Raw genomic sequence first — 43,526 nt, 5'->3', positions numbered from 1 at the left:
CGGCCTTCAAGCCCGGGAGGATGTCAAGCCTTCCATCCGTTCGGTGGCGGCCCGCACCTCAGCGGAGGCACCATCAGCTTCACCCCGATCGTGCGGGCCCTGATGGACGGCGGCCGTGACGATGTCCTTTCCGGCGTACCGAGGGCGATCGGGCGGTACCACGTGCCCGTTAAGGCACGTACACCGGGCGCGGTAGTACGCCGACATCACGGAGACGGACCGTCGGAACCGCATGAGGCCGCCCCTGCCGTAGGACGGCGAGCCTCATGCGGTTGCGCCCGCAGGAGTGCCCACCGGCAATCGGCCCCTCACGTCCGCTTCCGTGCGTCCAGGGCTTGCGCGACGGTCTTCGCGTACAGTGCGCCGCCCGCGGGCCCGGGGTGGATGCCGTCGTCCGCGAGCAGGTCGTCCCTGCCCTGGACGGCACGGTCCCAGTCCGCGAGCAGCACGTTCGGGTGCGCCGCGGCGGTCTGCCGGATGGCGGTGTTGACCTGGTCCTTCCACGAGAGGGAGCCATGCACGGTGACCAGGACGACGGTGCGGTGACCGGCTTCCCGGACGATCTGTTCGAGATCCTGGCGGCCACCGACGCCGTTCGTGCCGAGGCCGATCAGCAGGACCTGGCTGCGCCGGCTCGGCTCACCGAGAGCGCGCACCACGTCGGGGCCGGCGGACAGTTGACGGCTGACCCTGGCGTCGATGGCGATGCCGGGGAACGCCTCCCGCAGTTCCGGGGCGGCGGCGAGCATCACGGAGTCACCGACAGCTGTCACGCTTTCGCCCGGGTGGCGCGGCGACAGGTTCGCCGCACCACCGTCGTGCGCGGCCGGCCTCCGGCCGGCGGCGCTGTTGCCGTCCCCGGCGGTGGCGATGCCCCAGGCGGCGACGAGTACGGCCACACCCGCGCCGGCGGCCAGCACCCGGGCGACCAGGGAAACCCGTTGCGCGGCCCGGCCGCCCGAGGCCCCGTGCCGCCGGGAAGCACCCGCACCCGCACCCGAGCCGCCGTCCGCACGGAACGCAGCGGTCGCCGCCCGCCCGTCCTTGCCGGCCAGCGCGGCGAGCGCCACCGCGGCCGCCTGGCGCACCCCGCGGCGGCGCAGGGGTTCCTCCACCCAGCGGTAGGAGGCCGCTGCCACGGCCACTGCCAGGGCCGCGGCGCACAGGCCGCGGAACGGCACATCGTGCGCGGTGCGCCCGTTCGGGACGGCCAGGGCGATCAGCGGCATGTGCCACAGATAGATCCCGTAGGACCGGCGGCCGACCCAGCGCAGCCAGGAGGCACTCATCACCGTGACGAAGAAGGAGTCGGCCTGCGCGGCGGCCAGGACGACGGCACCGGCGGCCCCCGCCGCGGCGGCGAACCCCCACGGGTACAGGCCGGCGGAGTCGGAGTGGACCGCGCCGGCCAGCACGCACAGCACGATCCATCCCGCCACCCCGGCCGCCCCGCACACCCCGGGTGCCCAGCGGTGCTTCCACACACGCCCGGGCGGCGCCGCGAACGCCAGGGCGGCGCCGAGCAGCAGTCCGAAGGCGTGGGTGTCGCTGCCGAAATAGGCGCGGGAGGTGTCCTCGCCGGGCTGGTGGAGCAGCGCCATCAGCGCCAGGGACGCGAACGCCGCCGCCAGGACGGCGGCCGCGCGGAGCCGGGCGCGGGGCGCCCACCGCAGTGCCGGCATCGCCAGGGGCCACAGCAGATAGAACTGCTCCTCCACGCCCAGCGTCCACAGGTGCTGGAAGAGGGGCGGCGGACCGAAGGAGGCGAAGTAGGAGGCGTGGGTGCTGATCTGCCACCAGTTGTTGGTGAAGGTGAGCGCCGACAGGATGTCGTGCCCTGAGGCGTCGACGCGTGCCGGGCGGCAGAGCGCGGCCACCGCGGTCGCGGTCACGAGGAGGGTGATCAGCGCGGGCAGCAGCCGGCGGGCCCGCCGCAGCCAGAACCGGGGGAGGTCGATCCGGCCGGTGCGGTGCCGTTCGGAACACAGCAGGTCGGTGATCAGGTAGCCGCTGAGGACGAAGAACACGTCGACGCCGAGGAAGCCGCCGGGCAGCCAGGACGGGTCGACGTGGTACACGACGACGAGCAGGACGGCCACGGCCCGTACGCCGTCCAGTCCGTGCACGTACGGGCGCGGGGCGGGACCGCGCTGGTCGACGACGGGGCGCTCGAGCACCATGGTCGCGGCGCTCACCGCTGCCCGCCCCGCGGGCCGCGGGCGGGCAGCGGCCGGTCGTCGCGCAGCGCCTTCCACACGGCGTCGGCCTGTGCCGCCGCGGGAACGACCCGGTTGGGGTCCTGCGGGGCGGGGACGACCGGCAGGGTGCGGAAGTCGACGGCGTCGGGGTCCAGCGCGCCGAGCGAGTGGGCGAGGGACGTCAGCGACGCGAGCGAGCCGAGGCCGCTGTCCGTGGTGATGGCGCTGGTGACGTCGTCGAGGAGCCGGTAGAGCCTGACGGGATCCGTCAGCAGGCCGGCGGAGCGCAGCTGACCGATCAGGGCCTTCATGAAGATCTGCTGGAGCTCGATCCGGCCGAGGTCGCTGCCGTCGCCGACACCGTGCCGGGTCCGTACGAGACCGAGGGCCTGTTCGCCGTCGAGGCGCTGTGCTCCCTTGGACAGATGGGCGTGGCTGTAGTGGTCGTCGATGTTCTGCGGGACGTCCACCCGGACCCCGCCGAGCGTGTCGATCAGCTTCGTGAAACCGCTGAAGTCGATCTCCGCGACATGGTCGATCCGCAGCCCGGACAGTTCCTCGACGGTGGCGACCGAGCAGGCCATACCCCCTGTCGTGTAGGCGGAGTTGAACATGACGGACCGCGCGGCCGGGGCGTCACCCGAGTCGGTGGGGCAGGACGGCCGGTCGACCAGGGTGTCCCGGGGGATGCTGATCACCGAGGCGGACCGGTGGTTCTTGGCCACATGGACGACCATGGCGGTGTCGGAGCGGGCGCCGCCGGCGTCCCGGCCGTAAGCGCGGTTGGCTCCCGACCGCGAGTCCGAGCCCAGCAGCAGCACGTTCAGCGCGCCGGCAGACGTGCGCTCCGGCCGGGCCTTGGCGTCGAGCTGCCCGTCGACGTCCTGCGAGGCGATGTTGCCGTCCAGATTCCGATAGGCGACGGCGGAGCCGGTCCCCAGGACCGCCAGGACCACGGCCGCCGTCACCAGCGGGCGGCGTGCCCGCGACCGGGTGGACGGCACCGCGGCCCGGGCCCGGGCGGCGCGTCGCCGATGGCCCGAAAGCCGGTTGCCGTGCCGGTCCGGCTCGGGGACCGGAAGACGTTGGTCGGTCATGCATGCTCCATCGGAAGGTCCGCGACGGACTTCGCGGGGACGCTGCCGATGGTCGACGGCGCAGGTCTACGGCCCGCTTCCGCCGGCCGTCCATGAAGGCTCAAAACCGGCTCGGTCGTGTAGCCGCCGTGTATCGGCCTTCGCTGCGGGCCGCACGACACGTTCGGCGGCAAGCCGGTCGGGCCGGTTCGATTCGATCACTCCCGCCGGCCTCGGGGCGATCGCCGACGCGGTCCGGGGCAACCCACCGCGTCAGTGCTTCCGCACGTCTTGATCACTGCTGAGCTGGCTGATTGGCTGGCCGACATGACCGATCTCGGACCCGTCGCCTGGCCGCCTGCACCGATCAGGACCGACAGGCTCGTGCTGCGTGAGCCCCAGGCCCGGGACCGTGCGGCGTTCATCGAGCTGCTGGCATCGCCAGAGGTGCACACCTACCTCGGCGGACCCCGCCCGCGTGACGAGCTTGAGCGCGGGTTGCCCGAGGTGCCCGAGCGGTGGCCCGGGAGCTTCGTCGTCGATCTCGACGGGGCGATGATCGGCCAGATCCTGCTTCGGAGAGCGCCGGAGCACCATCGCCCAGCCGCCGCAGGCAAGGCCGATCTCGGCTACCTGTTCCTGCCGCGGGCGTGGGGGTTCGGGTATGCCGCCGAATCGTGCGCGGCGGCACTCGACTGGTTCGAAAGCGTCCTTCCCGGCGAGCCCGTGGTGCTCGCCACCCAGACCGCCAACGCCGGCTCGATGCGCCTCGCGGCAAAGCTGGGCTTCACCGAAGTAGAGCGGTTCCGGGCCTGGGACGCCGATCAGTGGCTCGGCCTGCGGGCCCCGATCACGCCCTCCGACTGAGCTCGCGCTCGCGGATCTGCCGAAGTGCCGTTGTTCCTTCTCCACGCCGCCCCAGGCGTCCGGGCCCGACCGACCCGGCTGACCTCGGCGTGCTCGGGGTTGGCGCAGCGCGCCAGCCGCCGCTCCGGCAGGACCTGCGACAGCCTCGCGTTCGGCGGGTGATCCGGCGACCACGGCTGCAGACCCCTGCCTGCTGGGCGCCGGCGCTGTCGACCACCGCGAGCGACCAGAGCTTCCGCCAGGGCGGCCGCGCTGCGACCGGAGACGAGAGTGCTGCGCAGTGGGCGCCCGGGCAGCCGGGACCTCACCGCGGCCGGCGGGTCCCCTCCACGTCCGCCTCGAGAGGCTGCGGAGCCCGACCGGGGGCGTCCCCGGCCGGCAGCGTCAGCGCCCGCCACTCGCTCTGCGGCTCACCGCGGCCACACGACAGGAACCGTCTGACCACCGCGCCGGAGCGCATCTCCAACCCGTGGGTGCTGTCCTGTCCGGTCAGGCCGTCTGCCGCTGCTTCGCCGGGGCGCATACACCTGTACCGCGCGCGGAGACCTATCGCTTGTCGACCACTCGCACACCGGTGACGCCGAGGAGGCCGTGCAGCGGCACGTGGGCTGATCGCTGGTCGGGGTCGACGGTGAGGTTGCCGCGTCGCGCGATGTCCAGCAGGCGCTCGGCGAGGGGGATGACCATGTGGCGTCCCCAGCACCGCTCGTTGGCGTGCCCGAAGGGGAGGTAGCCGGGGTGGTTGTCCGGATCGAGGCTGTCCCAGCGTTCGGGGCGGAACTCGTCCGGTGCTTCCCACAGTTCGGGGTCACGGTGGGTCAGCAGGGGGAGCATCAGCACGTCGTCGCCGGGTCCGATGCGGCCGTCGACCGCGTGGAATTCCGGTGACGCCATACGCAGCAGGTTCCACGACACGGGCAGCAGTCGCAGTGTCTCGTGGATGATGTGCCGGTTGGGCACGTCGTCGTCGAAGGGCGCTCCCAGCCACAGTGCGCCGGTGACGAGTGCCGCGACGGTGAAGCACACAGGTGCTGCCGCACGGCGGTACAGACCCATGGCGTGACGCCGTTCCTGGTAGGTGCGGGCTTCCGAGAGCATCGCGCCGAGGTGGGTGGGTGCCTTGCCGGACCGGCGGAACGAGGGGAGCGCGGCGCCGGCGGCGATCACGGTCCAGGTGAGTTTCGGGGTGAGTTCCAGCCGCCGGTCCACCATCACCTTCAGCCGGTAGGGGTCGTCGCCGAAGACGATGTCCCGCAAGTGGTTGTGCGGCACGTGAGGCCATATGCCGGTCAGGTCGGCGTCCAAGCGTGCGGGGTCGGCCAGTGCCTTCTTGACGTCCTTGGAGACGGCGCGCATCACGGCCGAGGACTCCGGGCGAGTGATGGTGCGGCCCTGCAAGGGCTTGAAGGTGGGGCGTTCGAACTTGTTGGCCGGGCGGCAACGCAACAGGGCGTCGATGAGTTCCGGATCGGAGACTCCCACGGTGTCCGAGTCCAGGCGGAACAGGCCTGTGCCGCGGTGTTCACGCAAGAGCGCGTCGATCCTCGGCGTGAACACGGTGACACGACCGCCCGGGGCGGTGGCGGTGGGGCGGCGCATGGGTGTCCTCTCTTGGCGGTGGGAATGCTGTTGCTCAAACGTTGTGCCCGGCAGCCGTGGCATGCCGGGCACAGACGTCACTCAGCGGATCGGAATGTCCGCGGATCAGTACCAGATGTACCAGGCGTAGGCCTTCAGGCTCTTCTCGGCCTTGAACTTCCTGGTGATTGAACGCATGGCCTTCATGGCGTCTCCCTCCGGAATTGGGTAATGGGTGAACTGCCCCCGAATACCTGGCGGACAGGGCCGGGTGCATGGGTGCGAGATTAGAGACGGGCCGTCAGGGGGGTCAACGTGACGCAGTTCACCCGGAGGTACTCGCCGTTAACGTTTGCTTCACCCGCATCCCGTGTGTGCCCGTTTCTCGCAGTTTGCGCACGGGGGCCATACCGAAAAATTACCGATCCTTACATCGGTAATGCCCGAAGGCGGGTTTCAAGGCGGCGAGGACGTGCTCGGTGCGCGGACGTCACGGCCCCTACCGGGAGGTCTTCGCGACCCGAGACCTCGGACGGGCGCTGTACCTGATCGCCGAAGCCGCGCTGAGCCGGCGCAGCGGCAGCCCCGAGGAGACGGCCGTCGCGCTGGAGCGGATCGATCCGGAGTGGGGCAGACGGTTCCACACCGGTGGCCTGGACGGCACGGGGACGGTCGAGGCGTGCGGGCGCGACCCGTTGGAGGGGCTCGCCTGGATCGCGAGGTCCTGGCCTGAGCAGGCCTGGGGCATGCTGGAGCTGATCTGGTACGAGCGAGGGCCGTGCCCTCTATCTGAGGGGCGGCGAGCTGGACTTCCTCAACCGGGCCGTGCGCCGTGCCGAGCTGGACCACCCCGAACTGACGGACGGGTTCGAGCTGTACTTCCACGCCTTGGAGAAGTCGCTCGGTCTGCGTCTGCCACGCCGGGACTTCGCCGAGGGAGAGGTGCGGGCCGCGTACCGGGCCGAAGGATAGCGGGGGAGCGCGGTGAGGGTTCGGGAGCGCCGTCGAGGTGCGCCCGCGCTCTGCGAAATCGAACACCCTGAGGCAGCGCCCTGTCCTCGCCGCATACGCATAGGTGCCGGGAACGGTTTTCCGGGTCGCGTGCGTCCATTCCGGTGTGACGGCACGCCACGACTGGCGGCCGAGGAGTGCGGACGACTTCTCGGTGACACTGCCGAAGGACCCTCGGAGAAACCCTCTGCTTCGTGCTACCAGCCGTCTGGGCCGCCAGTGCTATCGGTCGGTGGCTTTGGGATGGCCGGTGGAGGCGTTGAGCTTGAAGTGCACTTCCACGATCCCGTCATCGCCCGGCCTGCACGTCGATGCCCAGGAGGCGTCTCAGGACGGTGCGGCCCATCTCGATGTGGCTCGCGTCCTGATATAGCAGGTACATGTCGTTCGCCTGACGCAGGATGGCGAGGACCTGGAAGGTCAGTTCCTGCGGTGACTGCTCGCCGGACAGCCTGCCGGCTTCCTGTGATTCCACGACGGCGGCGTTGACCAATTCGGTCCAGCGGCCGTGGAGGAGTACGAGCTGGTCGCGGACGGCTCCTGGGCGGGTGTCGTACTCCGCGTTCGCGGCGGCGAAGAAGCAGCCGCCCGGGAAGATGTCCCGTTCGACGAAGGAGAGCCAGTTCTCGCACAGAGCGAGGAGCTTTTTCAGAGGATCGGATTCCTGGAGAGCGGGCTGGACGATCTGTTTGTCGTAAACCAAACGAGCCTGTTCGATGATGGCCAGTTCCAGCTCTTCTTTGGATCCGAAGAGTGCGTGCAGTGACGACTTGCTCATGCCTAGCTTGGCGGCCAGCATTCCGATGGTGAGGCCTTGGAGGCCGTGCACGGTCGCTTCTGCGGGTGCTGCGGCCAGCGCGGCGTGTCGGCTCCGCTCCCCATTGCTCCGCGTACGGCGAGCGCGAGTCCCTGTCGCCTCAGCAGACATGATCAGCTCCTCTTGGACGACCGACCGTCCAGTTTAGAGCACTCCCGCTTCGACCGCTGCCTCCGGCGCCCAGGGGGTCGCCCAGAGCACCCGGGTCGCTGTTTGGACGGACGTTCGTCTAACGTGTGGGGCGAACGTTCGTCCAACGATCTGTAAGGAAGACCATGCGGAAGTCGGATCTCCCCACGCTTCTCCTCGTGCATGGCGCGTGGCACCGCAAGGAGACGTGGGGGAAGTTGATCAACGAGCTGCCCGGCATCGACGTCAGGACGGTACAGCTGCCCTCCAGCGCCCCTGTCCCGCCCGAGCGGCTCGGCGGCCTCTACGACGACGCGGAGGTCGTTCGCGCCGCAGTGGACGCCATCGGCCGGCCATATGTGGTGGCTGCCCACTCGTATGGTGCGGTCCCCGTGACGCAGGGGCTGCCGGGCGCGGCCAACCTCCGCCGGGTGGTCTCCATCTGCGGATGGCTCCTCGACGTGGGCGAGTCCCTCCTGTCCGTCATCGGCGGCAAGCCCACGGAGTGGATGCCGGAGCAGGAAGGAGGCTGGTACGACATGACCTCTCCCCGGGAGATCTTCTACGCCGACCTGTCCGAGGAGGATGCCGCCGCCGCAGCCGCGACACTCGGCCCGACCTCCGTGGCGTCCATTACCGAGACTGTGACGCAGGCGGTCTGGCGCACCGGTGTCCCCGTCACCGCCATCTACGCGAAAGACGAAGTCATGGCGCCCTTCTTCAAGAACCTCGCCGAACGAGCCGGGGACACAGTGCTCTCCCTGCCTGGTAGTCACTCCCCCTTCCTGTCACGCCCGGCAGAGCTCGCGGCGATCCTCCGCAACGAGCTCGAACAGGCCGCCAAGGAAGCCTGACTCACGCGGCGCGTGCTCTACGACGTTCGGGCCGACGCCGACGCCGACGCCGACGCCGGGCGCGCTGATACCGCCGGTCGGTCGTGAGTCCCCCGCACACCCGTGGTCGTGATAAGCCGGAGAGCTGCGAGAACACCGCCGAGGTGACAGCACCGGTCGACGGTTTCCGCCGGGCGGCGGCCCCCATCCGCCACGTCGCCGCTCAGCGGAACCAGGCATCTGCCGGCGTCGCGGCAGGTCGGCGGTACGCCCCGCCGCTGAGCACCCGGCAGTGCCGGTGGCCGGCCCGGGGGACGCGCCCGACTCGAAAGTGGGCCGCGCCACAAGACTCCTACCTCGGTTTCGCTGCTGGGCGATTGGCGGGTGGGCTGGCTCTTGGTGACCCACTCACTCGCGGCAGGCGAGGGTGTCGCCCACGGGGGGCGAGGGGGGATTGCGGCAAAAGCGAATGCCCTCAGCGTGCCCCGGGGAACGCGGCGGCCTCGACCGCCGCCCCGAGCGGCGTTTTGGGCCCGCTCGCGGCAGTCGGTCATCAGCGGCGCGGCGAGGAAGCCCTGGTAGGCCCGCCGGAACACGACGACTCCGTGGCCTGGGCCTGGATGCACCGGACGAGGTGTTCGGCGAGGTCGGTGTCGAGGGGGATGCCGGTCAGGAGTCGCCGGTAGAGGATGGTGCCGGCCCAGACGTCCTGGACGAGGTCGGTGTCGAGGTCGGCGGGCAGGTCGCCGCGGTCGATGCCGCGGTGCAGGGCGGCGGTGATGTTCTCGCGTTTGCGGTGGAGGAAGGACTGCCGGAAGCGGGCCATGAGCGCCGGGTGGGGGAGGAGGCCGGCGGCGAGGGCGGGGAGTGCGGCGGCCAGGTTCTCGTCGGCGTGGTTGGCGATGGTCATGTCGACGGCGTAGCGCAGTTCGGCTCGCGTGTCGCCGAGGTCGGGGATCTGTTCGGCGCGGAAGATCTCGGCGAGCGCGTCGGTGACGAGCGCCTCCTTGCCCGGCTACCAGCGGTAGATGGTGGACTTGCCGACGCCTGCGGCCGCCGCGACGGCCTCGATGGTCAGCGCCGGGTACCCGTGGCTCGACAGGACACCGCGTGCCGAGGCGAGGATCTTTGAAGCAGAACGCGGCTCGCCGGTGGCGGCCGTGCCTTCGGAAAATTCCAGTCCCATGCCGCAACGATACGTATCGTTTCACTTTGGCGCCAGGGTCTGCTACTGTCGTCCCTGTCGGCGAAACGATACGTATCGTTTCGGAGCTGGTCCTCTTGCTGAAGGAGCTCGTGTCATGAAGGGCTACACCGTTCCCCTGTCTCCCCGTGGTATCGCGAACCTGGCCCCGGCCCCGCCGTGGCACTACGCCGGCACCGCGGTCGGCGTGGAGTTCTTCACCGACCCGCAGGCCGCCGCGGCGACGCTGCCCGAGGGGCTGACCCTGGACCCGGACTCGGCCGGGCGCGGGGTGGCGCTGTTCATCGACTGGCAGTACTCCTCGACGAACCTGGAGTACCTGGAGCCGGCCCGCGCGCAGTACCGGGAGTTCTTCATCACCCTGGACGCCCACTACCAGGGCACCCCGGTGTCCTGGTGCCCGTACATCTACGTCGACAACGACTCGGCCATGGCCCGCGGATGGGTGCAGGGCTTCCCGAAGAAGCTCGGCGCGGTCCACCAGACCCGCGCCTACGCCGTCGGTGGGCCGGGGACGCCGGTGCTGGGGCCGGGCGGTCAGTTCGGGGCCACCGCGTCCTCCGGCGGGCAGCGCACGCCGAGGCCCGGGTCACGCTGGAGCAGCCCGTGCCCGACCCGACCGCTTTGATGGGCCGGCCGCTGGTCAACCTGCGTCACTTCCCCCGGCTGGCCGCCGGGCAGCACGACAAGCCGGCCGTGCACGAACTGGTCATGGCGGTGCTGGACAACGCCGCCGTCGCCGACGCCTGGGCCGGCACCGGCGAGCTGGCGTTCCTGCCCGCCCACGGCGAGGAACTCGCCGACCTGCCCGTCCGCCGCACCGGCCGCGGCTTCCACTTCGACCTCGCCTACACCGTCACCGACCTCAAGACCCTCGCCGACCACAGCAACTGACCACCCCACGCACCCCCATCAACCACCCCCGTCCCCACCCCGGGGCGCCGTGCCTCCCCATCGACGGGAGGGGGCACGGCCCCCGCTCCGCCCGTCTGGAGCCGACGTGCCCATCTACACCTGCACCACCGCCGAGGGAACGCTGACGCCCGCGGTCAAGCGCGAACTGGCCGGGGAGATCACCCGGATCCACGCGGAGATCAACCACGTGCCGCCGGCCTACGTCAACGTGGTCTTCTCCGAACTGCCCCAGGACAGCGTCTACGTCGGGGGCGAGCCCGGCGCCCCCCTGCTCATCGGCGGCTGGGCACGCCGGGGCCATCCCCAGGAGGAGACGACCCGCCTGGCCCTGGAGGTGGCCGCGGCCGCCTCCCGCATCACCGCGATCCCCGAGCAGCGGGTCCTGGTGGTCATCCAGGACAGTCCCGCCCGCTCCGCGGTCGAGGCCGGACACGTCCTGCCCGAACCCGGCCACGAACAGGAATGGATGGAGCAGCACTGACAACGGCACCCGCACACGGCGGCAGTCGACGTCGGCGGTGCGGCCGCAGACATGGCAGGGGAGACGGCGGAAGGCATCCAGAGCCCCGCCCTCGCGCCGGCCGACAGCGAGGCCGGACGGCCGGTGGCCGCCGCACCGGCCCCGGCCTGCCGCGTCCGAGCCGCCGGCGAACGCCCCGCCCCGCGGGCAGCGGACGACCGGCAGCGGGTCCGCACGCGGTGGGTGGAACAGCGCTCGCTCCCGGCCTCGCGGAGACGGTCTCAGGACAGGCGCACCGGCAGGCTGGCGGGACCGTGCATGAGCAGGCTGTCGCGCATGGTGAGCGTGTCGGGCGACACCGCCAACCGCAGTTCGGGGAAGCGTTCGATCAACTTGCCCACGGCGACGAGTGTCTCCATGCGCGCGAGTGGGGCACCGGGGCAGTAGTGGATGCCGTGGCCGAAACCCAGGTGCCGCACGCTGTGGTCCCGGTGGATGTCGAAGCGGTCCGGGTCGTCGAAATGGTCGGCGTCGCGATTGGCGGACATGATCGAGATGAGCAGCGGCTCACCCGCCGGCACGGTGACGCCGCTGAGCGTGATCGGCTCGGCCGCCCATCGCGGGCTGCTGATGTTGACGGGGCTGTCGTAGCGGAGGACCTCTTCGATGGCCGCGGGCAGCAGAGCGGGGTTCGCGCGGACCTGAGCCAGTTGCTGCGGCGCTTGCAGAAGCGCCAGGACCGTGTTGGCGATCAGATAGACCGTGGTGTCGTAGCCCGCCACCAGCAGGAGCGTGGCGTTGTGGAGCAGTTCCGTCTCGGACAGCGTGCCGCCGTCCTCCGCGGCCGCCAGAGCCAGCGCGGAGAGCAGGTCGTCGGCCGGTTCGGCCCGCTTGCCTGCCACCAGTTTCTCCAGGTAGGCGTGGGCCTCCCGCGCCACTTCGGGGTCGTGCTGGGTCCCGTTGAACGCGTCCGCAAAGGTGGCGAATGCCTCCCGGTCCTCCTCGGGTACGCCGAGCAGCTCGGAGATGACCAGCAGCGGGATGGGAAGGGCGAAGGCGGAGACGAGGTCGACCTCGCCCTGTGCCGCCATGCTGTCGAGCAGCTCGTCGGCGAGTTGTTCGATCTTGGGGCGAAGGGGTTCCACGGAGCGCGGGGTGAACGTCTTGTTGACCAGGCGGCGGATGCGGGTGTGGTCCGGCGGGTCGAGGTAGAGGAGGCTGTCGTGACCGTCGCGCGTGTCGAGCTCGGGGACGTTGCGCTGGTCTCGTTTCACCCGGGGATCCGTCAGCAGGCTCATCACCTCGTCGTAACGGGTCACCAGCCAGCCGTCGCCGTGCGCGGATCCCGCGTGCACGTGACCCACCGGGCACCCGGACCTCCGCTGCGCCATCACGCGCTGCGCGTCCTGGACGGCTCGGTCGAGGGGGAAATCGGTCTCGTTCGATGCTGCGGTCATGCGGTGTCTGTCCTTTGCGTGATGGCCACGATGCACGACCCGTGCGTCGAGTGGCCTTGGTGCGACTTTCGAAGCCCGTGTTCGGGTCGGACGTCGTGCGCGCAGAGTGCTGCCGCGGCGCCGACGGACGCGACGACGAGCGTGGTGACGCGCCGAGGGCGCTTCCGGCATGTGCCGAGGGACGCCGGTGGCGTGACGCGGCTGAGGAAGACGGTCCCCGGGACTGAGGCGGTGCGGCCGGACGGGAGCCGGCAACGGGACCGGTGTCGTTCCCGCACCCCACGTCGAGAGTTCGTTTCGTCTGTTCCGCATCCGTGAGGCGACGGCCGGGCGGCGGACCGGGTTCCGGGGCCGGGCGCGTCCGCTGCCCCGGCGCCGGTCCTCAAAGGCGGCATTCCGCGAGGGCGCCGCGGCGCAGCTCCTTGCGGGGGGACGTGCACAATTGGGGGATGACTGCTGCCCGGAACCTGGAGACCGTCGAGCCGGAGGCTGTGCACTTCCGTCGCACCGACGCGCGACGCAACCACGAGCGGGTCTTCGCGGCTGCCCTGGAGATCTTCGGTGAACGGGGGCTCCAGGCCACGGTGCCGCAGGTGGCGGAGCGCGCCGGGGTCGGCAAGGCCACGGTGTACCGCAGCTACCCCACCAGGGACGACCTGGTGGAGGCCGTGGTCCGGCACCGGTTCGCCGTGTACGAGCAGTCCCAGGGCGCGCGCGTCCCCACCGCGGACGCGTACGCCGAGTTCAAAGGACAGGTCCTCGCCCTCATGCACGCCCTGGCCGGCGACCGGCTGCTCGCCGACGTCCTGGCCGACCCGCAGTCGCCCGCCGCGGCCACCCTGCTGGAGCGTCTGTCCACGGCCATGGAAGCGGCGAAGGAGTCGGGGAAGATCCGTTCCGACGCCGACGTCCGCGACCTGCGGACCATGCTGTGCGGCCCGGTCCTCCAGCTCATGCGGATCTCGGAGCAGGAGCCGGCGCGCTGGCAGCGCTACGGCGAGCTCTTCCTGCAAGCCATACGTCCCTGACGCGACGGCGCGGTCGGCGTCGGCCGCGGTCCGTCCATGCCGGAACCCGGGGGTCCGCGGTGCGTACGGGGCTCCGTGGCGCCCGCCGGCGGTGACGACGGTGACGCCGGTCGTGAACTGCCCGAAGACGGCCCGCTCCGCGGCGCACGGTCGGACCGTGGGGGCGGCGCTGCTCGTGGAGCGGGCCACGGCGATGTCCTCCCTGGTACGGAGTGTGCTCGGTGCGGCGGGACGGCCCTGCCGGTCTCAGACCATGGGGCGGGAGACCGGCCGGACGCCCGCCCCCGTCGCGGGTGCCCCGCGTCGGCCGCGGAACGCCCACAGCCCGTGTGCCGGGCGTTCAGATGCCGGAGGGCAGGACCCAGTTGCGGCGCTCGTAGACCACCTCGAAGCCCATCCGGAGCATGTTGTGCAAGCGAGGTGTTGTGTTCCCCCGGGGCCTCGGCGCCGGTCTCGGACACCAGCCAGCGGCAGCCGGCCGCCTTGGCTGCCTGGGCGCGCGCCGCGAGCAGTGCGGTCTGGCCCCCGCGTCCTCGTGCTTGCGGGGCCGTGAAGTCGGCGTAGCAGTGGGCCGTCTCGACTCCGAGGAACATGATGGCGCCGCCGACGATCTCCTCACCGTCCCAGTTCGGCCCGGAACGCCGTCGGCGCCCCGTCGACGACCAGGTCGTACAGCGAATCAGCTTCCGACCGATCGGCCATGGCGGGAGTCACGCTCATCGAAGAACCACCTTGGATCGCGCGAGAGCGGCTGAATGGTCGCCAGGCCCCCGCAGATAGCGGCTTGGCGGACGCGGCAGCACCGGCGCATCCGTTTTCTCGCCGCTGGATTTAGATTCTCCATCCTGCCGTATGAGGGCAAAGAATTCCGCAAGCAAGATCATTGGATGGGCAAAGCCGCCGGCGTGCCGGCTGCGAGGGCGCCCCGGCTCGGGGAGGCGGCCGCAAGCGCCCGTACGTGCGGCGTGTCACTTCGGGCCGAAGGCCCGGGTGGCGGTCTGGTCGACGCCGCCGCCAGCGTCCCGCTGGTCTTCGGCGGTATGCCGCCTGGCCGGGGGATGTCCGGTCGCTGCCGGTCGCGTGCGAGCACGGCGCGGAGTCCCCGCATGGACGGCTTCCCGATACCGAAAACGAAGAATCGGGCATGTGAGCTATGGGTGATGATCACCGTTCGGCCGGTTGAGGTCCCTTACGTGTCGCCATACTCCTGAAAGGGACGCTCCGGTCGGGGCGTTGGGGACGGGCGATACGGGGTGGGCGTGACCGAGCGCGGTAGGACCGACCTTGGCGCTTTGGGCGAGACGGGGCCGGGTGCGACGGACCACGGCGTTCCGCGCGCACGCGCGGCGGCCGAGGACCGGCCGGGCAGGCGACAGCACGGCGACGGACAGCGGCAGGCCGGCCGGCCGGCACGTGCGGTACCGCGGCACGTGGCCTGCGTGATGGACGGCAACGGCCGCTGGGCGCAACGGCGTTCTCTTCCCCGCACGGCAGGCCACCGGGCCGCGGAGACCACCGTCATCGACGTCATCGAGGCGGCCCGGGCCGCCGGCGTCGAGTGGCTGAGCCTGTACGCCTTCTCCACCGAGAACTGGAACCGCCCCGGCTCCGAGGTCGACTACCTGATGCGCCTGGTCCGCCGGGTCGTGCGCAAGCACGCGCCGCTGCTGCTCGCCCGCGGCATCCGCTGCCGCTTCCTCGGGGCCGCCGACCCGCGCATCCCCCGTGGACTGGCCCGGGATCTCGACGACGTGTCGGCTCTGACCGCCGACAACCGCAGGATGACGCTGACCGTCGCCTTCGACCACGGCGGGCGCCGGGACATCGTCGAGGCCGCGAGGTCGCTGATCCGCAGCCGAACGCCCGCCGACGAGGTGACCGAGAGGCTCTTCGCGGACCACCTGCCGTTCCCCGACACTCCCGACGTGGATCTGGTCATCCGCACCTCCGGCGAGCAACGCATCTCCAACTTCATGCTCTGGCAGGTCGCCTACGCCGAGTGGGTCTTCCCCGAGGTGCTCTGGCCGGACTTCCGGGCCCCCGACTTCCTCGCCTGCCTGCACGCCTACCAGCACCGCGACCGCCGCTTCGGCGGCGTACCGCCCCGCACGATCGGAGATCCGCCATGACGACCGGACCCACGGGAACGGCCGACGAACAGCCCCTGCTCGGCCCGCAGTCGCGGTTCAGCGCCTTCTTCGACGACCCGCGCTGGGCGCTCGCCATGATCCGCGCCACCGTGCTGGAGGCCGCTCACCCGCAGATCGGCGCCGCCCTCCTCGACAACTCCACCTTCACCACCCACCCCTGGCGCCGGCTGCGCAACACCTTCCTCAGCATGCGGCGCATGTTCGACGCCGATCCGGCGGTGCGCGAACGGGAGGCCGCCCGGCTCAACCGGCTGCACTCCCGCATGAGCGGCGCCGACTCCCGCGGGCGCGCCTACGACGCGATGGACCGCCAGGCCCGCGCCTGGGTGGTCGCCACCCTCTTCGAGAGCGCGGTCACCATGTGCCGGCTGAGCGGCCAGCCGCTCGACCAGGACACGATGGAGGGGATGTACGCGGAGTACCGCGCGTACCTCGCCGCGCTCGACGGCGACGCCGGGGAACTTCCCGAGGAACTGCACGACTTCTGGCGGTACTTCGACACCGTCGTCGAGAACGAGCTGGAGAACACCGAGGCGGCCCGCGTCATCCTCTACCGGCTCTTCGACCACCTGCCCGCTCCGGCACTGCTCAAGGGCATGCCGACACTGTGGGCGGCCGGCCGGGCCGTCGCCGGACCGCTTCTCGGCACGATCACCGTCGCCTCGCTCCCCGAGTCGTACCGGCGCCGGGCCGGCCTGCCCGAGATGCCCGGCGCCCAGGCCCTGATGCAGGGCGCCTACCTCGCCGCCGGACTCGGCCGCTTCCTGCCCGAGGGCCTGATCAGCGCCGAAGGCATCATCGAAGTCCTGTCCCTGTCACCCGGCAGCGACGACCCCCGCGCCCGGACCGTGGCCGCTGTGCGTGCCCGCATGAAGCGGGCATCGGCCCTGCTGCGCCTCCTGACACCACTGGGCGGCGACGCCGGCCCCGCACCGGACCCGGCGCCTTCGCCGGACACAGGGCAGAGCCGGCGGTCGGCGGAGCAGTTCTTCCGCCAGGTGCTGGACCAGACCGGCGACGGCCACCTCGACTGGCCCGACCTTGCCGCCATGGCCCGCGAACTGGCCACCCGCCTCGACCTGGACGAACCCGAGGAGACCCGGCTCTACGACGCCTTCGCCGCCTGGTGGCGCGAACTCCAGGCCGCCCTCGACACCGACGGCGACGGCCGCGTCAGCGTCGGCGAGTACGCCGCCGCCGTCCCCTCCCTCGCCGGACCGGCGCTCATCCGTGTCGCGGAGGTCCTCTTCGACGTCACCGACAAGGACGGCAGCGGAGCCATCGACGCCGACGAGTACCGCGCACTCTTCCGCACCGCCTTCCACCGCGACCTGACCACCACCGACGGCGCCTACGGCCGGAGCGCCTTCGTGGGCGACTTCCTCTCCTTCATGTCGGGCCGCCGCGCAAGCACCCCCTACGACCCCCTCCTGGCCGACGCCTGACGAACTCGTGCATCGCGAGCGGCGGGGCTGCTCGACGCCACGGCCCGCCATGGACCGGCTGCTCCGGCAGCGCGGCCTGATACCAGCGCGCACGCCGCGACCGCCACGCCATGATGGGGCGCCCAGGAGGCCCGAGCCGCCGCATGCCGGGACATCGACACGGCGGTCGACGTCGACTCCCGGGCCCTGAGGCCCGGGAGGACGTCACAACGACGCGGCCAGAGTCACAGCCGCGGCCACGGCCACAGGCAGCAGCACGATGGGGGTGATCGCTGCGCCGCGGGTGGCGCTGTCGCTGTACTCGCCCTTCTTGGCATGGAAGCTGATCGCACCGATGAGCACCACGACCGTTCCGGCCGCGGCGGCGATCCCCAGCGGCTGCCACCAGATGCCGACGCCCAGCCCGACAGCTGCGGCTACCTCGGCGAGTCCCACGAAGCGGACCAGACCGGAGCTGAGCCCCTTTTGGATCAGGCCGTCCGGGACAGCGCCCTTGAGCTGCACCTTGGGAGCGCCGGCGGCGAGGAAGACGAGGGCGAGCAGAACGCTGAGGATGACAGCGGCTATGTACACGATGGATTCCTGATCGAGAACGAGTGACGGCGGGACGGCGGGACGGCGCGAGGAGGAGCCCCCGCCGACGCGCTCCGCGGAGCGCGTCGGCCCGCGAGCACCGCTTGCGGGCAAGGCTGACCGTGACGCAGGCGAACGGCGATCCGGGAGAGCGCGACGCGGTTCTGCCGGGCCCGGGCCGGGCATGACGAGTCCGACTCGCGATGTCGCGTCCGGCCTCCCCGGCCAGGTGGCGGAGCGACCCCACCGAGGGGCGAACCCCTCGTACGCCATCAAAGCATTACTTGATACGTCAAGCAAATCCTGGATCGGGCGGCAGCGCGCGGCCGCCGCGCGGCTCCCCGGTCACACGATCCCCGGGGCCCGCAGGCGTTCTGCGTCAAGGCCGGACCGGCGTGATCTTCCGGCGCGGGTCGCGGCCGCCGCGCGGCCCGTGGTCGGGCGGAGGCGCGGCGCACGTACAGGGGCGGAGCCGCGCCGGTGCGCGGTGACCACCGCCGTCGTTCCCCGCGAGGTCTGCGAGTGTCGAGACGGCGAACCGGCCGGCGGTGACGTGGCGACCGGGGTCTTCGGGCCCGGAATTTTGGCCTCTCCATCGGCTCACGTCAAGTCCCGTGTTGTCGGAACGTGACCCGGGCGCTGCGGCCAGGCCTACTGGAGATGCGGGCCTCGCGGGACTGGACATACCGGCAGGCCCAGCCCGAAGGAACTTCCCGCTCAGGCGTTCCCGTCGCCGGCCCGGATGTTCCTCCGGCATTCCCTTTCCCTCCCCCCTCCAAGGAGTTACGTCATGTTTCACAAAACTCAGGGTTCAGGTCAGGTCCGTCCGGCGCGCCGTGGACTGCGAGCGGTGGTGCTGTTCGCGTCGGCTGGCGTGATCTCCGGGGCCATCGCTCTGCCGGCCTCGGCGGCGACGGTGGACATGAGCAGGAGCACCACCGCCGCGGCAGGTGTGGTGAGCGACGGTGGAAAGGGCGGCGAGGGCGGCGCGGGCGGCAGCAGCGTCTTCGGCCCCGGCGGGTCCGGCGGCTCCGGCGGTTCCGGCGGCGGCAGCGTCTTCGGCAACGCGGGGTCCGGCGGGTCCGGCGGGGCCGGTGGCGGCAGTGTGTTCGGTCCCGGCGGTGGCGGCGGTGGCGGTGGCGGTGGCGGCGAAAGCGTCTTCGGCAACGGGGGCAGGGGCGGCAACGGCGGGTCCGGCGGCGGCAGCGTCTTCGGCAACGCCGGCAACGGCGGCAGCGCGGGCTCCGGCGGGGACAGCGTCTTCGGCGCCGGCGGTGGCGGCGGCAACGGAGGCTTCGGCGGGAACAGCGTCTTCGGCGACGGCGGCGACGGCGGAAAGGCCGGCGGCGGTGGCGGTAGCGTCTTCGGACCGGGCGGCCCCGGCGGTGTCGGTGGCCCCGGCGGGATCAGTTTCTTCTGAGCACCCGTTGACGATCTTGGACGCCTCTTGAAGGACGGCCCCCGCCGCCACGGCACGGGGGCCCGAGGTGCGCCGCCCGCTGCCGCACAAGGGCCGCCCGGCCCGCGCGGTCGTCGTGTGCCGGGAACGACGCGAGACAGCGCGGTCGGCGGCAGGCTGCCGCCCCGGGCGGGTGCGCCGTCGCGTCGGCACGTGGTACAGGTCGCCGGGTTAGACTCGCGCCCCGGACGCGGAAGGAGCGGACACGTGAGCGCGACACCCATACGGTTCGGCATCGTGGGCACTGGCTGGCGGGCCGAGTTCTTCGCCCGGCTGGCGAGGGCACTGCCCGAACGGCTGGCGGTGGCCGGCGTGGTGACGCGCTCAGCCGAACGAGCCGCCCGGGTGGAGACGGAGTGGGGGGTTCCCGCCTTCCGGACGGTCGGTGAACTGTGCGACAGGAAGCCGGAGTTCGTGATCCCGTCGGTGCCGTGGGAGGTGACGCCCCAGGTCGTGCGGGAACTCGTCGGGCACGAGGTGCCCGTCCTCGCGGAGACACCGCCGGCGCCCGACGTGAACGGGCTTCGCAACCTGTGGGATGCCGTGGGAGGCGCGACGCGCGCCGGGGGCGGAGGACTCGTCCAGGTCGCGGAGCAGTACACACGGATGCCCGGCCACGCCGCTCGGATCGCCCTCGTACAAGAAGGGGTGATCGGCGAGGTCACGTCCGTCCAGGTGTCCTCGACCCACATGTATCACGCGATGTCGCTGATCCGGCACACGCTGGATGTCGGTTGCGGGCCCGTGACGGTGACGGCCCGCGCCTTCACCGCCCCGCTCGCCGACCCGCTGTCCCCCGGCGGTTGGTCGGACGACCTCACGCCCAAGGACGCCGTCACCACTCTCGCTCTCCTGGACTTCGGCGGGGCCCGCACGGGCCTGTACGACTTCACGGACAACCAGTGGTGGAATCCGCTGCGCGCCCGCCGGATCGTGGTGCGCGGCTCGCTCGGCGAGATCGTGGACGACACGGTGGTGCGGATGGCCGATCCGCGCACACCGGTGGAGTCCCCGCTGGTGCGTCGCCGCACCGGCACCGACCTCAACCTCGAAGGGGCGGAGATGCACCACATCTCGTTCGACGGACGGGTTGTGTGGCGCAACGACTATCTGGGCGCGAGCCTGTCCGAGGACGACCTCGCCGTGGTGGACCTGCTGTGCCGTACGGGCGCATGGGTCCGGGACGCCGGCCCGGAACCGTATCCGCTGGCCGAGGGCTGCCAGGACCATCTGCTCGCCTTGGCCGTCGACGAGTCGGCGCTGACGGGGGCGCCGGTGACGACCGCGGTGGAGGCCTGGGCGGCCCGCTGATCCCACCGGTCGCCCGGCTCTGTTCGCGCCCGCCCCCGGCGCTGAGCCGATGCCTCGGTCCGGCCGCCTCGGCGCACCGGCCGGTTCGGGGCCCCATGGGGCGGGGCCCCGGACCGGTGGCGGGCGACCTCGACCGTCCGAGCCGCGGAAGCAGGCCCAGACCCGGGTGTCGATCAGCTGGTGCGGGGCACCGCCTCGTCGATCGGCGCAGAGGTCCTGCGGTGGCGACCGGTGAGGGCACATGCCCGCGGCTCATCGATGCCGTGCCGTCAGCGGCTGCTCGCGGTGCTGATGTCGGCGATGCGGTCGTATCGCTCCAGCAGCACGAAGAGCCTGGTCCTCTGCGTCGTCCCCTCGCTGCCGAAGGTCAGTGTGACGATGACCTCGTGGCCGTTGCCGACAGCGCCGTTGTCGGTCACCGTCCAGCGCGCCGGCACGTTCTGGGCACGCAGGACGCCGTCCGTCCCGTTCTCCTCCTCCCAGGCCGTCAGCCGCTGGGCGAAGTCGACCGTCAGGTAGTGCGTGCGAAGCACCGTGGCCAGGGCGGCGTCCGGGTCCTCGTAGTCGCCCTTCGCGTCGATGTACGCGCCGTAGAAGTCGGCGACCCGGGTCATCGCTTGGCCGGGCGTGCCGCTGACCGACCGCGGCGCGACGGCGGCTGCCTTGCCGGGGGCAGGGACGGACGCCCGTGCCGACGCGGTGAGCCCCAGCGGGAGGGCCACGGCGGCGACCAGCCCGGCGATCAAAGCGGTGCGGCGGACGTGCTTGCGGGCGGTCGTGTTGCTGTTCATCGGTGAGCTCCCCCGATTCGATGGGTTCGGATGTGCGTCGCAGTGCGGGCGGCCTCCTCGACCCTCGTGGTGCGGGGCGGCTCCGGCGACACCACGAGCGTCGGCGGCAGCACCGTCCGGGCACAACGGACGGCGCACCATCCGCAACGGTGGAACCGTCCCAGGCCTGTTGACCTCTCCTTACAGGGAGTGCCTGGGATGCCGTCCTGGGGCGCGTGGCGGGGAGGGGAAGCGGTGCCGGCCCAGGACGAGGTGGAGGAATTCGCGGCGCTGCTGCGGCAGCTGAAGGCCCGCACGGGCCGCAGTTACGCGGCACTCGCCCGCCGCCTCGACATGAACGCCTCGACGCTTCACCGGTACTGCGCGGGGGACGCCGTACCGCTCGGCTTCGCACCTGTGGAACGGTTCGCCGCGATGTGCCAGGCCAGTACGGCCGAACGGATCGAGCTGCACCGGCGGTGGGTCCTGGCGGTGGCGGCACGGCAACGGTCCCGGACTGCGGCCACGTCCTTGCCGGAAGACGCCGGAGCCCGCCAGGCCGGCGGCGAGGCCCTCTCGGCCGGTGGGGCGGCCGAACCTGCTCCCGCGGCAGCCGCCGGCCCGCTGCCTGCGGCAGCCGCCGACCCGGCGCCCGTGGCAGCGTCACGCCCCGCCGCGCGACAGCCCTGGCCCTGGCGCCGCATGGCGGTCACCGCAGCCGCCGTGACCGCACTGATCGCCGCCCTGGTCAGCCTGTCCGCCCTGCCGTCCGGGCTCCCCTGGACCACCGGTGACAACCAGGCGTCCGGCACGGCCACCGCGAAGACCGCGGGCGCACGGCAGACCTCCACGACACCGTCCGTACCCGCCTCCGCCACGCGGCGCCGATCGACCGGTGCGCCCTCGCCGGAGGCGCCCGCTGCTGCGGGTGACCCTTCGCCGGGCCCGTCCACGAACCCCTCCGCCACGGCCGTGCCCGCCGCCCCGCCCCTCACCTGGACCGCCGACTCCCAGCTCTGGGAACTCGGTTGCCAGCACGACTACGTCATCGACAAGGCGCCCGGGCAGGTGCCGCCACCCCCGGCCCCACAAGACGCCGCCCCATGGGCACGTACACAAGGCGCGGTGCACGGCGGCCACACACTCGTGGGCATTTCCGTGCAGGGGCGCACCGAGGCGGCCGTCGTCCTGGAAGCGCTGCGGGTCCGCGTCGTGGGACGGGCCGACCCGGTGAAGGGCACCGTCTATTCCACAGGCCAGGGCTGTGGCAGCGACATCACCCCCCGCTCGTTCGCCGTGGACCTGGACATGCGCCGGCCGATCGCCCACCCGGTCCAGGGAAGTGAGCACGAAGCGAGCACCCCGGCAATGCGCATGCCCTACCGGGTGTCCTCGAAGGACCCGGAGGTACTGCTGGTCGACGCCCGAACCGCCGCGTGCGACTGCCGCTGGTACCTGGAACTCGACTGGTCCTCGCAAGGCCGCACCGGCACCGAACGCATCGACGACCACGGCCATGCGTTCCGCACCAGCGGCATCGGGGGCCTGCCGCGCTACTGGTACGCGCGCGACGGTTGGACCCCCCTCACCGATTGAGCAGGCCCGACCGCCCACCGGCCCGCTCGCGCCCGAGCCAGGACCACGTCGCCGTCCCGCGTGCAAGGGCTTGCGCGCACCCTCTCAGAGAGCAGGCGGGTACCTGGCCGAAGGCAGGACAGCCCGGAGGCAGCGGCACCCGGACGGCACCAGGCCAACGGGCGCGACGCTACCGGAACAAGGCCGGGCAGGCTGGCGCGCACACGGTCAGGAACTCGTCGGCGTCAGGTCCTGCAAGCCCACCACCCGCAGCAACCGCAAGCGCTCGTACGACTCCGTGCCCGGGCGGGCCGTGTGGATGACGAGCTGCTGGTTGTGGTCGGAGGTGACGAGGATCTCGCAGTCGAGTTCGAGGATGCCGATCGCCGGGTGCCGGAAGCGTTTCGTGGCGGCGCGACGTACGGCGACCTCGTGTTCGTCCCAGAGGTCGGCGAACTCCTTGCTGGCGGCGCACAGTTCTGCGACGAGGGAGGCAGGTTCAAGGTCCGTGGGGCGGGCCGAGGCCACCGCTCGCAGACCGGCGACCTGCTCGCGGGCACGCTCCGGGCGGTCCTCGGGCGGGAACAGCTCCTGGGTCGCCGGGTCCAGGAAGAAACGGCGGATCATGTTGCGTTCTCGGGGCGGACGGGCGAGGACGTCTCCGCTCAGCGCCCGCGACAGCGCGTTCTGGGCCAGGACCTCGCCGCAGTCGGTCACCACCATCGCCGGGGTGTCGTGCAGACGGTCCAGCACCAGGAGCAGGCCCGGGCGCACGTGCGTGCTGGTCGCCTCCCGGCGCGGCGGCTCTTCACCGGTGAGGTGGAAGAGGTGGTCGCGTTCGTCCTCCGTCAGGCGCAGGGCGCGGGCCAGCGCGGTGAGCATCTGGCGGGACGGGCGCGGGCCCCGGGACTGTTCCAGCCGCGTGTAGTAGTCCACGGACATGCCGGCCAGCTGGGCGACCTCCTCGCGGCGCAGCCCCGGCGTACGGCGGCGGGCGCCTGCCGTGAGACCCACGTCGGAGGGGTCCAGGCGGGCGCGGGCGCGGCGCAGGAAGTCGGCGAGTTCGGGTCGGTTCACCTCTCCAGGGTGCGGGACGCCGTCCGGCTCATCCAGGGACTCCCGATCCCCTGATCGAAAGGTCTCTCCCGGTCGCTTCCGCATCCGCCGAGGGTGGTCGTCGACGACAGGTGACACAGTGCGTGAGGAGCACATCATGCTGACCTTGGTGACCGGCACGACGGGACAGGTTGGACGCCGCTTCGTGCCGAGGCTGCTGGCCCAGCGACAGCCGGGCGAGCAGGTGCGAGTCCTGGTGCGGTACGCCGCCCGCGGCGAGCGCTTCGCGGAGCTGGGCGCCCAGCTCGCCGTAGGGGACATGCGCGACGAGGAGACCCTCGGCAAGGCGCTCGCCGGCGTGGACGCCGTCGTGAACGTCGCCGCCTCCTTCCGCGGGGTACCGGACGAGGAGGCGTGGGCCGTCAACCGGGACGCCGCGGTGGCTCTGGGCCGCGCCGCGCAGGCCGCCGGCGTGCAGCGGTTCGTGCAGGTCAGCACGAACAATGTGTACGGCGTCGGGCGGGGCCGCCCGCTGACCGAGGAGGACGAGAGCCGGCCGGGCGGCGCGATGTGGGGCGCCTACCCCGCGTCCAAGGCCGAGGCCGAGCGCGAACTGCTCGCACTCGAGGACCTGGACGTACGCATCGGGCGGCTCCCCTTCGTCTACGGCGAGGGCGACCCGCACCTCGCCAACGTCCTGACCTGGGCCGCCCGTTGGGCACCGCACCAGCGCCTGCAGATGGCCCACCACGCGGACGTCGCCCAGGGACTGATGCGTCTGCTGTACGCGCCGGGTATCGCCGGCCGGATCTACAACATCGCCGATGACGCTCCCGTCACGACGGTCGAGCTGTACCAGCTCAACGGCGTCGACGTGCCCGCCGCGATCCACGAGCTTGCGGACCCCGACCCGTGGTTCGGGATCACGTCCAACCAGCGGATCCGCCGGGAACTCGGCTTCCGGCCGATCTACCCGAGCGTCTGGACGGCACGGGATGCCGGAGCCCTGTGACGGCCACTGAGCCGGGCTCCTGCCACGGGACGCGGAGGCGGTGGCATCGACTCCGCTCCGCCTGCCGCTGGTGACAGACGGCGCGCGGTATCGGTGACGACCACGGAGCTGATTCCCACCTGAGCCGGCGGCTGCGCGGGGTAACGTTCGCCGATGCCGCTCCCGGCTCCACTGCCCTCGGAGCGGCCCGGCCGGAGCCGTCTTCCGGCGCTTCGGCCGCGACCGGATGCAGACCCTCACCGACGCGGGCGGCACCCCCCGCAAGGACGCCGCCCACGCCGCGCCCGGCACCAGGCCGAGCAGCAACGCGAGGCCGAGCGCCAGGGCCAGGCGCCCGATCTGCTCGGACTGGGGGGGCGAAGTTCCCCGACGGCCGCCGGGGAGCCGCCCGAGACCACCCCGATCCCACCACGCATCGGCATCCTGTGCTGTGCGAGGACCGCCGGCGGTCGTGCACGAGGGCCCACCGGCGGTTCACCCCCTGGGGTTTACGACCACAACAGGGAGGAATCACTCAGAAGGTACTAGATGGGACATCTGTGATGCATGGGCCCAAAGTGCTGCGGATGACCCCACATGTGTGTCCAATGACGCACCGAACGAGAAGGTCGCCGATCATGACAGCAGAAGCCCCCGAGCGCACCCTGGGTGCGATGGCGCATGGTGAGTGGCCAGTCTTCGAGCAGATCGCGCGCATGAACATCGAGACGCTGCCGAACTCTGGCCTCGACGAACGTACGTACCACCTTGTCCGGCTCGCTGCGCTCGTAGCGATGGATGCGGCCCCGGCTTCGTACGTGGCGAATCTCAGCGTGGCGAAGGAGGCCGGACTGACCGTCGAGGATGCCAAGGCCGTGTGTGTGGCCATCGCGCCGATCGTCGGCAGTGCGCGAGTGGTGGACGCGGCAGGCAGCGTGCTGCGCGCACTCGGCTTCGCCGACCTCGTGAGCGAGACGGAGATCTGACACCGGCGGCAGCCGGCAGAGGGACGGCGCCGTGGAGGCCTCGGGTGCGATGCTCGGGGCCTCGCCCCTCGGCGCCTGCTCATCCGACCTCGGACGCCCCCGCGTTGTCGTGGGGTGCCGGGTGCTGACCGTGATGAGCTCCGGCATGCAAGAGGAGAAGCGACATGACTGGTCATGTGAACCTGGCCTACGACTATCCACTGCTCGGCGCTTTCTGGACCATGCTGTGGGTCTTCCTGTGGGTCGTATGGATCTTCCTTCTCGTCCGGATCTGGATGGACATCTTCCGTGACGACTCCTTGAACGGGTGGGCCAAGGCGGGGTGGTCCATTTTCGTGCTTGTTCTGCCCTTCCTCGGCGTCTTCGCGTATCTCATCGCCCGCGGCAAGGGCATGGGTCTTCGTGAGGCGGAGCAGGCGAAGGCCAAGCAGCAGGCCTTCGACAGCTACATCCGCGAGACCGCCGGCGCCGCCAAGCCGAGCACGATGGACGAACTCGCGAGGCTCTCCGAGATCAGGGCCCAGGGCGACCTCACGGACGAGGAATTCCGGCGTGCCAAGGAGAAGATCCTGCGCTGAGCGACTCGGGTTGGACGGAAGCAGATTCCGGCGGCTCGGGGGCGGTCCGGCGGGACATCCGTTTTCCGCTGCACCGAATCAGGTATATGTCTGCTTCATGGTGACCGGAGGGGTCGCGCGGACAAGCCGTGACGCACACCGGAGGCTCTGGAGGTGTAAGCGGTGAGGCGATGGCGGGCTCTGATCATCCTCGGTACCGCGCAGTTCCTGATGGTTCTCGACACCTCCGTCATGAACGTCTCGATCAGCCAGTTGGTGGAGGACTTCGACACCGACGTCACCTCGATCCAGGCCGTCATCACCCTCTACACCCTGGTCATGGCAGCCCTCATGATCACGGGCGGGAAACTCGGGGACATGCTCGGACGCCGCAGGGTGTTCGGCGTCGGCCTGATCGTGTATGCCACGGGCTCCGCCCTCACGGCTGTGGCCCCGGTCCTGTGGGTGCTCACCGTCGGCTGGTCCGTGATCGAGGGACTCGGCGCGGCGCTCGTCCTTCCGGCACTTGCCGCCCTCGTGGCCGGAACATACCAGGGCCGGGACCGGGCCGTCGCCTACGGGGTCGTGGGCGGCCTGGCCGGAGCCGGTATCGCAGTCGGGCCTTTGGTCGGCGGCTGGGTCACCACCTACCTGACCTGGCGTCTGGTCTTCGCGGCCGAGGTCGTGCTGGTGGCGGCCATCCTCTGGGGAATGCGCTGGATCGAGGAACAACCCCACCGCGGCTCCAGACCGCATCTCGACAAGGTCGGGGCCGTGCTGTCCACCGTCGGCCTGGCCTTGGTGGTGCTGGGCGTCCTGCAAAGCAGCAACTGGGGTTGGTTGCGGCCCCGCAACTCCCCCGTGACCGTCTTCGGCTTCTCCCTCACCGTCTTCGTCATCGCTGCCGGCGCCGTCGTGCTGTGGTTGTTCCGGTGGTGGGAGCGACAGCGGGAGGCACATGAGCATGAGCCCCTCGTGCGCTTCTCGTTGTTCGGCGTGCCCGCTCTGCGGGCCGGTCTTGCCGCGTTGCTCAGTCAGAACCTCGTCCTGCTGGGCCTGTTTTTCGTCATCCCTCTGTACCTTCAGATCGTCCAGGGACTCAGCGCCTTCGAGACCGGGCTGCGGCTGCTACCCGTGTCGATCAGCATGCTCGTGGTCTCCATGAGCGGCCCCCTGCTCGGCAGGATCGCCTCGCCCCGCACGGTGGTCCGTACTGCTCTGCTGGTTCTCATCGCGGCGATTCTCTGGCTGCTGGCCACCATCACCCCATCCCTCAAAGACCTTTCGTTCGCATGGGCGATGGCCTTGCTCGGCACGGGTATGGGCCTGCTCGCCTCCCAGCTCGGCAACGTCGTCCAATCCAGCGTCGGCGAGTCGGAGCGCAGCGAGGTCGGCGGTCTGCAGTACACCGCTCAGAACCTGGGTTCCTCCCTGGGAACCGCCCTCATCGGCTCGCTTCTCATCGGGTCACTCGTGCACGTGTTCACTGCGCGGATCGAAGGCAACCCGGAGATCTCCAGCGCGGCACGTCAGCAGGTCGGCATCACCATCGAGACGGGCGTCAGCTTCGTCGGCACCGACCAGGTGCGAGCCGCGGCAGAGCGCACCGGTCTGGCCAAGCCTGAGATCGACGCTCTCGTGGCCGAGTACGCCGACGCGCAGCTCGGCAGCCTCAAAGCCGCCGTCCTCGCCACCGCCGGCATCGCGCTCGCCGGTTTCCCGTCCACCCGTCACCTGCCGACGGACCGGCTTGGCAAGCCCTCAGCTGCCTGAGCTCGACGCTCACCCTCGCGGGTCACCCGTCCTGCGGACTTTCCCCGGGGCAGCGGGAACGGCCGTTCTCCACGCTTCGAGAGGTCGACTCACGAAGTACAGGAGAGCGGCCGCTGCCCATGCGTTTGCCCGTCGATGTGCCGGGACGTGAAGCGTCGGGGTCGCTCTCCTGGACGCGGTCCGGCTGGGCCGGGCGGACGACGCCCCCCAGGTCATCGGCCGGCCGACTCCAGGAATTCGCCGACCGGTCGGCTCCGCGGCCGCACCGAAACCCACACGGGACGGCCCTGGACGACCGCCTGGCTCCGAGAACGGGCACGGCGCCACGCACCACGACGTCGGAAAGACCGCCGAACGCGCCGAGCCGGCCAAAGAACGCAAGCAGCTCGATGGTGGACCTGCCGGACGGTACCGGCCGTTGCCGGATGTACGTCATCGCGGAAAGGGAGTAGGCGGCATCTCGAGGCGGGAGCCTTTGACGTCGTCATCACGGGGTCTTGTGTCAGCTGGTGCTTTGGTGATCTGAGTGACGGTCACGGTCACACGGAGGGCGTTTGCGGTGTCGTGAGGTGCAAGGAGAGGGGCCAGGGAGGTACGGGCCCGGTCGTGGACCGTGCGGGCGACGTCAACGGCTCGGTGCCCCTTGGCGAGAACGCAACGTATCTCCACCTGCCAGACGGAGTGGTCCGGGTCATGGTGGACGAGGACCCCTGACGAGGGTGAGGTGATGCCGTCGTCCGTGGTTCCCGGGATCGCGCGTGAGGCGGCATGGGCGAGACGGCTCGCGAGGCTGGGCTGTAGGGCGAGGACGCCGTTGACGGCCAGTGCGGCCTCAGCGGTGGCGTGGCGAATGCGTGCAGGGCTGCAGGCGGTCATGGGTTCTCGTCCGATGCATGGTGGGCGGGGCCCGGGAAGTACGGCGTTTCGGGCGTGGGGGCAACCTCGATCACCTTGATGTCGATGGATGCCAGCACCAGCCCCAGTTCGTGGTCGGCGGCTTCTGCTACCGCACGGCGTACGTGTTCGGCCGTCTCCGGAAGAGGGCGGTTCAAACCGGCGGCTATGGTCATGTTCGCGTGCACGCCTTCTCCTGGTTCGGCAGGGGCGAGGTGGCAACTGGCTGTGGTGACGCCGGGAACCTGATCTGCTGCGCGCCGCAGAGCGGCGGCGGCGGTCTGCTCCGCGATCTGCAGAGTGCGTGTGGGGTCGTCGAGGCGAAGCAGGGGTCCTCGTCGCACTTCGTCACGAACGATGTCCATGATGCGGGAGACGAGTCTGTGAGTGCTGGGTGGTTCCTGGTCTCGTAGCGCTCTGGTCGCCTGGTCCAATGCCGCGAGCCCTTCGATCGCGTCGCGGCAGTAAGGGCAGCCGGCGATGTGGGGATCGGCGGGGTGGCTGGTGTCCCTGGCCTGCTCCCAGGCGTGGCGGAGGGTTCGCCCACACGTGAGCACCTCGTCACCGGTGCGCAGCCGGACCTCGTCGAGAGCCGAGTTCTCTGCCGGCTCTTGCGGCGGCGGGGGAGGCTGGTCGTCTACTGCCATGGGCCCAGCGCCTCCTTCAGGGCTGTCCGAGATCGATACAGCCGCCCGCGGACCGTCTGCTGGGAGGTGCCGGTCGCGTGGGCGATCTGCGCATAGGACAGGCCATGGAGTTCCCGCATGATCCAGCAGATCCGCTGCCTCGGTTCCAGCGCGGCAAGAGCGTTCACCAGCGCGTCGGTGAGGGCGTCTTGTTCCGCGGCCCGCGCGGGTGAATTGCGCACGCCGGGGGCGGCGGGTTCGGCCACCGAGTTCAACGGTACCGGGACCGGGCGGCGGCGCAGGGCGTTCAAGCAGCGGTTGACGGTGATGCGGTACATCCAGGTACTGAACGCCGAGGCGTGGCGGAACTCGGGCAGGCGTCTCCAGGCGCTGACGAATGCGTCCTGGACGGCGTCCTCGGCGTCCTGGGCGTTGCCCAGGGTGTGGAATGCCAAGGCGAGCAAGGGCCGGCTGTGGCGCTGCACCAGGATCGCGAAGGCCTCGTCATCGCCTTCCCCGGCGCGCGTCGCCAGAAGATCGTCCGGTGCGTACTGCAAGGTGTCGGCCCTGGCCTGGGCGAGCGGCTGCACGGAGGGGCCGGAGCCGGCTGCTGCTTGGCTCGAGGGAGCGCCGGGGCCGCCGTGCCTCATGACCGCACCTCCTCCCTGCGGTGTTACACGTGCCCGACTTTTGATGCTTGATGTCGGTTCTCCTGATGTGTGACGTTTTGCCTTTGGGGTGTGTCCAATCTGTTGACAGGCGCCGCACCGGTGTCCGCAGCGATTGATCGAGGCGATAGCCATGACGGAGACCACCGATCGCCGTCCCACCAATGGGCAGGACGGCTCCCCCAGGACCGGTAGCAAGCTCAAGGGACCCACCGGCACCGACGCGTCCCCCGAAACGCGGGGCAAGACCACCATCGCCGACAACGTGGTCGCGAAGATCGCGGGAACCGCTGCCCGCGAGGTGCCCGGTATCCACAAGCTCGGTGCGGGCATGGCCCGCGCGATCGGCGCCATGCGCGAACGCGTCCCCGGAGCCGGGAGCACCAGCATCACCCAGGGCGTCAGCGTGGAGGTCGGCGAGAGCCAGGCCGCACTGGACCTCGATGTCGTCGTCGAGTACGGATACCCCATCGTCGAGGTGGCCGGTGAGGTCCGTGTCAACGTCATCTCCGCCGTGGAGCGCATGACCGGACTGCAGGTCGTCGAGGTGAACCTCGTCGTCGACGACGTGAAGCTGCCCGACGAGGAAGCCGAGGGCGAACCGGCCGAAGGCCGCGTCCGATGACGTCCGGCGACACGTGACGTCTGCCTTCCCGGCCGCCCCGGCCGGGAACGAAGCACACGCCCTGAAGCGATGGCGAACGTCAGCGTAGGACAGGTGAGGGAGAATGAATGCAGCAACAGTAGGGCTGGCGGCCGGCATGGCACTGGGATTCGCCGGCTACTTCGGCGGCTTCTGGGCTTTCCTCCTGGTGGCGGCCTTGGGCGCGATCGGTTTGGCCGCAGGCCTCGTCCTGCAGGGCGATGCCGATGTCTTCACCCGGCGGCGGGACGTGGCCGGACGGCGGTCACCGTGAGCAGCACCGCTGGTCCCGCCGAATCACCCGAGCGCCCGCGTGAAGGGTCTACGGACGACGGCCAGAGCCTCCCGCCGCCTGCCGTGCGTGGCGCGACGGCGATACCCGACCGGGTCGTAGCCCGCATCGCCACTCGCGTCACAAGCGAAACGCTCCACCGGCTCATCGGCCCCCGACGGGCGGGCGCGGATCTGTCCGCACCCAGTGCCCGCGCGACCACGTACGGCGAGACGGCACAACTGGCGTTGACGGTGGACCTCCCCTACCCCGCTGACATCGCTGTCACCTGCCGGCGGCTGCAGCACGAGGTCGCCGAAGGGGTGGCCCGACTGACGGGGCTGGACGTCCGCGACGTCACGCTGACCATCCGGCGCCTGGCCACTTTCGGCGGCCCCGGGCGCGTTCAGTGACCCCAGCCGCCTCATCGCCGCACGCAACCAGCCGATCGTCACGCACCGATCAAGGAACCCCCCATGACTCTCCCCTCCCGCACCGCACCGCCCGGTCGCCATGCACCGCGGCCCACGACCGAACAAGACGCGGACTCGGGCCGACCCGGCATCCGTGCTCCCGCGGCGAGGTCGCCGGCGCGCGACAGCCGAGGGGTGAAATCACCTCGCCTGTGGTCGGCACGCCGCATCCCGGCCACCGTGCTGGCTCTGGTGGCAGCCTGCGCCTTCGGGGTGACGCTGTACGACGTGATCGCAGTGCGCGCCGGGCAGCCCGCCGGGGCGTGGCGCACCGGTCTCGCCGACGAGTTGGCCAGCCGCCCGATCGACGACCTGTGGATGCTGCTCGGCGCCGCCGTCGCCGTCCTCCTCGGTCTGTGGCTGCTCTTCCTCGCACTCACCCCAGGCCTGCGTCGAATGCTGCCGCTACGGGCCCCCGACGGCTGTTCCGGACTGCAGGCCTGGCTGGACCGCCGGGGAGCCGAACTGGTGCTACGCGATGCCGCGATGCGGGTCCCCGGCATAGCCCGAGCCAAGGTCCGGGTCGGACGCCGCCGCATCATCGCCTGGGCGGAGGTCCGCTTCCGCGACCCGGAGACCGTCCGCGAGGACCTCACCCAGGCTCTGCGGGACCAGTGCCGCCAGCTCGCCCTGGCACACGCCCCACGGCTGGCGATCCGCCTGCGACACCACACCCGTTGACGCCCCGGGAGTGCGCCATGAACGGCCGATCCACACTCAACCGCCTCCTCCTGGCCATCAGCGGCCTGGTGCTGCTGGGTGGCGGGCTGCTGATCCTCACCGCCGGCCTTGACGTCTACCGCCGGCTCCACGTGGCTTTGCCCGCCGGCTGGCCGCTGACCACGTCCGACGACGTCCTGCTCAGCAACGCCGACCGGACCCGCTGGAGCGACCAGGGCTGGTGGTGGTGGCCCGCCGTCATCGCCGCCCTCACCCTGGCGACCGTCCTGGCTCTCCTGTGGCTGCTCGCTCAGTTCCGTCGCCATCGTGCCGGCTCGGTGCACCTGGGCGGAACGCCTCCGCCCGATGGTGTCGAACTGCGGGGCAGCGCACTCGGTGAAGCCGTCGCGGCCGAAGCAGGCGCTCTGCCGGGCGTCGCGCGGGCGGGCGCCCATATGACCGGACGCCCGGCGCACCCGCGGCTCGACGTCGCTGTCACGCTGACGGATCACGCCACACCCGCCCCAGCCCTGCAGGCGCTGTGTCGCGGCCCTGTGGCGCACGCACGCGAGTGCACCGGGTTGACCGAACTGCCCACCCGGGCGCGCTTCGACGTCGACCGGCACAAAGCGCGCCGCGCCGAATAGGGCGACCTCAACCGAACTGCGGGTCCAGGACGCGCACCGGCTGAGGTCCGCCTCCGGACCGCCCGCAGCGCCGGGTGGTCCTCACCCCTCGGCCGACCGGATGGCGGCGCAGGACGGCCATGAGACGGCACGGCTCACGGTGGACGTGGCGGCCCGGCGCATCCCGCGCCGGTTCGGCCTCGACCCACGCCGCGATGTGGCAGCCGGGTGATCGCCGTTGCTGTGACGGCCGTCCAGGCCACGGCGGGACGCCCGCGCGCCGCTCGTCACCGGCACACTCACTGCAGGGCCTTCTCGCCCGCCGGACCGGCCGCGAACCACGTGCCCTGTACGCCCTGACCGTTCAGGTCTCCCGGCTTGGAGTCGCCCGCGAAGCGGTACAGCGGCATACCGCCCACCGTGATCTGGACCGTGCCGTCCTGCCGCCGGATCGCGCCGACCTGCTTCTGGTCCACACCCGCGAGGTAGACATTGCCGCCTTCCTTGATGGTCACCGGCGGCCACTGCTGCGCGCACCGGCCGTTGCAGGCGGACTGGCCCGAACCAGGGGTGTCGTTGTCGAAGCGGTACAGCGCCGCCTGGTTGATGTTGATCAGGTGGGGTGAGGTGAGCGGCGCGGAGGTCACCGCGGAGAGCTGGACCCACTGCGGCGGTTGCTCCTGGACCGCGGCCCCGATCACGGTGCCGCCGGTGCCCGTCCTGCCCGCCTGGGCGGCGGTGCTGTCCACGACCTGCTATGTGGCGTTGCTCGAAGGCCGGCTCGGGGCCTGCGCGGGCGCGGAGGCCGCGGGGGCGGGCACGCCGTCCGACGGGGCGCTGCGGGGGCTGTCGCTCACCGAGAAGGTCTTGCCGCAGGCCGTCAGCCCGACGGCACCGCACAGGACGAGGGCGGCGACCAGGGCGGCACCGCCGTGCCGCCGGACGGAAGAGGCCGTCCGCTGCGAGATGGGGAGGAGAGTCACATCCTCCACACGACAGCAGATCCGGAATCGTTCACGCAGATCGGGAAGTGAGCTCGATCACGCCGGCGGACACGGCGGAACCGCCCCGGGCTGAACGAACGGCGGACCCCCCACGTGTGCGTCATGGAAACCGTTCGCAACGACCGTCAACCATGTGGGGAGTCAGGTGTCCGGAGACATTTTCATTCCCGGAGACGAGCTGGACGCGGCGCGCAAGGCCCTCGGGTTCGTGGAGGACAACATCGACATCGGGCATCACACGTTCGACTTCGAGAAGGCCTTCGGCCCCGAGCTGTCCGGACACGGCGCCGCCCAGAACTTCGAGAACAAGTGGAACGACGGCAAGAAGCAGCTACGCAAACAGGTCGCGGACCTGAAGAAGGCCATGGACAGCATCATGGACAGTTTCACCAAGACGGACGACGACGCCGTGTCCAACCTCGACAGCGGATCGGGGGGCGGCCAGTGAGCACCGCGCAGCGTTTCCTGCTGGACGTCCCCGACCTGTGGGGCGAGGTCGACATGAGCGGCGGCGCCATGGCGGCCGCCCGCGCCGAGGCTCTGTCCCGCATCGACGACCCGGTGGCCCGGGCGCAGGTGAACGACATGTTCCGTCAGGGGCGCGACCTGCTCAGGTCCGCCCGCAACCACGGGGCGCTGCTGTCGGCGGGCACCGTCACGCAGTACGACGAGGGCCTGTTCATGGCCTACGCGATGGTCTTCGCCGTGTCGACGCCCGACGGTGTGGAGCTGACCCTGCCGCTGATCTCGGCGCAGATGGGGGTGGCGTCGGCGAGCGGGAAGGCGCCGAAGGACAGGGCGGTCACCTCGGTGCGGATCCCCGAGGTGGGCACCGTCGCCCGGGTCACCGGCACCGAGGTGACCCGGGTGACCGCGGACATCGACGTGGAACTGCCATGAACAGCTCGGCGTCGTCGATCACGATGACCGCGTTGTCCTCGGGGACGCTGCCCAGCACCTGGCGGAAGTCCGCCACCGACACGTCGGCGTCGGTGATGACCGCGGCGACGCCCGGCCGTCCCTCGAACGACCGCCGCAGGGGCGACCTGCGCGGCGCCAGGACGATCAGGCCCGCCCCCGCGTCGAGCACCGAACGGGCGGCGCTCAGCAGCGCCGTGCTGCGCCCTGTGCGAGGCGGCCCCGCGATGACGAAGGTGGGCACTTCGGACAGGTCGGGGGCAAGGCCCCCCAGGGTGTCGCCGCCGACCCCCACCAGCGGGCGCATGGGCCCCGCCTGCGGGCGCAGGGCGACCGCCTGCTCGTAACCGATCCTTTCGGGCAGGACGTCCAGGCGTGCGGCGCGGCGCTCTGCCGGCACCGCGGCCTCGCGCCGGGTGATCTCCTCGCCGAGCGCCGCCAGCGCCGCAGCCTGCGCGGTGCCGGAAAGGTCGGGATCGAGCACCGCGAGCTGGACCTCGCTGAGGTCCTGGGTGCGCAGGGGCGCGGCCGGGGGCCGGGTCGCCGGGGGCGGACCTGGTGGGGACGCCCACCGAGGAGTAGTCGGCCTTGTCGTTCAGCCGCAGGACGAGTTTGTCCTCGGTGGTGCCCGCGAAGCGGCTGTTGCCGAGGACGCGGTCTCCCGCGAGGACCACGTGGATGCCGACGCCCGCGCCGTCGCGCAGCAGCCTGATCATGCGCTCCAGGTAGCTGCCGTTGTCGAAGGCGGCGTACTCGCGGTCGAAGACCTCGAACCGGTCGACCATGAGCACGATGTGCGCAAGCCGCTCACCCGGCTCGGACATGCGGCGCAGTTCGGCCAGATCGGCGGTGCCGCGGGATCCCAGCACACCCTGACGGAAGGTGAGTTCCGCGGAGAGCCGGTCCAGGAGGCGGCCGAGGCGTTCGGTCTGGTTGCGGTCGACGACGGCCCCGCAGTGGGGCAGTGCCGTCAGCGCGTTCAGCGCCCCGTTGCCGCAGTCGATGCCGTAGAGGTGGACGTCGTCGGCGCCGTGGGCCTGGGCGAGCGCGGCGGCCAAGGTGCGCAGTGCCTGCGACCTGCCGCTGCGGGGCGAGCCGATGATGTGCAGGTGGCCGGCCCGGTCGAGGTCGAAGGTGAGGGCCGAGCGGCTCTGCTGGGCGGGCAGGTCGACCATGCCGTACGCGACGGCGGGCAGGGCCGCCTCGCGTTCGGCGGACGGCTTGGGCGCCGCCGCGGGCTCCCACTCCAGCACGTCGGGGATCAGTTCCGCCGTGCCGTCCAGGCGCACCCGGACCCGGGCCGCGACCGGCGGCGCGTCCCCGGCCAGCCTGATGCGGCAGGTGCCGTCACTGCCGACGTCGTAGTCGCCCGGTACCAGCCGGAACACGATGGCCGCGCCGGGGCCCGACACCACCTTCAGCTCGGTCCTGCCCTCGGGCTCGGGCACGTGCGGCAGCGGTGTGCCGAGCCCGAGGGTCATGCCGTCGCGCACCCCGGCGGACTGGATGGTGGCCTCGGCGTCGACGGGGTCCGGACCTATGTAAAGGGTCGGTGCCCCCGCGCCGCCGTCGCCCGCGTGGCCGACGGCACGCGCCACTTCAGCCGCGAACCGGCCCGCCTGCACAGCGGGTTCGGTGTCGACGACGACAGTGGTGGGCGCCTGATCGACCAGCGGATCAAGGACGCTGACGTTCAATCGCACGGCTTGGTGTCCTTCTTCGTGTGTGGTGTGCGGTGGGGTGCTGCGGGCGACGGGCGCGCGGCACCTGGCGGTGCCCTGTCACGGGGCCTGTCACTCGCTGGTGGTCTCCGGCCGCTGGGGTGCGGGCCCGTCACCGGCGCCGGTGGGGGTTGTGGGGGAGGGGGGCAGTGGGACGTTGGCCGGGTCGTTGGCTGTGTGGGTGCTGGTGGGGGATGTGGGGGAGGGGGGCAGTGGGACGTCGGCCGGGTCGTTGGCTGAGTGGGAGCCGGTGGAGGTGGTGGGCGACGGGGGCAGCGGGACGTCGGCCGGGTCTGTCGGGCGGGGCGATCCGGTGGCGGGTGAGGCCGGCGGGCTCGGGTATGCGCCTCCCGCCGACGCGCCGCCCCCGGAGCCCTTGATCGGGATCTTGTCCGCCAGGCCGCCCAACGCGCTGTTGGCATGCGCCTTGCCCACCGGGCCCACCGCGAGTTTCCCCGCCGAGTTGGTGGCCTCCACGGTGAACGCGCCCTGGACGTCGCCGCCCTGGGCCGCTGTCGCGCCCACCTTGCCCCCGATGACCGCACCCTCCTCGACGAGGTCGGGCAGGTCGTTGATACGGCTGCGCAGCTTGTCCATCGCGTCGCCGCGGCCGGTCTCGACCTGCCCGGCTTCCCCCGGTGCGTTGCATCCACGTCCCACACGTGCCGGGGTGCGGGCACCGTTCAACCGATCGTCGAACTCTTTCCGGGACGGTGCCGTGTGAAGGGTGAGCCACCGCCCGCCGGGTGATCCCGCGCGGACGCCGGCGGGCGGCGGACGGACCGGGCATCACGACTTTCACAGGTGGGACAGATGAGGGAAGGCACCGAGGTCACACCTCGGAATGGGGCCACGGGCGGCGACACCCGGCACGATGGCCGCCGGGTGGTACGGGCCGTGGTGCTCGTGCTGCTGGGCCTGTGTGCCCTGCTGGGCACGGGCCCGGCGGCGCAGGCGGCCGGTTACGAGGTTGTCCGCGTTGCGGTGCCCTTCCGCGTTGCGGCCGCAGTCCTCCGTGAAGGTGCCGGTGGAGGCGCCCGGTCCCGGAACGGGCGGTGCGTTGCGGGGCACGTCGTGGATGTCGACGAAATCCGGGGGAGGGGAAGGGCCGATGCCCGATCCCGCCCCGTCGGCGCCCCTGGTGGCCGCCGACATCACCAGTGCCAGCGATGTCACCACCGCCACCACGGCGATGAGGGAGAGGGACATGGCGGCACGGACCAGTCGAATTCGTCGTTGCGCGGGCTTCAGGGTGCCACAGCGGCCGCCGCGCTCTCACGGCCGTCCCCCCTCTGACCAGGCTGGTCACGCGGTTCGCCGGCATGGGCCCGACGTCCGAGGGGCGTCGAACGCCGCTCATCCGCCCCACCCGATCGCGGTGAGCCGTCAATGGGTGCCGGGGGCGTGACGCTCCAGGACCGCCTGGCCGGGCGGTCGCTGGCCGAGCACGGAGAGCAACTGGAGATTGGTGTGGCTTTCCGTGCCTGGCACCGCGGTGTACACCAGGAGCCTTTGCGACTGGTCGGGGTCGACGAGCGTCTGGCAGTGCAGTTCCAGGAGTCCGACCTGCGGGTGCTGGAAGCGTTTCGCCGCGCAGGAGGGACCCAGCACGGGATGCTCGCGCCACAGTGCGGCGAACTCCGGGCTGGCCTGGTGGAGCGCGTCGACGAGTTCGCCGACCGGAGAGTCGCCGCCGTCGCGGGTGTACGCGCCGTACAGGTCCGCCGCCATCAGCCGGCTCTGCTCGGGAACGTCGATCTCGGGCACCAGGCGCGAGGACGGATCGGTGAACCAGCGGTAGTGCGCGCTGCGGGACCAGCCGGTGTAGACCGTCTGGTCGCCGAGCAGCGCGACGGCCAGGCGGGTCTGTTTCAAGGTCTCGCCCAGGTGGTTCATCACCTGGGCCGGAGTGTCCTCCAAGCGGTCAAGGATGCGCATCATGCCCGGGTTGAGGTGGTCGCCGCGGCGCACCCTGCGCGGCAGGGCGTGGCCGGCGAGCCGGAACAGGTGGTCGTGCTCCTCGAGCGACAGGTGCAGCCCGCGGGCGATCGCGGCGAGCATCTGCTCCGAGGGGTGGGGGCCGCGCGGCTGCTCCAGCCGGCTGTAGTAGTCGACCGACATGTCGCACAGGGCTGCCACCTCCTCGCGGCGCAACCCGCCGGTGCGCCTGCGCCGGCCGCGCGGCAGCCCGATGTCCTCGGGTTGCAGGGCTTCACGGCGTGCCCGCAGGAACGCCGCCAGCCCGGCTCGGTCCGTCATGTGGCCCTCCCGTCCTTCATCGTCCGTGGGGTACGGGCCGCCCACAGCGCAGGGTAACCCGGCGCCGCCGGCCCTCCCCGGTGGCGGCCGCCGGGCCGCGGACGTTCCGGTGAGCGTCCGCGGCAATCGGCGGCGTCGGTCAGCGGGTGATCGCCTTGGTCTCGAGGAACTCCTCGAGCCCGGCCCGGCCCATTTCCCGGCCGTTGCCGGACTGCTTGTAACCGCCGAACGGCGCCTGGAAGTTGTGGGGCCCGCCGTTCACGTCGACCTGCCCGACCCGAAGACGCCGGGCGATCGCCATGGCGTGCTCCTCGTCGCCGGTGACGGCGCCGTTGAGTCCGTAGACCGTGTTGTTGGCGATCTCGACCGCGTGGTCGTCGTCGATGTAGGGGATCACCACCAGGACGGGGCCGAAGATCTCCTCCTGGGCAATGGCGGAGTCGGGGTCGACATCGGCGAAGATCGTGGGCTTGACGTACGCGCCGGTCTCGAAGCCCTCGGGGCGGCCGGCGCCGCCGACGACGAGCGTGGCGCCGTCGGCGATGCCGCGACGGATGTAGCCGTCCACGCGCTGGCGCTGGGCCTGTGAGGCGAGCGGGCCGATACGGGTGCCCTCGTCGGCGGGGTCGCCGACGGTGTAAGCGGCGGCGGCGGCGCGCAGCTTCTCGACGACGGTCTCCTGCAGGTGGCCGGGTACGAGCATCCGCGTGTAGGCGCCGCAGGCCTGACCGCCGTTGGCCCAGGCGTAGGCCAGTCCGCGGTTGACGGCGAAGTCGAGGTCGGCGTTGGGAAGGATGATGTGAGCGGCCTTGCCGCCGAGCTCCAGTGCGACGCGCTTGACGGTCTCGGAGGCGGCGGCCGAGACACGCCTGCCGGCGGCCGTGGACCCGGTGAAGGACACCATGTCGATCTTCGGGTGCCGCGAGATGGCCTCGCCGACCACCGGACCGGTGCCCTGCACGACGTTCAGCACACCGGCCGGCAGACCGGCCTCGGAGGCGATCTCCGCGAACATCCGGGCGCTCAGCGGCGAGAGCTCCGACGGCTTGAGGACCACGGTGTTGCCGGCCAGCAGAGCCGGGACGACCTTGGTCACGAGCTGCTGGAGGGGGAAGTTCCAGGGGGTGATGGCGCCCACCACTCCGATGGGCTCGCGGATGATCAGCGAGTTCTCCACCGTCTCGGTCCACTCGAACCGCTCGGCCGTCACGATCGCGGCAAGGGTCGACGCCACCGGGAAGCCGGCCTGCGCCTGACGCGAGAACGTGATCGGTGCGCCCATTTCCAGGGTGATCGTTGCGGCGATCTCCTCGGAGTGCTTCTGCATCCTTTCGGCCACGCGCCGGATCACGGCGATGCGGTCCTCGGGCGCGGTCGCCGACCAGGTGGGGAAGGCGGCGAGCGCCGCGTCCACGGCCTTGTCGACGTCCTCGGAAGTGCCCTGGGCGACGGTGGCGACCACGGAGTCGTCGGCCGGGTTGATGACGTCGATCAGAGGACCGGAACCGGGGACCGCGCGGCCGCCGATCCAGTGGGACGGGGCCGGGAAGGGAACATCGGGGGTTTCGTTCATACCGACAGACAACAGCGGCCGCCGCGCGGCATCCATGCCCGGCCATGCCCATGATGCGCGTCACTGCCCACAACGGGGGAGTCCGGGGCCGGAGACACGGTGAGGCCAGACGCGCTGGGGGAATCCGCCGGACGGGAGCGAAAGACACAGCCGGCCGCCCGTCCGGAACGCCCAGGGCCGAGGCCCCGCCACGGCGTCCTTGAGTTCTGACGGTCGTCGTGGCGGGGCCCCTCGGTCGGCTCTGACGCTTGCACGAGTCCGTGCCGGGACGCTCCGAGCGGGGACCCTAGCGCGCGCCGGGCCCGGCCGGGAGACCAAACCTCGCACGTGAGGCTTTGGACCGCTGGACCACGCGGCTCTACGAAGACTTCGCCGCTGTCCACCACTGGGACCGAAGGTCGGCCCCGTTGGCGTGCTCCCTGGACTTCAGGCCAGGGAGCACGCCAAAGCCCACTCCGGCGTACCGGCTCATCGACGCGGCCTCGAAAAATCTTGGGGCGGTGATGTCGAGAACCCGCGGCTGGCTCCGTCCCCGTGGTGAAGGCGACCACAATGGGCCGCACCAGCACCGAGGAGAACCACGATGGCCAAGTATCTGCTGCTCAAGCACTACCGCGGCGCACCGGCCGCGGTGAACGACGTACCGATGACCCAGTGGACGCCCCAGGAGATCTCCGACCACGTCCAGTACATGCAGGACTTCGCCGCCCGCCTGGAGAAGACCGGGGAATTCGTCGACGGCCAGGCCCTCGCCCCCGAAGGCGCCTGGGTCCGCTACGACGGCGAAGGGCGGCCACCCGTCACCGACGGCCCGTTCGCCGAGACCAAGGACCTCATCGCCGGCTGGATGATCATCGACGTCGACACCTACGACCGCGCCCTCGAACTCGCCGGCGAACTCTCCGCCGCCCCAGGCGCCGGCGGCAAGCCCATCCACGAATGGCTCGAGGTCCGCCCCTTCCTCACCGCCCCGCCCACCATCACCGAATGACCGCTCCCATGAACGAGGCCCAGCTCCGCAGCCTCACACCCGCGGTCCTCGCCATCCTCGTCCGCCGCGGAGCAGACTTCGCGGCGGCCGAGGACGCCGTGCAGGACGCCCTGGTCGAGGCGGTCCGCGTCTGGCCTGCCGACCCGCCCAGGGACCCGAAGGGCTGGCTGGTCACCGTGGCCTGGCGCCGGTTCCTGGACGCGACGCGGTCGGACACCGCCCGCCGCCGACGCGAGGACCTCCTCAGCCAGGAACCGGCCCCCGGGCCCGCGCCTTCGGCGGACGACACACTCCAGCTGTACTTCCTGTGCGCCCACCCGACGCTGACGCCATCGTCCGCGGTCGCCCTCACGCTGCGCGCCGTGGGCGGGCTGACCACCCGCCAGATCGCCCAGGCCTACTTGGTGCCCGAGGCGACCATGGCGCAGCGCATCAGCCGGGCCAAGCGCACCGTCTCCGGCGTGCGGCTCGACCGGCCGGGTGACGTCGCCACCGTGCTGCGCGTCCTCTACCTGGTCTTCAACGAGGGCTACTCCGGCGACGTCGACCTCGCCGCCGAGGCCATCCGCCTCACCCGCCGGCTCGCGGCTGCGATCGACCACCCCGAGGTGGCAGGACTGCTCGCCCTCATGCTGCTCCACCACGCCCGGAGGGCCGCCCGGATGGCGTCGGACGGCAGCCTGGTACCGCTCGCCGAGCAGGACCGCGGCCGTTGGGACACCCGGGCGATCGCCGAGGGCGTCGAGATCCTGCAAGCGGCTCTCGCCCACGACCGGCTGGGCGAGTTCCAGGCACAGGCCGCGATAGCCGCGCTCCACGCCGACGCGCCCACCGCCGAGGAGACCGACTGGGTGCAGATCATCGAGTGGTACGACGAGCTGGCACGACTGACCAACAGCCCGGTCGTCCGGCTCAACCGCGCGGTCGCCGTCGGAGAAGCCGACGGGGCGCGCGCCGGCCTGGCGGCGCTCGCGGCGCTGGACGACTCGCTGCCCCGGTACGCCGCGGTTGCCGCGTACCTCCACGAGCGTGACGGGGACCTGGCGACAGCGGCGACGCTGTACGCGGAGGCGGCCCGAAAGGCACCCAACCTCGCCGAGCGCGACCACCTCACCCGACAGGCCGCCCGGCTCAACTCCCGTTGGAACGGCTGACACGTCACGGCTCTGTTCCGAGCAGAAGGCTGTCGGCGTGACGGAGTCGGTCCACGCCAGGGAGCCTTTCACGCGCCCGATCGGCTGTTGATCTACCGTCAGACCCCGTCCCCAAGGGGCCTTCCCGGGACCCTGCAGCCCGCTGACCGCACGCTGTCCTGCCCGGCCCGGAGGGTCGTCAAGGTCAACGGCGCGCCCGCACCGTCCGCGCCCGGGCGGACGGGCGGGCCGTGGCGGCCCCTACCGCTGATCTTGCGAGAGCGCCCCGGCCTTCAGGCCGGGGGTGAATCGCATCTCAGAACTGCTCTGACCTCAACCGTGGGCGCGGGTCCGCACGGTCTACCCGGGCCCACGCTTGGCCGCGCTCAGTCCGGGCGCTTCTGCTGCGCGATGTAGTCCTTGACCATTTGGAGCGGCGCACCGCCGCACGAGCCGGCGAAATATGAGGGCGACCAGAACCGGCCGTGCGTGATCGCCTGGTTGACCCGGCCGGTGAACTCCGCGCGCAGGCGGCGGGAGGAGACGCCCTTGAGGCTGTTGACCAGGCTGGCGAGTGCGACCTTCGGCGGGTAGTGCACGAGCAGGTGGACGTGGTCTGCCTCGCCGTTGAACTCCTTCAGCTCCGCTCCGAAGTCCTCGCAGACCTTGCGCATGACCTCTTCGCAGCTCGTCAGCATCTCGTCGTCGAGGACGCCGCGCCGGTACGTGACAAAGACCAAGTGCGCATGCAGGTGGTATACGACCGTTCGACCCCTGCGAATATCGGGATTCGGTTCCCATCGTGGTGACATAGGCCAATGGTAGAGTGATCGTCGTGCAGCTCCGG

44 protein-coding genes and 2 pseudogenes are annotated in these 43,526 nt (G+C 71.3%); 24 read left to right on the top strand and 22 right to left on the bottom strand.

Annotated elements, in window-relative coordinates; all coding sequences use genetic code 11:
• Positions 1 to 308: 308 nt before the first annotated feature.
• Complete coding sequence (locus ACRWND_RS22075) at positions 309 to 2,195, bottom strand: acyltransferase family protein (RefSeq protein ID WP_431952027.1); 1,887 nt, start codon at positions 2,193 to 2,195, stop codon at positions 309 to 311.
• On the bottom strand, positions 2,192 to 3,295 hold the full coding sequence (locus ACRWND_RS22070) for an LCP family protein (RefSeq protein ID WP_431952025.1): 1,104 nt from the start codon (positions 3,293 to 3,295) through the stop codon (positions 2,192 to 2,194). Before ACRWND_RS22070 ends, ACRWND_RS22075 begins: the two co-directional genes overlap by 4 nt.
• A 306-nt stretch (positions 3,296 to 3,601) precedes the next feature.
• Between ACRWND_RS22070 and ACRWND_RS22065 the strand changes: the two genes are divergently transcribed.
• Positions 3,602 to 4,141 (top strand): GNAT family N-acetyltransferase, encoded by a 540-nt coding sequence (locus tag ACRWND_RS22065; RefSeq protein WP_431952023.1) that lies wholly within the window; start codon positions 3,602 to 3,604, stop codon positions 4,139 to 4,141.
• A 546-nt stretch (positions 4,142 to 4,687) separates the two neighbouring features.
• Here the strand turns inward: ACRWND_RS22065 and ACRWND_RS22060 are convergent.
• A complete protein-coding gene (locus ACRWND_RS22060; protein WP_431952021.1) occupies positions 4,688 to 5,740 on the bottom strand; it encodes a cytochrome P450 in 1,053 nt (350 codons plus the stop codon).
• A gap of 105 nt (positions 5,741 to 5,845) precedes the next feature.
• Entirely contained in the window at positions 5,846 to 5,917 is a 72-nt protein-coding gene (locus ACRWND_RS22055) for a tryptorubin family RiPP precursor (protein ID WP_431952033.1), read from the bottom strand.
• A gap of 627 nt (positions 5,918 to 6,544) precedes the next feature.
• Here ACRWND_RS22055 and ACRWND_RS22050 point away from each other — a divergent pair.
• Positions 6,545 to 6,691 (top strand): hypothetical protein, encoded by a 147-nt coding sequence (locus tag ACRWND_RS22050; RefSeq protein ID WP_431952019.1) that lies wholly within the window; start codon positions 6,545 to 6,547, stop codon positions 6,689 to 6,691.
• Positions 6,692 to 7,019: 328 nt separating this feature from the next.
• Here ACRWND_RS22050 and ACRWND_RS22045 read toward each other — a convergent pair whose 3' ends face one another.
• Positions 7,020 to 7,658 (bottom strand): TetR/AcrR family transcriptional regulator, encoded by a 639-nt coding sequence (locus ACRWND_RS22045; RefSeq protein ID WP_431952017.1) that lies wholly within the window; start codon positions 7,656 to 7,658, stop codon positions 7,020 to 7,022.
• Between the two features lie 164 nt (positions 7,659 to 7,822).
• Here ACRWND_RS22045 and ACRWND_RS22040 point away from each other — a divergent pair, with 164 nt between their 5' ends.
• On the top strand, positions 7,823 to 8,530 hold the full coding sequence (locus ACRWND_RS22040; protein ID WP_431952015.1) for an alpha/beta hydrolase: 708 nt from the start codon (positions 7,823 to 7,825) through the stop codon (positions 8,528 to 8,530).
• A 532-nt stretch (positions 8,531 to 9,062) separates the two neighbouring features.
• On the opposite strand, the gene ACRWND_RS22035 is transcribed toward ACRWND_RS22040, so the two are convergent.
• Positions 9,063 to 9,467, bottom strand: a complete 405-nt coding sequence (locus tag ACRWND_RS22035) for a TetR-like C-terminal domain-containing protein (protein ID WP_431952031.1) — start codon at positions 9,465 to 9,467, stop codon at positions 9,063 to 9,065.
• A 57-nt stretch (positions 9,468 to 9,524) separates the two neighbouring features.
• The gene (locus tag ACRWND_RS22030; protein ID WP_431952013.1) at positions 9,525 to 9,695 is read right to left on the bottom strand and encodes a TetR family transcriptional regulator; all 171 of its coding nucleotides are present in this window, start codon (positions 9,693 to 9,695) and stop codon (positions 9,525 to 9,527) included.
• On the opposite strand from ACRWND_RS22030, the pseudogene ACRWND_RS22025 reads away from it, so the two are divergent.
• Positions 9,694 to 10,607, top strand: a pseudogene (locus ACRWND_RS22025) (acetoacetate decarboxylase family protein). The gene ACRWND_RS22030 and the pseudogene ACRWND_RS22025 sit on opposite strands and share 2 nt — an antisense overlap.
• 106 nt (positions 10,608 to 10,713) lie before the next feature.
• The gene (locus ACRWND_RS22020) at positions 10,714 to 11,109 is read left to right on the top strand and encodes a tautomerase family protein (protein WP_431952011.1); all 396 of its coding nucleotides are present in this window, start codon (positions 10,714 to 10,716) and stop codon (positions 11,107 to 11,109) included.
• A gap of 260 nt (positions 11,110 to 11,369) precedes the next feature.
• Here ACRWND_RS22020 and ACRWND_RS22015 read toward each other — a convergent pair whose 3' ends face one another.
• Positions 11,370 to 12,545 carry a cytochrome P450 family protein gene (locus ACRWND_RS22015; RefSeq protein WP_431952009.1) on the bottom strand — a complete coding sequence of 392 codons (1,176 nt, stop codon included), beginning with the start codon at positions 12,543 to 12,545 and terminating at the stop codon, positions 11,370 to 11,372.
• 449 nt (positions 12,546 to 12,994) lie between these two features.
• Between ACRWND_RS22015 and ACRWND_RS22010 the strand changes: the two genes are divergently transcribed.
• From ACRWND_RS22010 to ACRWND_RS22000, 3 genes are all read left to right on the top strand, one after another.
• Positions 12,995 to 13,573 (top strand): TetR/AcrR family transcriptional regulator, encoded by a 579-nt coding sequence (locus ACRWND_RS22010; protein ID WP_431952007.1) that lies wholly within the window; start codon positions 12,995 to 12,997, stop codon positions 13,571 to 13,573.
• A 1,430-nt stretch (positions 13,574 to 15,003) separates the two neighbouring features.
• Positions 15,004 to 15,702: a polyprenyl diphosphate synthase gene (gene uppS / locus ACRWND_RS22005; protein ID WP_431952005.1), complete on the top strand. Its 699-nt coding sequence runs from the start codon at positions 15,004 to 15,006 to the stop codon at positions 15,700 to 15,702.
• Positions 15,699 to 17,168 (top strand): oxygenase MpaB family protein, encoded by a 1,470-nt coding sequence (locus ACRWND_RS22000; protein ID WP_431952003.1) that lies wholly within the window; start codon positions 15,699 to 15,701, stop codon positions 17,166 to 17,168. Before uppS ends, ACRWND_RS22000 begins: the two co-directional genes overlap by 4 nt.
• Positions 17,169 to 17,372: 204 nt before the next feature.
• On the opposite strand, the gene ACRWND_RS21995 is transcribed toward ACRWND_RS22000, so the two are convergent.
• Positions 17,373 to 17,741, bottom strand: a complete 369-nt coding sequence (locus tag ACRWND_RS21995) for a DoxX family protein (RefSeq protein ID WP_431952001.1) — start codon at positions 17,739 to 17,741, stop codon at positions 17,373 to 17,375.
• Positions 17,742 to 18,531: 790 nt separating this feature from the next.
• Between ACRWND_RS21995 and ACRWND_RS21990 the strand changes: the two genes are divergently transcribed.
• Positions 18,532 to 19,161 carry a hypothetical protein gene (locus ACRWND_RS21990; RefSeq protein WP_431951999.1) on the top strand — a complete coding sequence of 210 codons (630 nt, stop codon included), beginning with the start codon at positions 18,532 to 18,534 and terminating at the stop codon, positions 19,159 to 19,161.
• 246 nt (positions 19,162 to 19,407) lie between these two features.
• On the top strand, positions 19,408 to 20,511 hold the full coding sequence (locus tag ACRWND_RS21985; protein WP_431951997.1) for a Gfo/Idh/MocA family protein: 1,104 nt from the start codon (positions 19,408 to 19,410) through the stop codon (positions 20,509 to 20,511).
• Between the two features lie 269 nt (positions 20,512 to 20,780).
• Here ACRWND_RS21985 and ACRWND_RS21980 read toward each other — a convergent pair whose 3' ends face one another.
• Entirely contained in the window at positions 20,781 to 21,302 is a 522-nt protein-coding gene (locus ACRWND_RS21980) for a hypothetical protein (protein ID WP_431951995.1), read from the bottom strand.
• Positions 21,303 to 21,536: 234 nt separating this feature from the next.
• Between ACRWND_RS21980 and ACRWND_RS21975 the strand changes: the two genes are divergently transcribed.
• Entirely contained in the window at positions 21,537 to 22,877 is a 1,341-nt protein-coding gene (locus ACRWND_RS21975) for a helix-turn-helix domain-containing protein (protein WP_431951993.1), read from the top strand.
• Positions 22,878 to 23,084: 207 nt separating this feature from the next.
• On the opposite strand, the gene ACRWND_RS21970 is transcribed toward ACRWND_RS21975, so the two are convergent.
• Complete coding sequence (locus ACRWND_RS21970; protein WP_431951991.1) at positions 23,085 to 23,933, bottom strand: helix-turn-helix transcriptional regulator; 849 nt, start codon at positions 23,931 to 23,933, stop codon at positions 23,085 to 23,087.
• Between the two features lie 136 nt (positions 23,934 to 24,069).
• Here ACRWND_RS21970 and ACRWND_RS21965 point away from each other — a divergent pair, with 136 nt between their 5' ends.
• The 4 genes from ACRWND_RS21965 to ACRWND_RS21950 all read left to right on the top strand — a co-directional run bounded on the left by ACRWND_RS21965 (position 24,070) and on the right by ACRWND_RS21950 (position 28,219).
• Complete coding sequence (locus ACRWND_RS21965; protein ID WP_431951989.1) at positions 24,070 to 24,924, top strand: NAD-dependent epimerase/dehydratase family protein; 855 nt, start codon at positions 24,070 to 24,072, stop codon at positions 24,922 to 24,924.
• A gap of 617 nt (positions 24,925 to 25,541) precedes the next feature.
• Positions 25,542 to 25,889, top strand: a complete 348-nt coding sequence (locus ACRWND_RS21960) for a carboxymuconolactone decarboxylase family protein (protein WP_431951987.1) — start codon at positions 25,542 to 25,544, stop codon at positions 25,887 to 25,889.
• A gap of 164 nt (positions 25,890 to 26,053) precedes the next feature.
• Positions 26,054 to 26,467: an SHOCT domain-containing protein gene (locus ACRWND_RS21955; protein ID WP_431951985.1), complete on the top strand. Its 414-nt coding sequence runs from the start codon at positions 26,054 to 26,056 to the stop codon at positions 26,465 to 26,467.
• A 162-nt stretch (positions 26,468 to 26,629) separates the two neighbouring features.
• Complete coding sequence (locus tag ACRWND_RS21950) at positions 26,630 to 28,219, top strand: MFS transporter (RefSeq protein WP_431951983.1); 1,590 nt, start codon at positions 26,630 to 26,632, stop codon at positions 28,217 to 28,219.
• 872 nt (positions 28,220 to 29,091) lie between these two features.
• Here ACRWND_RS21950 and ACRWND_RS21945 read toward each other — a convergent pair.
• Together ACRWND_RS21945 and ACRWND_RS21940 are read right to left on the bottom strand one after the other, a co-directional pair.
• Positions 29,092 to 29,760 carry an Asp23/Gls24 family envelope stress response protein gene (locus tag ACRWND_RS21945; protein ID WP_431951981.1) on the bottom strand — a complete coding sequence of 223 codons (669 nt, stop codon included), beginning with the start codon at positions 29,758 to 29,760 and terminating at the stop codon, positions 29,092 to 29,094.
• Positions 29,751 to 30,329: an RNA polymerase sigma factor gene (locus ACRWND_RS21940; protein ID WP_431951979.1), complete on the bottom strand. Its 579-nt coding sequence runs from the start codon at positions 30,327 to 30,329 to the stop codon at positions 29,751 to 29,753. The genes ACRWND_RS21945 and ACRWND_RS21940 overlap by 10 nt, the downstream gene beginning before the upstream one ends.
• A gap of 211 nt (positions 30,330 to 30,540) precedes the next feature.
• On the opposite strand from ACRWND_RS21940, the gene ACRWND_RS21935 reads away from it, so the two are divergent.
• From ACRWND_RS21935 to ACRWND_RS21915, 5 genes are all read left to right on the top strand, one after another.
• Entirely contained in the window at positions 30,541 to 31,032 is a 492-nt protein-coding gene (locus ACRWND_RS21935) for an Asp23/Gls24 family envelope stress response protein (RefSeq protein ID WP_431951977.1), read from the top strand.
• A gap of 103 nt (positions 31,033 to 31,135) precedes the next feature.
• Entirely contained in the window at positions 31,136 to 31,324 is a 189-nt protein-coding gene (locus tag ACRWND_RS21930; RefSeq protein WP_431951975.1) for a hypothetical protein, read from the top strand.
• Positions 31,325 to 31,407: 83 nt separating this feature from the next.
• Entirely contained in the window at positions 31,408 to 31,734 is a 327-nt protein-coding gene (locus ACRWND_RS21925) for an Asp23/Gls24 family envelope stress response protein (protein ID WP_431951973.1), read from the top strand.
• Between the two features lie 195 nt (positions 31,735 to 31,929).
• Positions 31,930 to 32,475, top strand: a complete 546-nt coding sequence (locus ACRWND_RS21920; protein ID WP_431951971.1) for a DUF6286 domain-containing protein — start codon at positions 31,930 to 31,932, stop codon at positions 32,473 to 32,475.
• A gap of 17 nt (positions 32,476 to 32,492) precedes the next feature.
• Complete coding sequence (locus ACRWND_RS21915) at positions 32,493 to 33,101, top strand: alkaline shock response membrane anchor protein AmaP (RefSeq protein WP_431951969.1); 609 nt, start codon at positions 32,493 to 32,495, stop codon at positions 33,099 to 33,101.
• Positions 33,102 to 33,379: 278 nt separating this feature from the next.
• On the opposite strand, the gene ACRWND_RS21910 is transcribed toward ACRWND_RS21915, so the two are convergent.
• Both ACRWND_RS21910 and ACRWND_RS21905 read right to left on the bottom strand, forming a co-directional pair.
• Positions 33,380 to 33,829 (bottom strand): COG4315 family predicted lipoprotein, encoded by a 450-nt coding sequence (locus ACRWND_RS21910; RefSeq protein WP_431951967.1) that lies wholly within the window; start codon positions 33,827 to 33,829, stop codon positions 33,380 to 33,382.
• A 6-nt stretch (positions 33,830 to 33,835) separates the two neighbouring features.
• The gene (locus ACRWND_RS21905) at positions 33,836 to 34,063 is read right to left on the bottom strand and encodes a hypothetical protein (protein WP_431951965.1); all 228 of its coding nucleotides are present in this window, start codon (positions 34,061 to 34,063) and stop codon (positions 33,836 to 33,838) included.
• 166 nt (positions 34,064 to 34,229) lie between these two features.
• On the opposite strand from ACRWND_RS21905, the gene ACRWND_RS21900 reads away from it, so the two are divergent.
• Both ACRWND_RS21900 and ACRWND_RS21895 read left to right on the top strand, forming a co-directional pair.
• Positions 34,230 to 34,532: a hypothetical protein gene (locus ACRWND_RS21900; RefSeq protein WP_431951963.1), complete on the top strand. Its 303-nt coding sequence runs from the start codon at positions 34,230 to 34,232 to the stop codon at positions 34,530 to 34,532.
• The gene (locus ACRWND_RS21895) at positions 34,529 to 34,984 is read left to right on the top strand and encodes a hypothetical protein (protein WP_431951961.1); all 456 of its coding nucleotides are present in this window, start codon (positions 34,529 to 34,531) and stop codon (positions 34,982 to 34,984) included. The genes ACRWND_RS21900 and ACRWND_RS21895 overlap by 4 nt, the downstream gene beginning before the upstream one ends.
• Here ACRWND_RS21895 and ACRWND_RS21890 read toward each other — a convergent pair.
• The 6 genes and pseudogenes from ACRWND_RS21890 to ACRWND_RS21865 all read right to left on the bottom strand — a co-directional run bounded on the left by ACRWND_RS21890 (position 34,929) and on the right by ACRWND_RS21865 (position 40,555).
• Positions 34,929 to 35,486, bottom strand: coding sequence for a hypothetical protein (locus ACRWND_RS21890; protein ID WP_431952035.1), 558 nt, complete (start codon positions 35,484 to 35,486; stop codon positions 34,929 to 34,931). The genes ACRWND_RS21895 and ACRWND_RS21890 overlap by 56 nt on opposite strands.
• Before the next feature lie 241 nt (positions 35,487 to 35,727).
• Positions 35,728 to 36,177 (bottom strand): annotated as a pseudogene (locus ACRWND_RS21885) (FtsK/SpoIIIE domain-containing protein); the annotation flags it as partial.
• A gap of 618 nt (positions 36,178 to 36,795) precedes the next feature.
• Complete coding sequence (locus ACRWND_RS21880) at positions 36,796 to 37,383, bottom strand: hypothetical protein (protein WP_431951959.1); 588 nt, start codon at positions 37,381 to 37,383, stop codon at positions 36,796 to 36,798.
• Positions 37,384 to 37,521: 138 nt separating this feature from the next.
• Entirely contained in the window at positions 37,522 to 37,932 is a 411-nt protein-coding gene (locus ACRWND_RS21875; RefSeq protein WP_431951957.1) for a hypothetical protein, read from the bottom strand.
• 177 nt (positions 37,933 to 38,109) lie between these two features.
• A complete protein-coding gene (locus ACRWND_RS21870) occupies positions 38,110 to 38,982 on the bottom strand; it encodes a helix-turn-helix transcriptional regulator (RefSeq protein ID WP_431951955.1) in 873 nt (290 codons plus the stop codon).
• A 139-nt stretch (positions 38,983 to 39,121) separates the two neighbouring features.
• Positions 39,122 to 40,555, bottom strand: coding sequence for an aldehyde dehydrogenase family protein (locus ACRWND_RS21865; protein WP_431951953.1), 1,434 nt, complete (start codon positions 40,553 to 40,555; stop codon positions 39,122 to 39,124).
• 583 nt (positions 40,556 to 41,138) lie between these two features.
• Here ACRWND_RS21865 and ACRWND_RS21860 point away from each other — a divergent pair.
• Together ACRWND_RS21860 and ACRWND_RS21855 are read left to right on the top strand one after the other, a co-directional pair.
• Positions 41,139 to 41,546, top strand: coding sequence for a YciI family protein (locus tag ACRWND_RS21860; protein ID WP_431951951.1), 408 nt, complete (start codon positions 41,139 to 41,141; stop codon positions 41,544 to 41,546).
• Positions 41,547 to 41,554: 8 nt separating this feature from the next.
• Entirely contained in the window at positions 41,555 to 42,700 is a 1,146-nt protein-coding gene (locus ACRWND_RS21855) for an RNA polymerase sigma factor (RefSeq protein ID WP_431952029.1), read from the top strand.
• Between the two features lie 365 nt (positions 42,701 to 43,065).
• On the opposite strand, the gene tnpA is transcribed toward ACRWND_RS21855, so the two are convergent.
• On the bottom strand, positions 43,066 to 43,491 hold the full coding sequence (gene tnpA / locus ACRWND_RS21850; RefSeq protein ID WP_431951949.1) for an IS200/IS605 family transposase: 426 nt from the start codon (positions 43,489 to 43,491) through the stop codon (positions 43,066 to 43,068).
• Positions 43,492 to 43,526: the final 35 nt, after the last annotated feature.

This window comes from Actinacidiphila sp. bgisy167 (assembly GCF_965342175.1).
GTDB lineage: Bacteria > Actinomycetota > Actinomycetes > Streptomycetales > Streptomycetaceae > Actinacidiphila.
Note: the sequence above shows the minus strand (reverse complement) of the source record. Positions and strands in the feature narration are given on the sequence as shown.

Bases quoted from the DNA above. Each gene is read 5' to 3' on its own strand.
- ACRWND_RS22070 (WP_431952025.1), bottom strand. From the start codon at position 3,295: ATGACCGACCAACGTCTTCCGGTCCCCGAGCCGGACCGGCACGGCAAC.
- ACRWND_RS22065 (WP_431952023.1), top strand. From the start codon at position 3,602: ATGACCGATCTCGGACCCGTCGCCTGGCCGCCTGCACCGATCAGGACC.
- ACRWND_RS22060 (WP_431952021.1), bottom strand. From the start codon at position 5,740: ATGCGCCGCCCCACCGCCACCGCCCCGGGCGGTCGTGTCACCGTGTTC.
- ACRWND_RS22045 (WP_431952017.1), bottom strand. From the start codon at position 7,658: ATGTCTGCTGAGGCGACAGGGACTCGCGCTCGCCGTACGCGGAGCAAT.
- ACRWND_RS22040 (WP_431952015.1), top strand. From the start codon at position 7,823: ATGCGGAAGTCGGATCTCCCCACGCTTCTCCTCGTGCATGGCGCGTGG.
- ACRWND_RS22030 (WP_431952013.1), bottom strand. From the start codon at position 9,695: ATGGGACTGGAATTTTCCGAAGGCACGGCCGCCACCGGCGAGCCGCGT.
- ACRWND_RS22015 (WP_431952009.1), bottom strand. From the start codon at position 12,545: ATGACCGCAGCATCGAACGAGACCGATTTCCCCCTCGACCGAGCCGTC.
- ACRWND_RS22010 (WP_431952007.1), top strand. From the start codon at position 12,995: ATGACTGCTGCCCGGAACCTGGAGACCGTCGAGCCGGAGGCTGTGCAC.
- ACRWND_RS22000 (WP_431952003.1), top strand. From the start codon at position 15,699: ATGACGACCGGACCCACGGGAACGGCCGACGAACAGCCCCTGCTCGGC.
- ACRWND_RS21990 (WP_431951999.1), top strand. From the start codon at position 18,532: ATGTTTCACAAAACTCAGGGTTCAGGTCAGGTCCGTCCGGCGCGCCGT.
- ACRWND_RS21980 (WP_431951995.1), bottom strand. From the start codon at position 21,302: ATGAACAGCAACACGACCGCCCGCAAGCACGTCCGCCGCACCGCTTTG.
- ACRWND_RS21965 (WP_431951989.1), top strand. From the start codon at position 24,070: ATGCTGACCTTGGTGACCGGCACGACGGGACAGGTTGGACGCCGCTTC.
- ACRWND_RS21960 (WP_431951987.1), top strand. From the start codon at position 25,542: ATGACAGCAGAAGCCCCCGAGCGCACCCTGGGTGCGATGGCGCATGGT.
- ACRWND_RS21955 (WP_431951985.1), top strand. From the start codon at position 26,054: ATGACTGGTCATGTGAACCTGGCCTACGACTATCCACTGCTCGGCGCT.
- ACRWND_RS21945 (WP_431951981.1), bottom strand. From the start codon at position 29,760: ATGGCAGTAGACGACCAGCCTCCCCCGCCGCCGCAAGAGCCGGCAGAG.
- ACRWND_RS21935 (WP_431951977.1), top strand. From the start codon at position 30,541: ATGACGGAGACCACCGATCGCCGTCCCACCAATGGGCAGGACGGCTCC.
- ACRWND_RS21930 (WP_431951975.1), top strand. From the start codon at position 31,136: ATGAATGCAGCAACAGTAGGGCTGGCGGCCGGCATGGCACTGGGATTC.
- ACRWND_RS21915 (WP_431951969.1), top strand. From the start codon at position 32,493: ATGAACGGCCGATCCACACTCAACCGCCTCCTCCTGGCCATCAGCGGC.
- ACRWND_RS21875 (WP_431951957.1), bottom strand. From the start codon at position 37,932: ATGTCCCTCTCCCTCATCGCCGTGGTGGCGGTGGTGACATCGCTGGCA.
- ACRWND_RS21870 (WP_431951955.1), bottom strand. From the start codon at position 38,982: ATGACGGACCGAGCCGGGCTGGCGGCGTTCCTGCGGGCACGCCGTGAA.
- ACRWND_RS21865 (WP_431951953.1), bottom strand. From the start codon at position 40,555: ATGAACGAAACCCCCGATGTTCCCTTCCCGGCCCCGTCCCACTGGATC.
- ACRWND_RS21860 (WP_431951951.1), top strand. From the start codon at position 41,139: ATGGCCAAGTATCTGCTGCTCAAGCACTACCGCGGCGCACCGGCCGCG.
- ACRWND_RS21855 (WP_431952029.1), top strand. From the start codon at position 41,555: ATGAACGAGGCCCAGCTCCGCAGCCTCACACCCGCGGTCCTCGCCATC.
- tnpA (WP_431951949.1), bottom strand. From the start codon at position 43,491: ATGTCACCACGATGGGAACCGAATCCCGATATTCGCAGGGGTCGAACG.